Origin of the sequence: Actinosynnema sp. NPDC002837 (genome assembly GCF_040295345.1) — a bacterium.
In the GTDB taxonomy this organism is placed as follows: domain Bacteria; phylum Actinomycetota; class Actinomycetes; order Mycobacteriales; family Pseudonocardiaceae; genus Actinosynnema.
The window spans coordinates 1-56,047 of sequence record NZ_JBEOVG010000042.1; the positions used below are offsets into that span (position 1 = coordinate 1).

Genomic DNA, 56,047 nt, shown 5'->3' on the forward strand with positions numbered 1-56,047 from the left:
GGCAGGCCTGGCGGGTGCTTTTTCCGCCAGGCCTGCCCGGCTTTGGCCTGCCTGGGGTGCCCGTAAGGGCCCCATGTCAAATCGAGCCGGACCCGAGTGGACCCGCTCCGACCCGACCCGAGCGGAACCGGATCGGGGTGGGTTACGTCGTTGTGGGTGGGGGTCAGCGACAAGACGGGGCAGGCGAGTGACCGATACCTACCGCATCTCGATCGACGACAGGTCGGGAGCGACGTTGCGTGGACGGGTGCACATCATCAACCCCGACGCCGAGGAGGTGCCGCCCGGTCGGGACTTCGCGTTGCGGATGATCGTCGAGGTCTGGCACCGGATCCGGCACGGGTACTTCTTCACCTCCGGCGAGGGGAACCTGCCCGACGACCGGCTGCACCTCGAGCTGGACGAGTTGGCCGGCGTGGCGGAGGAACCGGGGCTGAAGTCGTCGTTCGAGCTGCTCATGGGGTTGGACCACGGCAGGCCCGTCTACCTGTCGGAGGAGCAGGTGGCCGAGATCCGGGCGGTGCACGGGATCCGCGACCACGAGGAGAAGCGGGCGGCCAGGCAGGGGTTGATGGAGAGGTACGGCGTCGCGTCGCTCTCGGTCGGCAACGACGGCAGGCCGTTCGTGCGGACCGAGCGTGATGCCCGCGCGTTCTACGAACGGGCGTGTGAGGTCATTGCCGACTACCGCCTCGGCGAGGTGCGGAACTGGCCGCCGCCGTGGGACTTCGGCGATGAGGACGACGAGGAGTACGACGAGGACGCGTACGCGGACAAGTTGGCCGCGATGACGCTGGAGGACTACCCGTACGCCGAGTTCACGATCACCGTGGACGACGTTCGCCACGTCGCGCACATGGGCGGCGGGCTCCACTTCGCCACGGCCATCCACGGCGAGTTCGACTGGCGGTGATCGCCGGTCACCACGAGTCGAGGAGCGGGGCGTCGTGCTCGTGCCGTCGCCACTCCTCGCTGATGCGGCCGAGCCGGGCCGGTGAGGCCATGCCCCGGACGGACGCGATCTTGCCGTCGCGGACCTCCAGGACGCCGACGCCCACCACCCGGTCGTCCACCACGGCGATCACGGCCGGTGAGCCGTTGACCAGGCCGGCGTGGATCTCCAGGTTCCCGCCGACCAGCTTCCGCTTCGCCGGGGTCGGTTTGAAGCCGGCGCGCATGGCGGCGGCGACGCGCTCGGGGACGGAGTACCGCAGCAGCTTCTCGGTCAGCCCGGCGCCGTCGGAGATGGCGGTCGCGTCGTCGGTCAGCAGGGCGACCAGGCGTTCGGTCTGGCCGGAGGACGCGGCGGCGATGAACGCCTCGACGATCCGGCGCGCGGTGGCGCGGTCGACCTCGCCGTGGTTGCGGCCGGCGGCGACGTGGCGGCGGGCGCGGTGGGCGTGCTGCTGGCTCGCGGACTCGGTGATGTCGAGGATGTCGGCGATCTCGGCGTGGCTGTAGGAGAAGGCCTCGCGCAGGACGTAGACGGCGCGTTCGACCGGTGGCAGGCGTTCCATGAGCGTCAGCACCGCGAGGGTGACCGATTCGCGCTGCTCGAAGGTGTCGGCCGGGCCCAGCATCGGGTCGCCCTCGAGGAGCGGTTCGGGCAGCCAGGCGCCGACGGCGCGTTCGCGCCGCGTCTTCGCCGAGCGGAGCCGGTCGAGGGACAGGTTCGTGACCACCTTGGTCAGCCACGCCTCGGGCACGTCGATGTGGTCCCGGTCGGCGGCCTGCCAGCGCAGGAACGCGTCCTGCACGGCGTCCTCGGCGTCGGCGGCCGAGCCGAGCAGGCGGTAGGCCAACGAGGCCAGCCGGTCCCGGCTGGCCTCGAAACGCGCCACGGTCGCGCTGTCCATGGTGGTCACGCTAGGCGATGACCGCCTCGGTGGCGCGGGCGGGCGCGGTGGTGACGCGGTGCCTGCGGGTGGGCATCCCGAACGTCGGGTGGCCCATGCCGAAGGCCGCGCCGCGGAGGACGGCCGCCTTGAGGCGCGCGGCCGGGCGACCGCGCAGGGCCCAGGTCTTCGACCGCGCCTCGCCGTCGACCACCTGGAAGATCGCGTCCTTCCGACCGAGGCTGATGTGGTTGCCGACGTAGGCCAGCGAGGTCTTCGGGATCTCGCGACCGGTCAGGTCGCCGACGATCGCGGCCACCGCCTGCTTGGCGGTGTAGCCGGCCGAGGCGCAGGACATCGGCAGCGGCCGGCCGTTCTCGCCGATGACGTGGACGCTGTCGCCGATGGCGTAGACCTCGGGGTGCGAGACCGACCGCATCATGCGGTCGACCACGATCTGGCCGGTGCCGGTGACCTCCAAGCCGCCGGCGGCGGCGATGGGGTGGACGGCGAAACCGGCCGCCCACACGGTGGCGTCGGCGGCGAGGGCGGTGCCGTCGACGGCGAGGGCCCGCGCTGCCTCGACGCGGTCGATGGTGGTGCGCTCGTGGACGGTGATGCCGAACCGGTCGAACGCCCGCAGCAGGTGGCGGCGGGCCTTCGGGCCGAGCCAGCCGCCCAGCTCGCCGCTGGTGGCGAGGGTGACGGCGAGTTCGGGCCGGGATTCGGCGATCTCGGTGGCGGTCTCGATCGCGGTCAGGTTGCCGCCGACGACCAGCACCGTCCCGTTGCCGTCCAGCTCGTCCAGGCGCTGCCGCAGGCGCAGCGCCGCGGGGCGGGCGGCGATGGGGAAGGCGTGCTCGGCCACGCCCGGGACGCCGTGGTCGGCGGCGGTGCTGCCGAGCGCGTAGAGGAGGGTGTCGTAGTCGAGCCGGTCGCCGCCGGTCAGGGTGACCGTCCGCTGCTCGGGGTCGACGGCGGCGACCCGCGCCAGTCGCAGGCGGATGCCGATGCCCGCGAACAGCTCCGCCAGGTCGTAGCGACGCAGGTCCTGGCCCGCGGCGAGCTGGTGCAGGCGCATCCGCTCGACGAAGTCGGGCTCGGCGTTGACCACGGTGATCTCGACGTCGTCGGCGTGCAGGCGGCGGGCGAGCTGTCCGGCGGCGTAGCCCCCGGCGTAGCCGGCTCCCAGGACGATGATGCGGTGCTTCATGTTCACGCTCCTGTCGGTTCGCTCGGCCTCTGAACGGGACGGCGCCGCGATCCCTGACAGGTTTCGAGTGTGGCGTGGGTCACCCCTCAGCGTTCGACCAGGCGGTGGCGGCCCGCGTAGACGTTCATCGACGTGCCGCGCAGGAAGCCCACCAGGGTCATGCCGACCTCCGCGGCCAAATCGACCGCCAGCGACGACGGCGCGGAGACGGCGGCGAGCACGGGGATGCCGGCCATCGCCGCCTTCTGCACCAGCTCGAACGACGCCCGGCCGCTCACCATGAGAACGGTGGAGGCGAGGGGCAGGCCGCGTTGCTTCAGGCCCCAGCCGACGACCTTGTCCACCGCGTTGTGCCGACCCACGTCCTCCCGCAGGCACAGCAGCTCACCGTCCGCGTCGAAGAGGCCGGCCGCGTGCAGGCCGCCCGTGCGGTCGAAGACCCGCTGGGCGGCGCGCAGTTCGTCCGGCAGCACGGCGAGGGTCTCGGCGTCGACGGTGAGCGGGTCGTCCGCGACCGGCCAGGTGGCGCTGGTGCGCACCGCGTCGAGGCTCGCCTTGCCGCACAGGCCGCAGGACGACGTCATGTAGAAGTTGCGCTCGATCGACGGGTCGGGTGGTGGCACGCCGGCCGCCAGCACGACGTCCAGCACGTTGTAGGTGTTGCCGCCGTCGGCGGTCGCGCCGGCGCAGTAGCGGATCGAGGTGATGTGCTCCGCGGCGCGGACCACGCCCTCGCTGACCAGGAAACCCGCCGCCAGGTCGAAGTCGTCACCCGGCGTGCGCATGGTCACGGACAGCGGTTTGCCGCCGACGCGGACCTCCAGCGGCTCCTCCACGGTGAGGGTGTCGGCCCGGGCGTCGGCCACGCCGTCCACCACGCGCACTACCCGTCGCCTGCTCGTCACTCGTCCCATGTGGACACTCCTCCGTCGTGAGGCACAGCTCGGCGCACTCGGCCAGCAGGCGGCGCAGGGCCTGGTCGCGGTGCTCCCCCGCGGCGAGCGCCACGGCCCTGGTCGCGCGGTGGACCGCGAGCGCGGGCCACCACCTCGTCCAAGGGGCACGGGGGCGGCCCGCCGCGCGGAGGCAGTGCTCGACCAGGGCGTCCGTGCGGCGGGCGGTGGACGTGCCGATCAACGGCACCGCGAAGACCAGCAGCGCACGGCGGCCGTCCGGCGTGCTGAGGTCGTTCACGCAGCGGGCGACGGCGCCCAGCACCGGGTGCACGGTCGCGGGCCGGTCGGTCCACTCCTCGTCCGCCAGCGTGGACACCAGTTCCAGCAGGCAGCAGCCGTGCGCGGGGGTGACGTGCCGCCCCGGCGCCAACCGGGGCAGCCGGGTGGTCACGACGCCTCGCGCGGGCGCGGCAGCAGCCGGTGGGGACGTCCCGGCCGGCTGAACCGCCCGCCCAGCGCCGCGCCCGCCACGCCCAGCGCCGCGGCGGCGAGGAACGGGCCGGGGTAGCCGTGCGACACGACGACCAGGGACGCCAGGCCGACGCCGATGACGCCGCCGAGGGCCTTGGCGCTGTAGATGACGGCGAAGTTGAGCGGCGCGGTGCCCTCGCCGAAGTACTCGCGCACGAGTCCGACCAGCAACGAGTAGCAGCAGCTCGTGCCGAGACCGGCCACGCCCGCGCCGATCAGCAGGGCGACGGCGTCCTGCCGCTGACCGCCGAACAGCAGCACGAGCTGCGCGAGGCCGCCGGTCGCCATCGCCAGCCGCAACGTGAGCCGACGGCCGATGGCCTCGGAGATCCGGCCCGCGAGGATCCGCCCCGCGCCCGCCGACGCGGCCAGCACCGCCGGCCCCACCGCCGCGAACACCGTCCCGTCCGCGAAGGCCGCCAGGAACACCAGGTCGAACAGCGACACCGCCGCCGCGAACACCACCGTCACGTACATCGGCACGAGGACACCGCTGCGCAGCGCTTCCGCCGGCTTGAAGTGGCGGATGGCGGGGCGGTTGCTGCGGTGCGTGCGGAGTTCCCGGTGGCGCGGGTCGACGTCGGCGGGCCACCAGTTCGGCGGCGGGTCGCGCAACGGCAGGCCGCACGCGGTCACGACCACCAGCACGACCAGGGCCGCGACGGACAGGAACGCGGTCCGGTCGCCCCCGTCGAACCAGAGGCCGGCGGCCAGCGCGAACGGCACGCCGCCGAGCGCGAACGCGCCGGTGACCAGGGCGATCCGGCCGGTGACCCGGTCGGGGAACCAGCGGATGACGGTGCCGACGCACGTCGCGTAGACCAGGCCGGTGCCGACGCCGCCGACCAGCGAGTAGCCGAGGTAGAGGACCAGCAGGTGGTCGGCGGAGAGGGTGAGCAGGCCGATCGCACTGAGCACGGCGCCGAGGACGACGGCGTGGCGCGGTGACAGCAGGCCGCGCTCGCGCAGCCACGCGGCCGGGAACGCGATGCCCGCCTGGCACGCCGTCCAGAGCGCGAACGCCCAGCACAGCTCGACCAGGCTCCACCGCTGCTCCAACGCGGGCACCAAGGCGCCGAACCCGTACTGGGCGGTGCCGGTGACGAGCATGGCGATGCCGCTCAGCCACGCGATCCGGCTCCGCGGCCGGCCCAGCAGCTCGTGGTCCGACTCGCCGATGCGGTACCGGCGGCCGTAGACGTCGAGGACTTCACGCACCTGCATGAGGCCCACCCTCCTTGCAGATTGTATACAGTATTGAGTAGCCTAGCGCCTTGTATGCATTCCTGAACACCCCTCAGGCGGGCGGACCCCATGCGCATCCCCTGGACCGAGGCGAGGCAGGCGGCCCGACAGGCGGGCAAGCCGCTGGACGTGGTGGAACTGCCGTTGGCACAGGCGTTGGGCGCGGTGCTGGCGTCCCCGTTGCGCGCGTTGGTGGCCGTGCCGTCGTTCGACAACTCGGCGATGGACAGTTACGCGGTGGCCGGGCACGGGCCGTGGATCGTGGTCGGCCGGGTGCGGGCAGGTGGCGTGGCGGGCTCGCTGCACGGTGGTCAGGCGGTCGAGATCGCGACCGGCGCGCCCGTGCCGTGCGGTGCGGACGCCGTGCTGCCGGTGGAGCACGCCGAGATCACCGGCGCGCTGGTGATGGGTGACGTGGCGACGGGTCGGCACATCCGGCGGGTCGGCGAGAGCTGCCCGGCCGGTGAGCTGCTGCTGCCGACGGGCGCGGTGGTGACGCCCGCCGTGCTCGGGCTGGCGGCGAGCGTCGGGCACGACCACCTCGCCGTGCACCGGCGTCCCCGGGTCGCCGCCGTGATGACCGGTGACGAGGTGGTGACCGCCGGCGTGCCGGGGCCGGGGCGGGTGCGTGACGCGATCGGACCCGTGCTGCCCGGGTTGGTGCGCGCGGCGGGCGGCGAGCACGCGGGGACCACCCACCTCGCCGACTTCCCCGGCGCGCTGGTCGAGGCGTTGTGGGAGATCGACGCGGACGTGGTGGTGGTCGGTGGCGCGACGTCCGTCGGGCCGGCCGATCACCTGCACGAGGCGTTGCGGGTGCTGCGCGCGGACGTGCGGGTGGACGGTGTCGCGTGCCGCCCGGGTCACCCGCAGGTGTTGGCCGTGCTGCCGGACGGGCGGTGCGTGGTCGGGCTGCCCGGCAACCCGTTCGCCGCGCTGGCCGCCGGCGTCACGTTGCTGGCGCCGCTGGTGGAGGCGTTGTCCGGGCGTGAGCCCGCGGCGGCGCGGACGGTCGGGTTGGCGGCGGTGCGGTCGCACGGGCACGACACGCGGCTGGTGCCGGTGGTGGTGTCCGGGCGGGTGGGCGTCCCGGTGGGGCACGACCGGCCGGGGACGTTGCGGGGCGCGGCGTTGGCGGACGGGCTGGCGGTGGTGCCGCCCGGGTTCGCCGGTGGCGAGGTCGAGGTGCTGCCTGTCGCGGGCGGGTCCGGAGGCGTACAGTTTTGAATACGATATACAGTCTGCGAGCGACAGTGGAGGCCACATGACCGTGGTGGAACGGGTGCTCGCCGTGATCGAGGCGCACCGCGGCGACAGGGGCGCGCTGCTCCCGATCCTGCACGGCATCCAGGCCGAGTTCGGCTACGTCGACCAGTCGGTGATCCCGCTGGTGGCCAAGGAGCTGAACCTGTCGCGGGCGGACGTGCACGGCGTCGTCACCTTCTACAGCGACTTCCGCAGCGAGCCCGCGGGCCGCGTCACGGTGCAGCTGTGCCGCGCCGAGGCGTGCCAGTCGGTCGGGTCCGAGCGCCTGGTCGCGCACGCCGAGGCCGCGTACGGCGTGAAGGTGGGCCAGACCAGCGCGGACGGCGCGGTCACCCTCGGTCAGGTGTTCTGCCTGGGCAACTGCGCCCTCGGACCCGCCGCCCGGGTCAACGGGCGGCTGCACGGACGGCTCGACCCGGCCCGGCTGGACGCCGCGGTCGCCGCGGACTTCGAGATGGGGACGCCATGACCACCACCGTGTACGTCCCGCGCGACGCCGCCGCCCTCTCGGTCGGCGCGGACGCCGTCGCCGCCGCGATCACCCGGGAAGCCGCGCTCGCGGGTCGGGCCGTCCGGGTCGTGCGCAACGGCTCGCGCGGCATGTTGTGGCTGGAGACGCTGGTCGAGGTGACCACCGACGCGGGCCGGATCGGGTACGGGCCGGTGACCGCGGACGCCGTGCCCGGGTTGGTCGCCGCCGGGATGTTGGACGGCGCCGAGCACGACCTGCGGGTGGGGGTGGTCGAGGAGCTGCCGTGGTTCCGCGCCCAGCACCGGCTGTGCTTCGCGCGCGTCGGCGTCACCGACCCGTTGTCGCCGGACGACTACCTCGCGCACGGCGGGATGACGGGTCTGCGGCGGGCGTTGGAGATCGGACCGGCGGCGACGGTCGCCGAGGTGACCGACTCGGGGTTGCGCGGACGTGGCGGCGCGGGATTCCCGGCGGGCATCAAGTGGAAGACGGTCGCGGACACGCCCGGCGAGCTGAAGTTCGTGTGCTGCAACGCCGACGAGGGCGACAGCGGCACGTTCGCCGACCGGATGCTCATCGAGGGCGACCCGTTCTGCCTGATCGAGGGAATGGCCATCGCGGCCTTCGCGGTCGGCGCCACCGAGGGTTACATCTACCTGCGGTCGGAGTACCCCGAAGCGGTGCGGACGTTCCGCCGGGCGATCGACATCGCGTACGCGCAGGGCTGGCTCGGGGACGACGTGCTCGGCTCCGGGCTGAAGTTCGACCTGATGGTGCGCGTCGGCGCGGGCGCGTACATCTGCGGCGAGGAGACCTCCATGCTGGAGAGCCTGGAGGGCAAGCGGGGCGTGGTGCGGGCGAAACCGCCGATCCCCGCGATCACCGGCCTGTTCGGCAAGCCGACCGTGGTGAACAACGTGCTCACGCTGGCGTCCGTGCCCACGATCCTGGCCGACGGCGGCACGTCCTACCAGGCGTTGGGCGTGCAGCGGTCGCGTGGCACGCAGGTGTTCCAGCTGGCCGGGAACATCGCGCGCGGCGGCGTGTTCGAGACGGCGTTCGGCATCTCGCTGCGCGACCTGGTCGAGGTGCACGGCGGCGGCACGCTGTCCGGCCGGCCGGTGCGCGCGGTGCAGGTGGGCGGGCCGCTCGGGGCGTACCTGCCGGCGTCCGGGCTGGACCTGGCGATGGACTACGAGGCGTTCGCCGAGGCGGGCGCGATGCTCGGCCACGGCGGGATCGTGGTGTTCGACGACACCGTGGACATGGCGTCGATGGCGCGGTTCGCGTTCTCGTTCTGCGCGGAGGAGTCCTGCGGCAAGTGCACGCCGTGCCGGGTGGGCGCGGTGCGCGGGGTCGAGGTGATCGACCGGATCGTCGGCGGCGAGGACGTCGACGACAACCTCGCCCTGCTCGGCGACCTCTGCGAGCTGATGGCCGACGGGTCGTTGTGCGCGATGGGCGGCCTCACGCCCAACCCGGTGCGGAGCGCGCTCCAGCACTTCGCCGACGACTTCACCCCAAGGAGGGTCACCCCGTGACGATCTTGAAGGAACCGGACTTCGGCACACCGGCCGCGACGTCCTCGACCTCGGTGACGGTGGAGGTCGACGGCATCCCGGTGACCGTGCCCGCGGGCACGTCGGTCATGCGCGCCGCCGCGACCAGCGGCATCGACATCCCCAAGCTGTGCGCGACGGACAGCCTGGAGGCGTTCGGGTCGTGCCGGCTGTGCCTGGTGGAGATCGACGGCAGGCGCGGCACGCCCGCGTCGTGCACCACGCCGGTCGCCGACGGGATGAAGGTGCGCACCCAGACGCCGAAGCTGGCGAAGCTGCGGCAGGGCGTGATGGAGCTCTACATCTCCGACCACCCGCTGGACTGCCTGACCTGCTCGGCCAACGGCGACTGCGAGCTGCAGGACATGTCCGGCGCGGTCGGGTTGCGGCAGGTGCGGTACGGGTACGAGGGCGAGAACCACCTGTCGCTGGAGAAGGACACCAGCAACCCGTACTTCGACTTCGAGCCGTCCAAGTGCATCTCGTGCTCGCGGTGCGTGCGGGCGTGCGGCGAGGTGCAGGGCACGTTCGCGCTGACGATCGAGGGCCGTGGGTTCGAGTCGCAGGTGTCGGCGGGCGGCGTGCCGTTCATGGAGTCGGAGTGCGTGTCGTGCGGCGCGTGCGTGCAGGCGTGCCCGACGGCGACGTTGCAGGAGAAGTCCGTGGTGCAGCTGGGGATGCCCAGCCGGACCGTGCTGACGACGTGCGCGTACTGCGGTGTCGGGTGCTCGTTCAAGGCCGAGCTGCGCGGTGACGAGCTGGTGCGGATGGTGCCGTACAAGGACGGTGGCGCGAACGAGGGTCACTCGTGCGTGAAGGGTCGGTTCGCATTCGGCTACGCCACGCACCCGGACCGGGTGATGTCGCCGATGGTGCGCGAGAAGATCACCGATCCGTGGCGCGAGGTGTCGTGGGAGGAGGCGATCGGCTACACCGCGTCGCGGATGCGGGAGATCCAGGCCGTCCACGGCGTCGGTGCGATCGGCGGCATCACGTCGTCGCGGTGCACCAACGAAGAGGTGTACGTGGTGCAGAAGCTCGTGCGGGCGGCGTTCGGGAACAACAACGTCGACACGTGCGCGCGGGTGTGCCACTCCCCCACCGGGTACGGGCTCAAGCAGACGTTCGGCGAGTCGGCGGGCACCCAGGACTTCCGGTCGGTGGCGGCGGCGGACGTGATCGTGGTGATCGGCGCCAACCCGACCGACGGTCACCCGGTGTTCGCGTCGCGGATGAAGCGGCGGCTGCGGGAGGGCGCGAAGCTCGTCGTGATCGACCCCCGGCGGATCGACCTGGTGCGCTCGCCGCACGTGCGGGCCACCCACCACCTGCAGTTGCAGCCGGGCACGAACGTGGCCGTGGTGAACGCGTTCGCGCACGTCGTCGTGACCGAAGGGCTCGTGGACGCCGACTTCGTGGCGGCGCGGTGCGAGGGGTACGAGGAGTGGGCGGAGTTCATCGCGCGGCCGGAGAACAGCCCCGAGGTGGTCGAGTCGATCACCGGGGTGCCGGCGTCGGAGATCCGCGCGGCGGCCCGGCTGTACGCGACGGGTGGGAACGCGGCGATCTACTACGGGCTGGGCGTGACCGAGCACAGCCAGGGGTCGACCATGGTGATGGGCATGGCGAACCTGGCCATGGCGACCGGCAACGTCGGCCGGGACGGCGTCGGCGTGAACCCGTTGCGCGGGCAGAACAACGTGCAGGGGTCGTGCGACATGGGGTCGTTCCCGCACGAGCTGCCGGGCTACCGGCACGTGTCGGACGACGCGGTGCGGACGGTGTTCGAGCAGGTGTGGGGGCGCAGCATCCTGCCGACGCCCGGCCTGCGCATCCCGAACATGTTCGACTCGGCCATCGCGGGCACGTTCCGCGGGCTGTTCGTGCAGGGCGAGGACATCGCGCAGTCCGACCCGAACCTCGCGCACGTGACGGCGGCGTTGACCGCGATGGACCTGGTCGTGGTGCAGGACCTGTTCCTCAACGAGACGTCGAAGTTCGCGCACGTGTTCCTGCCCGGCACGTCGTTCCTGGAGAAGGACGGCACGTTCACCAACGCCGAGCGGCGGATCAACCGGGTGCGGCCGGTGATGGCGCCGAAGACCGGCAAGCACGAGTGGCAGATCGTGTGCGAGCTGGCGGCGGCGCTGGGCTACGACATGCCCTACACGCACCCGCGCGAGATCATGGACGAGATCGCGGCGCTGACGCCGACGTTCGCCGGGGTGTCGTTCGCCGCGCTCGACCGGTTGGGCAGCATCCAGTGGCCGTGCGACGAGGACGCGCCGGCCGGCACGCCGACCATGCACGTGGACTCGTTCACCCGCGGCAAGGGCAGGTTCGTGCCGACGTCGTTCGTGCCGACGAGCGAGCGCACGACCCGCAAGTTCCCGTTGATCCTGACCACGGGGCGGATCCTGAGCCAGTACAACGTGGGCGCGCAGACCAGGCGGACGGCGAACATCGCGTGGCACCCGGAGGACGTGCTGGAGATCCACCCGCACGACGCCGAGGTGCGCGGGATCGGCGACGGCGACTCGGTCACGCTGGCCAGTCGGGTCGGCGCGACGTCGCTGCACGCGGTGATCTCCGACCGCATGCCGGTCGGTGTCGTGTACACGACGTTCCACCACCCCGTGACCGGGGCGAACGTGGTGACCACGGAGAACTCCGACTGGGCGACCAACTGCCCGGAGTACAAGGTCACCGCGGTCCAGGTGGCCCTGCGCGCCGAGGGCGCCGAGGCCGCGTCGGTCCCGGGCGCGCGTGCACGGGCGGTGGTCGACTGATGAGCGGCACAACCCCACCCACGGTCCGCCTGGCGAACGAGATCGCCCGCCAGTTCCACCACCAACCACCGGCCACCGCCGCGACCGCCGTCGCCGGCCACATCGAGCGCTTCTGGGATCCCCGGATGCGCACCGACCTGCAACACCACGTCGTCACGTCGCCGGAGTCCCTGGACCCGGTGGCGTTGGCGGCGGCCAGGCTGGTCGGTTCCTGAGCCGGGCGGGGTGGCCGGCGCCCGCATCCGCCGGACGCCGGTCACCTCGACAACGCGGCCAACCCGTCGCGGATCGAGGCCACGAACGGGTGCTCCTCGTCCAGCGTGCGGACCGCGAGCGCCAGCACCGCCCGCAGTTCGAGCTCGGCCTCGCCCCAGCGCCGCTGCTCGGACAGGACCACGGCCAGGTGGTAGCGGCTGAACAGGGTGTTGACGTGCCCGGCCCCGTGCACCCGCGCCGACAGCAACGACAACGCGCGGAACTCGCTCTCGGCCTCCGGGTGCCGTCCCTGTCGGTGCAGCAGGGTGCCGAGGCACAGGCGGCTGTCCAGCGTGTCCGGGTGCGACGCCCCGAGTGCCCGCTCCAGCCCGACGATCACCACCCGGTGGTGGTCCTCGGCCGCGACCAGGTCGCCCCGTTGTTCGCTGAGGTGGCCCAGCTGGTGTCGCACGCCCAGCACCAGGTGGTGCTCGGGGCCGAGTGCGGCTTCGCGTGCCGCCAAGACGGCCCTGAACTCGGTCTCGGCCTCGTCGAACCGCTCCTGCTTGCGCAGGATGCGGGCCCGGCAGTGCCGCGTCTTCAGCGTGTTCGGGTGGGTGGCGCCGAACAGCCGAACCTGCGCCTCGATCACCTGCCGGTGCTCGGCCTCCGCAGCCGGGAGACTGTCCTTCTCCTCGAGCAGGTGGCCGAAGTCGTGCCGGACCGCCAAGGTCTGCGGGTGCTCGTCGCCGAGCACCCGCACGAACTCGTCCAACGCCCTGCGGTGCTCGACCTCGGCCTCGTCGAACCGCAGTCGTGAGCGCAGCAGGCCGGAGAGGAACCACCGGGCGTTCAGCGGGCTTTCGGGGGCCGAGCACGCCCTCCGCAGCTCCGCTTCCGCCTCGCCCAACCGGCCTAGCTGTTGGAGGACGCGAGCGTGGCAGACGCGGACGATCTGGGTGAAGGCGTCGTCGTCACCCCGGTGCTCGACGCTGGTCGCCAACAACTCCCGGTGCTCGTCCGCCGCCCGGGCCAGGCGGCCCCTGTCCCACAGCAGGTGTCCGAACCTGTGCTTCGCTTCGAGCGTGTCCAGTGCCGTCGGCCCGAGCACCCGGCCGCGTTCGGCCACCACGTCCCGGAGCTCGGCTTCCGCTTCCTCCGACCGGCCGAGGTCGTGCAGGATCTCGGCCAGGCAGGCGCGGACGTCGAGGATGTGCGACGGTTCCGCGGCCATCTTCTCGAGGTCGTGCAGCAGCGCGCGGTGCTCGGTCTCGGCCAGGGGCAGGTCGCCCTTGCTCCGCCGAAGGTCCGCCCGGGAGTGCCGGACCGTGAGCGTGCTCTCGCTGTCGGGCCCCATCACCCGCAGGCACACGGCGATGGACCGGTCGTAGAGCGCCTCCGACAACGGGTACAGGCCGACCGCCCTGGTGTACTCCGCACCGTTGAAGAGCACGATCGCCGTCGCTTCTTCGAGTTCGAGGTCATCGTTCTCGCCGAGGACCTCCAAGTGCGGCACCACCAAGCGCCATCGCGGCCAGGCCTCCGGGTCCCGTCCCCAGTACTCCTTCGTCGCGGCGTGCAGCAGGCGGGCGACCAGGGCTTCGTAGGCCTGTCGGTTCTGCTCGAAGTCCGGTTGGTGGCGGTTGGCGCTGCGGACCACCGGGTGGACGACGACGCTCGATTCGACCACGTCCAGGAGACCGACGTCCTGGAGTGCCCTGAGCAGCACGGACAGCTGGGCCGCGGTGACGGAGGTGAGGAGGGCGGATTCGGCCATGACGGCGGCGTCCAGGACGAAGGCGGGGACGGGGGCCTCGGCGAAGGTCGAGATCAGGCGCAGGAGTTGGCGGGTCTGCGGTTGGCCGCGTTCGGCCAGCAGGTCCATCGACATCTCCCACGTGCGACTCAGGGATTCCCTCGGAGAGGCGGGCTCGCCCTCGGTCAGTTCGGTGAAGCTCTGGTCCCAGCGCTCCAGGTAGGCCTTGAAAGTGGTCGGCGGTTCCAGGCCCGGCAGGGCCAGGGCGTCCTGGGCCACGGCCAGGTAGCGGCCGGCCAGGCGCAGGGCCAGGGGGAGGCCGCCCAGGCGTCGGGCCAGGGCGGTGGCGTCCTCCCGGGTGCCCGCGTCGGCGTGGTCGAGCAGCACTTGCGCGCCGTCGTCGGGGTCGAGTTGGCGCACGTGGTGCACCCGCGCGGCAGGTGGCCAGCCGGTGGCGGCGCGGCTGGTGACCAGGATCGAGCCGGTCGAGTTCGGCGACCTCAGCCAGCCGTTGCCGTCGGCCACCCGGTGGTTCGCGGCGGCGAGGACGTCCGGGTCGTCGGCGTTGTCGAAGACCAGCGCCCACGGTTCCGGCTGGTGGTCGAGGTTGCGCCACAGCAGTTCGATCGCCGAGCCTCCCCGGCCCGCCCACGCCTCCTGGACCTCGTGCGAGTCGGCGCCGGCCTGCAACGCCACCTCCGCCAAGCCCGCCACCAGGCTGTCCCGCGACGACGCGTCCACCCACCACACCCTCGGCAGACCCCGGGCCACGTCGAGCGCGACGGTGGTCTTGCCGAAGCCGCCGCCCGCGGCCAGCACGGCGATCGAGCCGCCCAGGTCGTCGGTCAGCGCGGCGACCAACTCCGACCTGCCGCGCACCTTGTGGTTGAGGCGGCCCAGCGGCGGCGCCACCGACGTGCCCGAGGTGATCGGGGCCGGACGGTCGCCGTAGTAGTGGTTGGTCGTGTGGTTGATGTCGCGCAGGGCCTGTTCGGTGCTGCCGCCGAACGTCGCCTCCGCCCGCTGGGTGTCTGCCACGGTCGAGCTATATCACCCCCTGTCGCGAGTGGAATCCGCTTTGTGCGGAGTCACGGGGTCGCCAGGGCCTCCGTCGGTGCGAGGCGGCCGGCCCTGACCGCGGGGTAGAGGCCCGCCAAGGCGCCGATGACGGCGGTGGCGGCGACTCCGCCCAGCGTTGCCCAGGCCGGCACCAGGGACGGCCAGCCCTGGTAGCCGGCGTAGGCCGCGGTGACCAGGACGCCCAGGACCGCGCCCGCCGCGCCGCCCAGTGCGGACAGGAGGAGTGATTCGGTCAGGAACTGGGTGCGGATCTGGGACCTGGTGGCGCCCAGCGATCTTCGGAGACCGATCTCGGCCCGGCGCTCCAGGACCGAGATGACCATGGTGTTGGCCACGCCGACGCCGCCGACCAGCAGGGCCACCGCGCCCAGGCCGAGGAGCAGGGCGTTGAGGGTCTCGTCGGTGGCTTGTTTGGCCGCCAGGGCGTCCGAGGGCCTGGACACCTCCACTTCGTCGGGGTGCTCGGGGTTGGCGGTGGCGGCCAGGTTGGCTTGGACGCTGTGCACGGCGTCCTCCCTGGACCTGGCGTAGACCGTGGTCGGGTAGCCGTCGAAGCCCAGGTGCTCTCGGGCCACCGGCCAGCCGACCAGGGCGGCGGTGTCGAGTTCGGGCGCGAGGGGTGTCGGGTGCAGGACGCCCACCACGGTGAACCACTCGCCGCCCAGGTGGACGGGTTCGTTCGGGGCGGCCACGCCCAGGCGTTCGGCGGCCTTGTGGCCCAGGACGACGGCCGGGTGGTCGGCGGTGGCGTCGTTGAGGAAGACGCCCTTGGCCACGGTCGCACCGACGGTGTCCAGGAGGTCGGTCCTCGTGGCCAGGACGGCGATGCCGCCTGACTGGGTCTCGGGGATGCGGTCGTTGCGGTAGACGTGGGCGTCGACCACCTTTCCGGTCGCGGTGGTGGAAGTGACCGGCTCCATCCGGCCGATCATGCCCACGGACTCGGCCGGCAGGTGGGCCTGCTCGCCGAACAGGGTCTGGCCCGGGCCGACGGTCAGCAGGTTCGTGCCGAGCGCGGCGAGGCGGCGGTCGAGGTCCTCGCGGCTGGAGGTCGAGATGCCGACCACCGAGATCATCGCCGCGATGCCGATCGCGATGCCCAACGCGGACAGCACCACCCGGGCCGGTCTGGCCCGCAGTCCCGCGCCGCCCACCCGCAGCACGTCGGCCGGTGAGAGGCGCGCCGGTCGCAGGTCAGGCATCGCGCACCACCCGACCGTCGCGCACGTCCACCCGGCGCGGGAGGGTCGCGGCCACTTCCTGGTCGTGCGTGATGACGAGGACCGTGGTGCCCGCGTCGTTGAGGGAGCGCAGCAGCCCCAGGACGGCCTCGCCGGACTTCGAGTCGAGGTTCCCGGTGGGCTCGTCGGCGAGCAGGAGCGCGGGCCGCCCGACCACGGCGCGGGCGATCGCCACCCGTTGCCGCTCGCCGCCGGACAGCTCGTGCGGGCGGTGGGTGAGCCGGTGGCCGAGGCCCACCGCTTCCAGCGCCTCCACGGCGCGCCGACGGCGTTGCTTCAGGCCGACGCCCGCGTAGAGCAGGCCGTCGGCGACGTTGTCCACTGTGGACACACCGGCGGCCAGGTGGAACTGTTGGAACACGAACCCGATCACGCTCGCCCGCAGGGCGGACAGGGCCCGGTCCGACAGCTCGCGGACGGCGTGCCCGGCGATGCGCACCTCGCCGTGGGTCGGCCGGTCGAGGGTGCCGATGAGGTTGAGCATCGTCGACTTGCCGGACCCGGACGGGCCGACGATGCCCACCAGCTCGCCGCGCTCGACGGTGAGCGACACGTCCCGCAAGGCGACCACTCCCTGGTACTCGCGACCGACGTCACGCAGCTGCACGACCGGCGTCATCGCGGCACCCCCACTTCGACGCCCTCGGCGATGCCCTCGCCGGCGACCTCGACCTGGCCGGCGGCGAACAGGCCCGTCTCCACCGGCACGTGCCGTGTCGCGCCGTTCTCGACCACCTGCACGCCGTACCTGCCCTCGCCGAGGGACACCAAGGCCCCTACCGGCACCGCCAGCACGCCCTCCTTGCGCTCCGCGACGAGCAGGACGTCCACCGGCGCCGAGTCGAGGCGGCCCAGCGCGCCCTGGTCGGCGACCGAGACCACGACGTCGACCGTGGTGGTCGGGGTCGAGCCCGCCTGGGCGGGGCTGCTGGTGGCGACGGTGCCCACCGACTCGACCGTGCCCTCGACCGACTTGCCGTCCGGCAGGCCGACGGTCGCCGCCACGCCCTCGGCCACCAGGTGCTGCTTGCCGACGTCGAGGGGCACGATCACGACCCGGGTGGTGCCGGTGTAGGTGAGGACGGGACCGGTGGCGCGGCTGCCCGGCTGGGCCTTCAGCTCGGCCACCCGCACATTGCCACCAGTGACCACGACGTCCGTCGGCTGGACCGCCCCCGTCTCCGGCACGCCCAGCGCCTGCTGCCACGCGCGGACCGCCGTCGCCGTGCCGGCGGTGTAGGACTCGTCCACGGTGAACCCTCCGTAACCGAGAGCCAGCAGGTTTTCCTCCAATTGGCGGACATCGCCGCCGACCGCGCCGGTGGCGAGCGACCGGTACGCGGGCGTGGCCCCGAAGAGCAGTGGGACGGGCCGGTCGTCCACCTCGTACACCGCCTGACCACGACCGATGACGGCGCCGGGTTCGGGCAGCCAGGTGACGGTGCCCTGCGCGCCGACGGGCACGGGCATGGCCGTGCCGTGGGTCAACGTGCCGGTGACCCGTTCGGTGCGGGTCAACGTCGTCGCCGACACCTTCGCCGTGGCCGGTGGCAGGTTCGCCGCACTCGACGGGACGGGTTCGGCGCCACCGAGGCCGACCGCCGCGACACCACCCGCCCCCAACACCACCAACGCGCCCGCTCCCCACGCCAACCGCGCACGCCTGCTCATCGGCCCACCTCCGCCTGCTTGGTCCGACGCAGTCCCAATGGCGACGGGAACGCCCGGAGGTCGCCGTCGCCCTGGCCCACCTCGTCCGCGCGCCGATCCCGGCAGCCCATCACGACATCTCCCGCCTTCCGCACGCTCGGCGAGCCCGCTCGCCATACGGACCGCACACGCCGACCACCGAGCCGGCGCGGTCGACCAAGACCACTCGGCTTGCCGCCGCTCCGATCCGCGCCCATTACGGACACGGTCGGCACGCCCGCACTCCACGCGGTCCCCGCACGTTTGCTCATCGCGCCGACCCCGACAGCTCGGCACCACACACGTCGGGTGCCGACCGCGGCCCGCGAGCCCACCGCCACAACACCCGCCCGCAGCACGACCGGCACGCTCGTCCGCAACGCGGTCCCACTCCTCGTACTCATCGGTCCGGCTCCGACAACCCGGCACCGCACACGTCCGGGGCCGACCGCAGCCCACGAGCCCGCCGCGGCAACACCTGCCCCCTGCACGACCGGCACGCTCGCCCGCAACAAGGTGTCGCTACCCGTGCTCAGCGGCTCGGCTCCGACAGCTCGGCACCACACACATCCAGGGCCGACCGCGGCCCACGAGCCCACCGCCACAACACCCGCCCGCCGCACGACCGGCACGCCCGCCCCCACCGCGGTCCCACTACCCGTGCTCAGCGGTCCGGCTCCGGCAGCTCGGGTCGGCGCACGGCCGGCGTCGGGCAGCACACCGGGATCACGATCGGACTGGCTGAGATCGCTCGGCTTGTGCGATCCGGATGCCGGTCCATGCGCCCCGGTGAGCCGAGAAGTCCCGGACCCACCGCAACGAGCGCGCCTGCCCACCGCACGTCTGCTCGCTGGAACCGATCCCAGAAGCTCCTGGCGGCACACGCGCCGACACCAACCGGAACCCACGGCCGCCGTGGTCGACAGAGGTCCGGTCATCGGCCCAGCTCCGGCAGCTTGTCGCGGCACGCGTCCAGGGCCGCGCGGAAGGCCGGGCTTTCCCGGTCGATCTGGGCCAGACCGCCCAGCTTGCCGCCGTTCGGGTCCGGGTCGGGCAGGTCGATGCCGTTGTCCCGCATGCACTGCGAGAACACCCTCAACTGGTCCACCTTGTCGGGGTCCACCTTGGACAGGTCGCCGCCGCCCGGCAGGAGTTCGCGGCACGCTTCCCTGGCGCGCTCGAAGTCCGGGTCGGTGCGGTCGACTTTGCCGAAGCCGCCCGGCTTTCCCCCCGGCTCCGGGTCGGGGACGTCCACGCCGTTGTCGCGCATGCACTTCGCGAACTCCCGCGACCGGTCCTCCTGGCTCATCGCCACGCTCGACGACGACGAGCCCGCCACCTCCGCCCCGCCCGAGCCGCACCCGGTCAGTGCCAGCGCCAGTGCCAGCGCGGCCGGCACGATACTGCTTCGCATTTCCCCTCCTCCATCGGTGGGGACAGTCGACCAGGAGGGCTATAACCAGCGCGTTACCAAATCTGGTTATGCGGACGTTATGGCCCCCAGAGCACGATGGACCCATGCGCATCCTCGTGGTCGAAGACGAAGCGACGCTGGCCGCGGCCATCGCCGAGTGGCTGCGCCGCGAGGCGTTCGCGGTCGACGTGGTGCACGACGGCGACTCCGCGCTGGAACACCTGTCGGTCAACGCCTACGACGTCCTCGTCCTCGACCGCGACATACCGCGCGTGCACGGCGACGAAGTGTGCCGCCGGGTCGCCGACTCGGGCGCCGAGACCCGGATCGTCATGCTCACGGCCGCCGCCGCGGTGCGCGACCGGGTGGCCGGGCTGGCCCTCGGCGCGGACGACTACCTGCCCAAGCCGTTCGCCTTCGTCGAGCTGTCCGCCCGGGTGCACGCGCTGCTGCGCAGGGTCCGACCGGCGAACCCGCCGGTGCTCGAACGGGCGGACCTGAGGGTCGATCCGGCCCGCCGCCAAGTCACCCGGGCGGGTGAGTTCATTCCGTTGGCCAACAAGGAGTTCGCGCTGTTGACCGAGCTGGTCCGGGCGCAGGGCGCCGTGGTCACGTCCGAGCACCTGCTGGAGAAGGTGTGGGACGAGCACATCGACCCGTTCACCAACGCGGTGCGGGTGACCATGGTCAAACTGCGGCGCAAGCTCGGTGAGCCGCCGCTGATCGAGACCGTGCCCGGTGTGGGATACCGGATCCCGTGATCGGCCGGTGGAGCATCCGGGGTCGGCTGACGGCGCTGTACGGCGGGCTGTTCCTGCTCGCCGGCGCCGCGCTGCTCGCGGTCACCTACTTCCTGGTGTGGCAGAGCCTCAACGGCCGGTTGCAGCCGTTCACCGACGGGGCGAGCCTGCGGGAGCTGCGCGAGGCGTCCTCCGACCAGGTGATCGAGGCCATCCGCACGGCCCAGGTCCGCTACCGCGACGAGGTGCTGCAATCGCTGCTCACCCGAGGGGGCCTCGCATTGCTGTGCGTGGCCGCCATCGCGGTGGCCTTCGGGTGGCTGCTGGCGCGCAGCGCGTTGCAGCCGGTGCACCGCATCACCGAGGCCGCCCGGCGGATCGCGGCGGGCCACGGCCTGCACGAGCGGATACCGCCGACCGGTCCGCGCGACGAGGTCGCCGAACTGGCTGAAACGTTCAACTCGATGCTGGAACGGCTGGACCGCGCGTTCGACGGGCAGCGCCGGTTCGTCGCCGACGCGTCGCACGAGATGCGCACCCCGCTGGCCGTGAAACGGGCCCTCATCGAGGTGTCGATCACCCGACCGGGTGCCTCGGCGGACGCCAAGCAGCTGGGCGCGGAGTTGCTGAAGGTGAACGCCCGCCACGAACGGCTCATCGACGGCCTGCTCACGTTGGCCGACAGCGAGAACGAGCTCACCGAGCGCAGCCGCACGTCCGTCTCCGACATCGCCGAGCACGTGCTGTGGCAGTCGAGGGCCGCCGCCGAACGGGCCGGCGTCGACCTGCACCACGAGATGTCGCCGTGCGAGGTCGTCGGCGACCCGGTGCTGCTGGAGCGCCTGGTGCGCAACCTGGTCGACAACGCGATCCGGCACAACCACCGGGACGGGTGGGTCGACGTGAGCGCTGGGCCGGGCGTCCTCGTGGTGGCGAACACCGGCCCGAGAATCGAGCCGTACGAGGTGGAAGGGCTGTTCCGGCCGTTCCGCAGGCTCGACCGGGACCAGACCACGACGGGCGATCGGGGCCTGGGCCTCGGGCTGTCGATCGTCCGTGCCATCGCCGCCGCCCACGGTGCGACGGTGACCGCGACACCGGGGGCGGACGGCGGGTTGGCGGTTGCGGTCAGGTTTGCCGGAGAGCCGTGAGGAACGCCCGGAATGGACGCTCCGCAAAGGTCAATCTGGGTCCTGGTCGTTTGCTGTCCCTGACGCTGGTCGTGCTCCGTCCCACGGCCAGTTCGACGCAGTTGTTGCCCGCGCCGGAGTAGGTGCTCTTGCGCCATGCCTTGTCGTTGTTCATGTGTCCTTCAGTGCGGTTGCCAGTTTTCTGATCAGCGACGCCGACTCCTTGGGCGACAGGGCGACCTCGCTCACGATTTCCTCGAAGTGCAACAGGTACTTCTGCACGTCGGCGCGATTGTCCACCCACTTGCCACCACCCGCGTACTCCAGGTACACGGCCGAAGGATCACTGTCCTCGAAGCGGAGAGCGGTCGCGCCACCACCCGACATGGTTCCGTGGGCACCGGCGCCGAACGGAACCACTTGGATGGTGATGTTGTCCTGCTTCCCCTTCTCGAGCAAATGCGACAACTGCTCGCGCATGACGGCGGGACCGCCGACGATCCGGTGCAGGGCCGCTTCGTCGATCACCGCGTGCAGCCTTAACCCGGGCAGCCGGCGCTGCCGGTTCGCCAGTGCCGCGGCCACCTGTTCCACGGACACCGACGAGTCCATGAACCGGTGCCCCGCGAGCCTGATCGCCACCGCGTACGCGGGCGTCTGGAGCAGTCCCGGGATGACGATCATCTCGATGGTGCGCACCTCCGTGGCATCGGCCTCCTGCCGGGCGTAGGTCCGCGCCTCCGGGGTGAAGGCCGCGGCGTACACCAGGCGGGTGCCGTCCTGCTTCGCGTCCTCCCACAGCGCTTCCGCCTCGCGCCGCTCGGCGTCGGTCGCCCCGTAGAGCCCGAGCAGCGCGCCCAGTTCGGTCCAACTCGGACTGATATACCCGTTCTCCATCCGCGACAGCGTCGACTGCGTCTTCCGAGTCAGCGCGTGGTAGTCGATCTCGGTCTTGCCCGCCCGCTTGCGCAAGGCGTTGAGGAACTGCCCCAGCTTGCGCTTGCGTCGGGTTTGGACGGCTGCCATGCGGATCTCTCCTCGCTGGAAAAGAACTGCGAACACCCTAGTGCTGTTCCGCAGCCCGCCTGCGTTCACTCGATCGAGGGTCTAAAAGGTGCATATACGCCCTTGCTGATCACTCGCCGTCGGTGGCGGCCCCGACGTCGCCGGGCACGCCCCAGGACGTGCCCGGCGAACTGGACGGGTGATCAGCGCGGACTAAAGTCTGGCCACATGTACATCTCGCAGGTCCGGCTGCGGAACGTCAAGGGGTTCCACGGTGCCCGCGAAGTGGATCTCAAGCTCACCGCGCCCGGCTGGACGGTGATCGCGGGCCGCAACGGGTCGGGCAAGACCTCGCTGCTCAGGGCGATCGCGCTGGCCGTGAGCGGTCCGGCGGTGGCGCGCAACCTGGTGCCCGACTTCGAGAACTGGGTCACCGCGGGCCAGCGGGAGGGCGTCGTCCAGGTCCAGTTCACCCACGACCGGCGGGTGGAGCGGTTCGGCAAGGGCCGCCCGCCGGAGGGCAGGCTGTGGGCCGGCCTCGGCTGGACGATGCCGGACGAGGAGAGCAGGCCGACCCACCGCGGCCTGCAGCCGTCGCTGAAGGAGAAGCTGGAGGGCAGCAAGACCGCCGCCCTGCGCGGACCCTGGCAGGACAATCCGACCGGGTGGTTCTGCGCGGCCTACGGCCCGTTCCGGCGGCTCGTCGGCGGCGCGGGCGAGGCGCAGCGGCTGATGCTCAGCCACGGCCCGGTGTCGCGGCTGGCGAGCCTCTTCCACGAGGACGCGTCGCTGGCCGAGGGCGTCGGCTGGCTGATCGAGCAGCACCTGAGGTCGCTGGAGCGCAGGCCGGGCGCGGAGGAGCTGAAGACGGTCGCGCTCGGCGTGCTGTCGGACGGCCTGCTGCCCGACGACTACCGGATCGAGGGCGTCGACTCCGACGGCCTGTGGGTGGTCAGCGGCGGGCACCGGTTCCCGCTGCGGGAGATGAGCGACGGCTACCGGACCGTCGCCGCGCTCGTGGTGGACCTGATCAAGCAGATCCACGAGTCGTACGGCGACCTGAAGACCGCGCCCACCGCCCACGGCCTGGCCCTGACCGCGCCCGGCGTGGTGATCATCGACGAGGTGGACGCGCACCTGCACGTGTCGTGGCAGAAGCGGATCGGCGGCTGGCTCAAGGAGCACTTCCCGAACATCCAGTTCGTCGTCACCACGCACAGCCCGTACCTGTGCCAGGCCGCCGACCCCGGCGGGCTGATCCGGCTGCCCGGACCGGACCAGCAGGAACCGCCGCGGGTGGTCGACCAGGACCTCTACGAGCGGATCGTCTACGGCAGCGGCGACGACGCGGTGCTCTCGGAGCTGTTCGGCCTCGACACGCCCTACTCCGAACGCGCGCAGGAGCTGCGCGCCGAGCTGGTGGAGCTGGAGGTGGCGGTGATCGGCGGCACGGCCGACGCCGACGCGGTGCGCCGCTACGAGGTGCTGCGAGGGCTGCTGACCAGCTCGCCCGTGGCGCGCACGCGCGAGGTGTCCGCGCGGCTGGAACGCGACGGGACGTGATCCGGCTCGTCCGGCCCGCGCTGCCCGCCGAGCTGGCCGACCGGCTGCCCGACCTGACCGCGGAGATCGGGAACGCCACGCACCCCACCCGCGCGGCGCGTGCCCTGTGGAAGCGGGCCGTCGTGCGACGGGGCGTGCACGCGCCGTTGCGGCGGCTGCTGGAGGACATGGCGCCGGGCTACCAGCGGTGCATGTACTGCGGAGACAGCCAGGGCACGGACATCGACCACTTCGAGCCGCTGTCGCTCAACCCGCTGCGCACGTTCGACTGGCTCAACCACCTGCTGGCCTGCTCGACGTGCAACAGCAACCTCAAGCGGGACCGGTTCCCGGTGGCGGACGACGGCACGCCGCTGCTGGTCGACCCGACCGCGGAGGACCCGTTCGACCACTTGCTGCTCACGCTGTCACTGGGGGTGTACGTGGCGCGCACGGAGAAAGGCGCGGCCACCATAGATGTTTGCGGGCTCAACAGACCGGTGTTGACGCAGGGCCGGGTGCACGCGAGGCGGGTGGTGCTGATGTGCCTGTCGAGGTGGACGGCCGGGCGGGCGCTGGGCACGGCGGCCGAGATGCGCGAGGCCGTGCTGACCGTCCAGGGGCAGCCGTTCGCCGACGTGTGCCAGGCGATGCTGCGGTTGGCGCTGTCGCCGGGCGCCGAGCGGGTGTTCGAGGACGTGCCGTGGGCCTTGGCCGTGCTGCGGGACGACGAACTGCGCGCGCAGCTGCTCGCGTGACCGGATGCCCTGGCCGCACCGTCCACAGAGCCCACTTCGGACGCCCGTGCCGGGCGTACTCGGCGAAATCGACCTGAAATTGTCGGACCCCGGGTCCATCATGGCCCGCATGGCAGACGCAATCGTGGCCGAAGGACTGGTCAAGCGCTACGGGTCGGTGGTCGCCCTCGACGGCCTCGACCTCGTGGTGCCGGAAGGGACCGTCATGGGTCTGCTCGGGCCCAACGGCGCGGGCAAGACGACGACGGTGCGCGTGCTCACCACGCTGCTGGAGCACGACGAGGGCACGGCGACCGTCACCGGCCTCGACGTCATCGCCGACGCCAAGGAGCTGCGCCGCCGGATCGGGCTGTCCGGCCAGTACGCGGCCGTCGACGAGAACCTGACCGGGTTCGAGAACCTCGACATGGTCGGCCGGCTCTACCACCTGGGCAAGCAGCGCAGCCGGGAGCGGGCGCGCGAGCTGCTGGAGCGGTTCGACCTGGTGGACGCCGCCGACCGGCCGGTGAAGGGCTACTCGGGCGGCATGCGCCGCCGGCTCGACCTGGCGGGCGCGCTGGTGGCCAAACCGAGGGTGCTGTTCCTCGACGAGCCGACCACGGGCCTCGACCCGCGCAGCCGGCTGGGCATGTGGGACGTCATCGCGGAACTCGTGGCGGGCGGCACCACGCTGCTGCTCACCACGCAGTACCTGGAGGAGGCCGACCGGCTCGCGGACGAGATCGCGGTCATCGACCACGGCCGGGTCATCGCCCTGGGCACCGCGGACGAGCTGAAGGCGCAGGTCGGCGGCGAACGGCTGGAGCTGACCGTCAGCTCGGCCCGCGACGCGGCGACGGCGAAGGCCGCGCTGGCGCCGTTGGCGATCTCGGAGATCACGGTGGACGAGCGCGGTCAGCGGCTGACCGTGCCGGTGTCGGGTGGCGCCGACGTGCTGGTCGACGGTGTGCGCAGGCTGGACGCCGAGTCGGTCAAGGTGCTCGACATCGGGTTGCGCAGGCCGACGCTGGACGACGTGTTCCTCACGCTGACGGGGCACGCGGCCGGCGGGACCGACACCGAGCGGAAGCAGGGGGAGAAGGCGGAATGAGCGCGTTCACACAGGCGTTGGGCGACGGCGCGGTAGTCGCCAAGCGCAACCTCATCAAGATCAAGCGGGTCCCGGACCTGATCGTGTTCTCGACGTTGTCGCCGATCATGTTCGTGCTGTTGTTCGCGTACGTCTTCGGCGGCTCGATCGCCATCCCGGGCATGGACTACCGCGAGTTCCTGATGGCCGGGATCTTCGCGCAGACCGTGGTCTTCGGCGCGACCATCACCGGCGCCGGGCTGGCCGAGGACATCCAGAAGGGCGTGATCGACCGGTTCCGGTCGCTGCCCATGGCGCGGTCGGCCGTGCTGATCGGGCGGACCACCAGCGACCTGGCGAACAACGTCATCGTCATCCTGGTGATGTCGGTGACCGGGCTGATCGTCGGCTGGCGGATCCACTCGTCGCCGCTGGAGGCGCTGGCCGGGTTCGCCCTGCTGCTGCTGTTCGCCTACGCGGTGTCGTGGGGCATGGCGATCGTCGGGCTGATGGTGCGCAGCCCCGAGGTGTTCAACAACGCGTCGTTCATCGCGATCTTCCCGTTGACGTTCATCGCGAACACGTTCGTGCAGGAGAGCAACCTGCCCGGACCGCTGAAGACGTTCGCCGAGTGGAACCCGGTGTCGGCGGTCACGGCCGCGGCCCGCGAGCTGTTCGGCAACACCAACCCGATGGCGTCCGAGCCGAGCGCGTGGCCGTTGCAGCACCCGGTGCTGATGACGTTGATCTGGGTGGTCGTGTTCCTGCTGATCTTCGTGCCGCTGGCGATCCGGCAGTACCGCAAGGCGGTGGCCCGCTAGTCGACGGACGCGAATGTGTCAAGGGGTTCAGGTTTCACGCCTGTCCCCGACCGGGTAGTCCGGTGGCGTCCCAGCCAAGGGTGAAGATCCAGCCAGGGAGGCCGAGATGTCCACCGGCACCACCATCGGCGTGATCGTCGCCGCGCTGGTCGCGCTGGCCGCGGTCGCGGTGCTGCTGAAGGTTGCCCTGCAGCGCAAGAGGTTGCGCGCGAAGTTCGGGCCCGAGTACGACCGGGTCGTGCGGAGCACCGACAACCGGATGGCGGCGGAACGGGAACTCGTGGCGCGGGAGCAGGAGCACGCCAAGCTGGAACTGCGCCCGCTGAGCCCCGTCTCGCGGGAGAGCTACACGCGGAACTGGACCCGCGTGCAGGAGCAGTTCGTCGACGCGCCGACGGCGGCGGTGGGCCAAGCGGACCGCTTGGTCACCGACCTCATGGCGGAACGCGGTTACCCCACCGAGGGGTACGAGAAGCGGGCGTCGATGCTGTCGGTCGACCACGCCCGCGCGCTCGACCACTACCGCGAGGCGCACGCGATCACCGAACGCCAGGACCGGGGCGAGGCGACGACCGAGGACCTCCGCGTCGCGATGGTCCACTACCGCAGCCTGTTCGAGGACCTGCTGGGCGAGCCCCGCGACGGGGAACGCCGGGAAGGAGCGCGCTGATGGTCGGCCACCAGGACACCACCCCCACGACCGCCACCGACGACACCGCCGCCCGGAACACCGTGGAGTGGGAAGACACCGTGGACCGCGAGCCGGTCGAGCTGTACCCCGTCTCCACGGCCGCGGGCGACGCGCCGCTGTTCGCCGCCGAGGACTCGGAGAACTTCCAGGTCGAGTGGCGCGCGCTGCAGTCGGAGTTCGTCGACGACCCGCGTGAGGCCGTGCAGCGGGCGGACGAGCTGGTCACGCAGGTGATCCGGTCGCTCACCGACACGTTCGCCGAGCACAAGCACGCCTTGGAGGAGCAGTGGCAGCAGGGCGAGCAGGTGCAGACCGAGGAACTGCGGCAGGCCCTCAAGCGCTACCGCGCGTTCTTCGACCGGCTGCTGTCCGTGTGACCGCGCGAGCGTGACCCGGGAGTGAGACCTCAGGAGTGAAGACTCCCCGTTGTGCGTCTGGCGACCCAGGTGCACAACGGGTGTTTCACGTCTTCGGCCGCGCCGGGGCGCTCAGCCCGGCAGTTCCCGGATCTCCATCTCCAGCACGTCGATCTCGTCGCTGATCGCCTCGTCCAGCATCCGGTCGAGCAGCTCGGAGCAGTCCGCCGACCCGATGCCGAACCGGGGCACCTGCTCCCACCACACCGCCGGGTTGTTCCAGAACGAGCCGGAACCCTGGTCGACGCCTTCGAGGCAGCGCAGCCGCGAATCGTCGTCCGGCAGTCGGCGGACGTAGTCGATGAACCGGGCCAGTGCGTCCGGGTTGATCACCGGCACCGCGCCGTACCCGCGCAGGCAGTCCTCGAGCTCCGTCAGGAACTCCTCTTTGAACGTCACGGCGCCACCCCCGCTTCCCCCGCTGCCGTGCGGGTGAGGAGGACTCACGTACCAGGGCAACAACGGTACATCCGCCGGGGCACGCAGAACTTGCTGCCAACGGGCGGTTTCCGGGAAAGATTCGCTAACGTTCCGCGCTTGCCCGCGCCGAAAGCCCGCCATTCCAGCGTTATGTCCTAAGTGGACCACGAAGGCGCGGCGGAACGGTCACGGTCACGTGACCTTCACTCCGCCCCCAGCCGCGCGACGAAGCTGAACCGGTCGCCCCGGAAGAGCGAGCGGACCCGCTCGATCGGCTCGCCAACGTTGTCATGGGACACGCGGTGCAGCAGCAGCATCGGCAGCGCGGGGTTCGTGCCGATGAGCAACGCCTCGCGCGGCGTCGCCAGGACCGTCTCCACCCGTTCCTCGGCCTCGGCGAACACCACGCCCAACCGCTCGCTGAGGCACGCGTACAGCGACGTAGTCGGGTCCAGCACCTCCAGCAGGGTCGGGAACCGCGCCGCGGACAGGTAGGTCGACTCCAGGCCGACCCGCTCGCCGTCGGCCAGCAGCACGCGTTCCAGGTGGACGACCTCGTCGCCGCGCCCGATCCGCAGGTCCCGCGCCAGCACGTCGTCCGCGGGCAGGTGCTCGACGGTGATCACGCTGCGCGTCGCGTCGACGCCCTGCCGCCGCATGCCCTCGGTGTAGCTGAGCAGCGACAGCGGCTGCACCAGCTTGGGCGGCGCGACGTAGGTGCCGCTGCCCTGCCGTCGTTGCAGCTTGCCCTCGAGCACCAGTTCCCCGACGGCCTGGCGCAGCGTCACCCGCGACACCGCGAACCGCTCGGCCAGCTCCCGCTCCGGCGGCAGCGCCGTGCCCTCGCCGAGGGCGTCGACGAGCCACAGCAGTTCGGTCTTCACCGCGTAGTAGCGGGGGATGCGGCCGTGTTCGGGGATACCGGCGCGGACCGGCCCGTCCGCGCGGTACTGGGGCACGTAATGCGAGGCATGCACACAGCCGAGCCTACGGTGCGATCCGGGCCGGTCAGACCGCTGACGGGGTGGGTCGCAGATCACGGGACGAGCGTCGGCGGATCCGGGATGGCGTAACCGGAAGCACCCACGTTGGCCTCCAACGACTTGCGCCACTCGCCGGTGTCGATCATCTTCCGAACGGCCGCGGTCACCTTCGCCTTGCTGGTCGGATCGCCCCGGCGCAGGCCGATGCCGTACTCCTCCTTGCTGAACGGCTGGTTGACCACGCGCAGCAGCTCGGGGTTCTGCGCGGCGTACCCGGCGAGGATCACGTCGTCGGTCGTCATGGCGTCCACCTGCTCGGCCAGCAGCGCCGTGACGCAGTCGCTGAAATTGGGATATTCCTTGAGTTGCACGGACCGCGCGAACCGGTCTTTCACGTACTGCGCCGACGTGGTGTTGGCCACCGAGCACAGCGTCAGGTTGCCTGCGTTGAGCGATTCCGGTCCGGTGATCCGATCATCGGTCAACCGGACCAGCAGGTCCTGCCCGGCCACGAAGTACGGTCCCACGAAGTCGATGACCTCCTTGCGCTTGTCGGTGATCGAGTAGCTGGACACGACGAGGTCCGCGGCGCCCTCGGTGAGCAGCTTCTCGCGTTCCGAGGGCGTCGCCTCGGTGAACGTGATGCCGGATTCTTCGACCCCCAGCTCTTTCGCCACATAACGGGCCACGTCGATGTCGAAGCCGCGGTAGCTGCCGTCCAAACGGCGCACACCGAGCCCCGGTTGGTCGTACGCCACGGCGATGGTCAGCTTGTTGGAGCTGTCCGCCTTGCCGGCGACGGTCGTGTCGTCACCGGTGGAGCACGACGCGAGGACAAGCGCGGCGGAACACGCCACCAGCAGGGCGCGCAACGGTGCCAGAGCCATTCTTCCCCTTTTCGGGAGGTTCCTCGGGTTGCCGGGAAACCTAAGCGCCACAAGGGACCTGGTCCATAGCCAAGGAGAAGATAGGGGACACCTGATCGGTCAAGGGTGACGGTTGGGTATCGAGAACGTGACCGTGCTAACGCGCGCCGCCGGGCGAGCGCAGCCGCCTGGGACCGGTGTCATGGCGCGACGGCGGCGGGCCCAGCGTCACCCTGGCGCTGCTCACGTACGCGCCCGCCGAACTGGCCAGCACGGGCTCCAACGACAGCTCCCGCACCTCGGGCAGGTCCTCGGCGAGCGCGGCGAGCCGCAGCACCAGGTCCTGCAACGCGGCCAGGTCCGCCGGCTCGTCGCCCCGGTACCCCGCCAGCAGCGGCGCGGCCTTGGGCGCGCGCACCAGCGCCGCCGCGTCCGCGTCGGTCAGCGGCACCGCACGATAGGCCCGGTCCCCCAGCAAGTCGCTGACCAGCCCCGACAGCCCGAACGACACCAGCGTGCCGAACGACGGGTCGTCCTGCAGGCCCAGCACGCACGAGATCCCCTTGGGCGCCATGCGCTGCACGTACACGTCCGGCCGCTCGGACATCCCGGCCAGCATCCCGTACGCCGTGCGCACGGCCTCCTCGCCGGACAGGTCGAGCCGCACGCCGACCAGGTCGGTGCGGTGCCGCAGCCGGTCGTCGGTGGACTTCATCGCCACCGGGTAGCCCAACTCCCCCGCCGCCCGCACCGCCTCGTCCGCCGACGTCACCACCCGGAACGGCACGACCCGCACCCCGTAGCACGCGAGCAGCCGCACGGTCGTGTCGTCGTCGAGGAGCAGCTCACCGTCGAGCGCCTGCGACGCCACGATGGCGTGCGCGGCGTCGGGGTCGATGCCCTCGGGCCGGACGAACGTGCCCTGCGGCGCGGACCGCCACCGCGCGTACCGGGTCGCACGCGCCAACGCGAGCACAGCGCGCTCCGGACTGGGATACGACGGCACGGAACCCCGTCCGGGCGCGCCACCGGGACCGGGCACCGCCAACTCGGCCGGCACGCCCTCCACGGCCAGGAACGTCGACGCGATCGGCTTGGCGTGCCCGCCCTGCTCCACGACCTCGCGCAACGCGCGGGCGAACGTCGTGCCCGGCACCGCCAGCGGCGGCACGAACACGACCACCAGCGCGTCCGCGTCCGGGTTCGCCAACGCCTCCCGCACCGCCTCGGCGAACGCCTCGGGCCCGGCCTGCGCGCCGACGTCCACCGGCTCGCCGGCCAGCTCCAGGCCCTGTGCCAGCGCGGTGTCCGCGGCCAGCAGGCCGATCGCGGTCGAGTTGCCGACCACGGCGACGCGCGGCCCGGCGGGCAGCGGCTGGTGCGCGAGCAGCAACGCGGTGTCGAACAGCTGCGCCAGCGACTCCACCCGGATCACGCCGGCCTGCTCGAACAACGCCTGCACGCTCGACTCGTCCACCGGCACCGAGGTGGCCGCCAACGCGGGCGTCACCGCGTGCCGCCCCGACTTCACCGCGACGATCGGCTTGGTGCGGCCGAGCCTCCGGGCCAGCCGCGCGAACTTGCGCGGGTTGCCGAACGACTCCAGGTACAGCAGCACCACGTCGGTGGCCGGGTCGGTCTCCCAGTACTGGAGCAGGTCGTTGCCGGAGACGTCCGAGCGGTTGCCCGCGGAGACGAACGTCGACAGGCCGAGGCCGCGATCGGCGGCGGTGGCCAGGATCGCGGTGCCCAGCGCGCCGGACTGGCAGAAGAAACCGGTGCGACCGCGGGCGGGCAGCTTCGGCGCCAGGGTCGCGTTGAGGCGCACGCCCGCGTCGGTGTTCAGCACGCCCAGCGCGTTCGGGCCGACCACCCGCATCCCGTGCGCGCGGGCCTCGGCGGCGATCCTGCGTTCGGCGCTCAACCCGCCCGGCCCGGTCTCGCCGAACCCGGACGTCACCACGACCAGCGCTTTCACGCCCTTGGCCAGGCAGGCGTCCATCACCTCGTCCACGCCGGCGGCGGGCACCGCGACGACGGCGAGGTCCACGTCGTCGGGGATCTCCAGCACCGAAGGGTAGGCGCGCACCCCGCGCACGGACCGGTGCTCGGCGTTCACCGGGTAGACCGGTCCGGCGAAGTCGGCGGCGAGCAGGTGGGTCAGCACCGCGTGACCGATCTTGGTCTGGTCGGTGGACGCGCCGATCACCGCGATCGACTTCGGGTGCAGCAGGTTGTGCACGCTGCGCGCCTCGGCGGCCTGCTCGCGGGCGCGCGCCACCTCCACCGACTCCTCGGTCGGGTCGATGTCGAACTCCAGGTGCACCACGCCCTCCTCGAACGCGCGGCTCACGCCGTAGCCCGCGTCCCGGAAGATCCGCACCATCTGGCCGTTCTCCGCGAGCACCTCGGCGGTGAACCGGCTCAGCCCGCGTTCCCGCGCGGCGGCGGCGAGGTGTTCGAGCAGGATCGAGCCGAGACCGCGGCCCTGGTGGGCGTCCTCGACCACGAACGCGACCTCGGCGCTGCCGCTGCCGTCGAGCCGGTCGTAGCGGCCGACGGCCACGATGTCGTCGCCGAGCAGCGCGGTGAACGCGACCCGGTCGGCGTGGTCGACCGTGCTGAAGCGTTCGAGGTCGCGCTTGGGCATGCGCGGGTAGGGGCCGAAGTAGCGGTAGTAGCGGGTCCGCTCGGACAGCCTGCCGTGGAACGCGAGCAGCTTCTCCGCGTCGTCGGGCGTGATCGGGCGCAGGTGGACCGTGCCGCCGTCGCTGAGCACGACGTCGGCCTCCCAGTGCCTCGGGTAGTCGAACGGGTCCACGGCTCTCAGTCCCTCGGGTCGTCGGGGTCCAGGCCGTGCAGCGGGAACACCGCGCGCCGCGTCTCCATGACGGCCAGGTCGACCGGGGTGTCGAGTTCACCGCCCCACCGCTCGAACGCGGTGTCGGAGCCGTCGGTCATCGACGACGGCAGCGGCCAGTTCGGCGCCAGGGTCGAGGCGTGGGCGACCCAGTCGGCGGGCAGCGGGGTGTTCGGGTCGACGTCCCGGTCCAGCACGGTGGCCAGCAGGTGCGTCCAGCTGCGCGGCACGACGCGCAGCAGCTCGTACCCACCGCCGCCCAGCGCCAGCCAGCGGCCGTTCGCGGTCCGCTCGGCCAGCTCGCGCAGGCGGCGGTAGATGGCGCGGTGGCCGTCGACGGTGAGCGCGAGGTCGGCCAGCGGGTCCTCGCGGTGCGTGTCCACGCCGCACTGCGTGACCAGCAGCTGCGGCCTGAACGCCGTGAGCAGCGACGGGACCGTGGCCTCGAACGCGCGCAGCCAGCCCTGGTCGCCGGTGCCGGGCGGCAGGGCCAGGTTCACGCTGGTGCCCTCCGCGCCCTCGCCGCCCACCTCGGCGGCCCGGCCCGTGCCCGGCCAGAGGCTCATGGGGTGCTGGTGGATCGAGACGGTGAGCACGCGCGGGTCGTCGTGGAACGCGGCCTGCACGCCGTCGCCGTGGTGCACGTCGGTGTCGACGTAGGCGATCCGGTCGAAGCCGTTGTCCAGCAGCCACGAGATGGCCACGGCGCAGTCGTTGTAGACGCAGAACCCGGCCGCGTGGTCGCGCATGGCGTGGTGCAGCCCGCCCGCGATGTTCACCGCCCGGTCCGCCTCGCCCGAGGCGATCCGCCGCGCGGCGGCAAGCGAACCGCCCACGACCAGCGCGGACGCCTCGTGCATGCGGTCGAACACCGGGTTGTCCGCGGTGCCGAGGCCGTGGCCGACGTCCCAGCCGGCCATCGGCGCGGCCTGCACGGCGTTGAGGTAGGACGGCTCGTGCACGCGTTCGATCTCGTCGTCCGTCGCCGGGTCGGGCTTGACGAGCCCCACGCCGTCCAGCACGCCGAGCGCGGTCGCCAGCCGGACGGTCAGGTCGAGCCGGACGGGGTTGAGCGGGTGGTCGCCGCCCAGGTCGTAGCCGAGGAAGGACTCGTCCCAGACGACGGCGGCTGCCTTACCCATGTCCGCAACCTAACCCACCCGGCGCGCGGTCGTGTGATCACAGGTTGGTCGCCCCCGGCGTGCGGACCTCCGGGGTGGACTTAGAGTCTGCCGAGACGACGCGGGCCAGGATTGCGGCCATCGAGGATGGAACCCCGCACGTCGGAACGGGGTCAGAGAAGACATGCAGCTGCGACGAGTCCGCCCCGCCCTGACCACCGTGCTGGCCTTGGCGCTCACGCTCGGGCTGTCGGCCTGCGCGACCACGGTCGCCGGCAGCCCGGTCGCCGCGGCGGGCGGGTCGACCGGGGAGAAGACCGCTTCCGGCAAGCCGTCGTCGACCAAGACGTCCTCGCCCAAGACGACCAGCAAGGCCGGCTCGCCGAAGAGCACCGAGGCCGAGAAGCCGTCCGGCGACGTGAAGATCACGACGAAGAAGAAGACCGAGGGCTACGAGGACTGCGACATCCTCACGCCCGAGGACGTGGCCGCCGCCGTCGGCGCGTCGAAGGGCGGCGAGAAGGGCTGCGTGCAGAGCACGGAGGACCCGTTCTCGGTCGTGCTGTTCATGGTCACGTTCGCCGAGTACGAGGGCGAGGCGCGGACCATCGAGGTCGGCGGCAACACCGCGTACGAGGTGAAGGAGAAGGGCGGCGACTGCACGGTGCTGGTCATGCTGACCGACGACCCGGACGAGATCACCCCCGCGTTCCAGGCCACCGTGACGCCGATCGACGAGATCGATCCGTGCGAGATCGCGCTCAAGCTCGCCACCAAGGGCTTCGAGAAGATCCCCAACGCTTGAGTTGGATTGCCGCTGCTCCGCAGACGGCGGGCGAGGTCGCCTGGAAGTCGACCGTTCGCGCCTCATTTTCCGACGATCGAAAAGCGTGATCGCCGGAAAATGAGTCGCGAACGGTCGACGCGACCTCGCGGGGTGGTGGTCTGCGTAGCGGCAGTGATCAGGCGGAGCCCGTGGCGGCCGGTCGGGATGGGTCAGACGACCACTGGGACCACGAGCCCGCGTAGAGCGGCGCGGGCGCGTCGGGCTTGGTGATGCCGGCCACTTCCAGGGCCAGGACCACGGACGACGCCGTGACGCCGGACCCGCAGTAGGCCGCGACCGGGCGGTCGGTGGTGACGCCGATGGCCTCGAAGCGCTCGGCCAGCGCGGCGGCGGGCAGCCAGCGGCCGGCGGAGGTGTGGCCCGAGGTCGGCGCGTTCAGCGCGCCCGGGATGTGCCCGGCGCGCGGGTCGACCGGCTCGGTCTCGCCCCGGTAGCGCTCGGGGGCGCGGGCGTCGAGCAGGACGCCCGAGCCGGTGAACGCGGCGGCCTCGTCCGCGTCCAGCACGGGCATGCCGCCGGGCCGCACCTCGATGTCGCCGGGAGCGGGCGCCGGCGGGCGCGCGTCGACGGGACGGCCCTCGGCGGTCCACGCCGCGAAGCCGCCGTCCAGGACCGCCACCTCCGGGTGACCCGCCCACCGCAGCAGCCACCAGGCACGTGCGGCGACGGAGCCGTCACCGCCGTCGTACGCCACGACCGGGTGATGTCGGCGGACGCCGGCCGCCCGCAGCACGGCCTGCAGCGCCGCCGGGTCGGGCAGCGGGTGGCGGCCACCGGCGCCGGGCGGCGAGGACAGCTCGGTGTCGAGGTCGACGTAGACCGCACCGGGAACGTGCCCGACCTCGTAGTCTTGACGTCCCGGCGGTCCGCCCAGTCGCCAGCGGACGTCGAGCACGACCGGTGGTTCGGCCCCGTCCAGCGCGGAGGCGAGGGCTTCGGTGCTGATCAGTGGATGCACGGCACCATCCTGCACCCGTGACCGGCCGACTAGCATTGACGCCATACGAAGGGGAGCGGGTGTGAACGAGCTCATCGACACTACCGAGATGTACCTCCGCACGATCTACGAGCTCGAAGAAGAGGGCGTAGTGCCTCTGCGCGCGCGGATCGCCGAGCGGCTGGCGCAGAGCGGTCCGACGGTCAGCCAGACGGTCGGGCGGATGGAGCGCGACGGTCTGGTCATCGTGGCGGACGACCGCCACCTGGAGCTGACCGAGCAGGGTCGCAACCTGGCCATCGCGGTCATGCGCAAGCACCGGCTCGCCGAGCGGCTCCTGGTCGACATCATCGGCCTGGAGTGGGAGCACGTGCACAGCGAGGCGTGCCGCTGGGAGCACGTCATGAGCGAGGCCGTCGAGCGCAAGCTGGTCAAGCTCCTCGGCAACCCCACCACCTCGCCCTACGGCAACCCCATCCCCGGGCTGGACAAGCTGGGCGACGGCGAGCCCGCCCCGCCCGCCGAGGCGGACCTGGTGCGGGTGGACGAGGTGGCCCGGCGCGGCGGCGGTCGCGTCGAGGTGCGCCGGATCGCCGAGCACGTGCAGCTCGACGAGGACCTGATGGCCGAGCTGAAGGCCGCCGGCGTCGTGCCGGGCGGCACGGTCGAGGTCGACTCCCTCGGCGGCGCGAAGGTCATCCAGGTGCGCGGCAACGGCACGGTCGCCGAGTTGGACCCGGCGGTGGCGCACGCCGTCCTGGTGCAGGCCCGGTGAGCCCGGCGCGGCGCGCGATCGCCGCGTTCACCCGGCTGCACGGCGCCGCGCCGAGCGGTGTCTGGTCCGCGCCCGGCCGGGTGAACCTGATCGGGGAGCACACCGACTACAACGACGGCTTCGTGCTGCCGTTCGCGTTGCCCCACCGGACCGCGGTGGCCGCGTCGGCGCGCGACGACGGACAGTTGCACGTGGCCACGGTGGGTGATGACGGCCTGGTTCAGCAGGCCTCACCGGCAGCGGTCGCCGACCTGGAGCCCGGCGAGATCGGCGGCTGGGCGGCGTACCCGGCTGGGGTGGCGTGGGTGCTGCGCGAGCAGGGCCTGACCGGCGGGGCGAACCTGGTGATCGCGGGTGACGTGCCGGCGGGGGCGGGCCTGTCGTCGTCGCACGCCCTGGAGTGCGCGGTGGCGTTGGCGCTGCTCGGGCTGGCCGGGCACGCGGCCGACGACCTGCCGCGGATCGCGCGCTGGGTGCAGCGCGCGGAGAACGACTTCGTCGGCGCGCCCACCGGTCTGCTCGACCAGACCGCGTCGCTGTGCTGCACCGAGGCGCACGTGCTGTTCCTGGACGTGCGGTCGTTCAAGGCCGAGCAGGTGCCGTTCGACGCCGCCGAGCACGGCCTGGAAGTGCTGGTCATCGACACGCGGGCCAGCCACTCGCACACCGACGGCGGCTACGGCGCGCGGCGCGCGGGCTGCGAGGAGGCCGCGTCGGTCCTGGGGGTCCCCGCGCTGCGGGACGTGGACGTGACCGAGCTGGACGACGCGCTGGCCCGGTTGCCCGAACGGCTGCGCCCGCTGGCGCGCCACGTGGTGACCGAGAACGAGCGGGTGCTCGCGGCGGTGGAACTGCTGCGCACCGGCCGGTTGGCGGAGCTGGGACCGCTGCTGGACGGCTCCCACGCGTCGCTGCGCGACGACTACAAGGTGTCCGCGCCCGAGCTGGACGTCGCGGTCGACGCGGCGAAGGCGGCGGGCGCGTTGGGCGCGCGGATGACCGGCGGCGGTTTCGGCGGGTCGGCGATCGCGCTGGTGCCCGTCGAGCGGCACGACGAGGTGGTGCGGCGGGTGCTCGCCGCGTTCGCCGGACGTGGTTGGGCGACACCGAGGACTTTCACGGCCGTGCCCTCGGCGGGCGCCGGCCGGGATCACTGACGGACTGGTCGAAAGCGGGGATTCAGGGTGAAGTTGCTCGTCACGGGCGGCGCCGGGTACGTGGGCAGCGTCTGCGCGGCCAGGCTGGTGGAGTCCGGCCACGAGGTGGTCGTGCTGGACGACCTGTCCACCGGGCACGCGGACGCGGTGCCGGACGGGGTGCGGCTGGTCGAGGCGGGCATCGACGACGCGATCGGCGACCTGCTCGCCGGGGGTTTCGACGGCGTGCTGCACTTCGCGGCCAAGTCGCTGGTCGGCGAGTCCATGCAGGACCCCGCGAAGTACTGGCAGGGCAACGTGGTGACGTCGTTGCGGCTGCTGGACGCGATGCGCGAGCACGGCACGCCGCGACTGGTGTTCTCCTCCACCGCCGCGACCTACGGCGAGCCGGAGCAGGTGCCGATCGCGGAGACCGCGCCGACGCGCCCCACCAACACCTACGGCGCGACGAAGCTCGCGATCGACCACGCGATCACCTCCTACGCCGCCGCGCACGGCCTGGCCGCCGTGTCGCTGCGCTACTTCAACGTGGCGGGCGCGTACGGGCGGTTCGGCGAGCGGCACGGCGTGGAGACGCACCTGATCCCGATCGTGCTGCAGGTCGCGTCCGGCCGACGTGAGCGGGTGCAGGTCTACGGCGACGACTGGCCGACCGACGACGGCACGTGCGTGCGCGACTACATCCACGTCGTGGACCTGGCCGACGCGCACCTGCGGGCGTTGGAGCACGCGGCGGAGGGCGAGCACCGCATCTACAACCTGGGCAACGGGTTGGGCTTCTCGGTCAAGCAGGTCATCGACGCGTGCCGCGAGGTGACCGGCCACCCGGTGCCGGCCGACGTGGCGCCGCGCCGGGCGGGCGACCCCGCAGTGCTCGTGGCCTCCAGCGACAAGGCCCGCACCGAGCTGGGCTGGAAGCCCGAGCGGGTGGACCTGGCCGGCATCGTGCGCGACGCGTGGGACTTCACCCGGTCACAACAGGGGGCGTGATGGCAGGCAAGATCACCGAGGCCGGGTTCGGGGACCTGACCTCGTTCACGGAGATGCCGCGGATCTCTTCGCTCGCGCTGTCACCGGACGGCACGCGGCTGGTCACCGTGGTGGCGACGCTCTCGCCGGACGGCAAGGCGTGGCAGGGCGCGCTGTGGGAGGTCGACCCGGCCGGTGAGCGTCCCGCGCGGCGGTTGACCCGCGGCGCGAAGGGCGAGTCGGCGCCGGCGTTCACGCCGGACGGCGCGCTGCTGTTCCTCTCCGCGCGGCCCGACCAGGAGGCCAAGCCGGCCGACCGCGACAAGAAGGACAAGGCGGCGCTGTGGCTGCTGCCGCCCGTCGGCGAGGCGCGTGAGCTGTACCGCCCGGCCGGCGGGGTGTCGGAGTTCGCGGTGGCGCGGGAGTCGGGCACGGTGCTGCTCGCGGCCGGCGCGCACCCGACCGCGGAGTTCGGCGAGCAGGACGAGGAGCACCGCAAGGCGCGCGAGGACGCCGGGGTGACCGCGATCCTGCACGAGTCGTACCCGGTGCGGTACTGGGACTCCGACCTCGGGCCGAGCTTCCCGCGGCTGCTGGCGACCACGTCGCCGGTCGGGGTGGACCGCGAGCCGATCGACCAGTCGTCGGACCTGGTGGACCTGACGCCCAACGCCGCGGCGCGGCTGGACGACTCGCCCGCGATCAGCCCGGACGGCCGGTGGGTCGTGCGCACCGAGGGCGTCGCGGTGAGCGCGTCGTACGGGCAGCGGGTGCGACTGCGGCTGTCGTCGACCGACGGTGCGGTCGACCGGGTGCTGGCCGACCTCGACGGGCACTCGTTCCTGCAGCCGGTGTTCCTGCCGGACTCGTCGGGCGTGATCGCGGTGCGCGCGTTCGACTCCACGGCGGACCGACCGTGGACGAACACGCTGGTGCGCATCGACCTGGAGTCGGGGTCGGTCGAGGAGTTGGCCGCGGACTTCGCCGAGGAGCCCGACCACCCGGTGGTGAGCCCGGCCGGTGACGCGGTGTACTTCATCAGCAGCCACCGGGGCCACCAGCCGATCTGGAAGCTCGACCTGGCGTCCGGCTCGGTGGTGAAGCTGACCGCGTCCGGTGCTTACACCGACGTGCGGGTCAGCCCGGACGGCGCGACGGTGTACGCGTTGCGCAGCGCGTGGGACCACCCGCCGCAGCCCGTGCGGCTGTCGGCGTCCGGTGTGGACCAGGTGGCCGTGCCGCTGCCGGCGCCCGGTGCGGTGGAGTCGGTGCCCGGGACGTTGACCGAGGTCGAGACGGTGGTCGAGGACGGCCGGACGGTGCGGGCGTGGCTGGTGCTGCCTCGCGGCGCGTCGGCGTCGCAGCCGGCGCCGTTGCTGCTGTGGGTGCACGGCGGTCCGGTGATGAGCTGGAGCGGGTGGAGCTGGCGCTGGAACCCGTGGCTGATGGCGGCGCGGGGCTACGCCGTGCTGCTGCCGGACCCGGCGCTGTCGACCGGGTACGGGTACGACTTCGTGCGCGCCGGGTGGGCTTCGTGGGGCGACAAGCCGTACACGGACCTGATGGCGATCACCGACGTGGCGGTGCGGCGGGACGACGTCGACGACTCGCGGACGGCCGCCATGGGCGGGTCGTTCGGCGGGTACATGGCGAACTGGATCGCCACGCAGACCGACCGGTTCAAGGCGATCGTGACGCACGCGTCGTTGTGGCACCTGGACGCGTTCACCGGGACCACCGACGACTCGTACTACTGGATCCGCGAGATGGGCGACCCGCTGCGGCAGCAGGACACCGTGCGGGCGAACTCGCCGCACCTGCGGGTGGCGGACGTGAAGACGCCGATGCTGGTGATCCACGGTGACAAGGACTACCGGGTGCCGATCGGCGAGGGGCAACGGCTGTACTTCGACCTCGTGCGGCACGGCGTGCCGGCGAAGTTCCTGTACTTCCCGAGCGAGAACCACTGGATCCTGACGCCCGGCAACGCCAAGGTCTGGTACGAGACGGTCTTCGCGTTCTTGGCGGAGCACGTGCTCGGCGAGCCCTGGGAACGGCCGGAACTCGTCTAGTCGTACTCGCCTCACCGCCGTGTTGCCCACCTCTCGGTGAGCGCCCCGGTTCTCCGCGCCCGCGACCGTCGGCCGGGGAGCCGGGGTGGTGAGGTCACCGACCGGGAGCCGGGCACGATGGGGCAGCACGCATGGCTGCAGCGCGCATGGCTGCGGTGCGCGCGGTTCGTCGCCGGTGTCCGCGGCAGGTCCGCCGAGGATGTGGGTGCAGTGAAGGGGCTTGGCCACGCGGGTGCGCCGAGCCCGCCGGCGCGCACCAGGCCGCAGCACAGCTCGCAGTCATCCCCCCTCCAGGCAACGCTGACCGAAGAGAGAACCCCTGTCATGCCGAGCTTCGAAGTCACACCGATCGGTACCGTCCGGAACGACCGGACGGACGTGCAGCACACGGACAACTGGGGTGCCGTCCGCAGCACGATCACCGTCGACGAGCGCTTCGGCGAGGCGTGCCTCCAAGGCCTGGAGGGTTTCTCGCACGTGGAGGTCCTCTTCGTCTTCGACCAGTTCCCGGAGAGCGACGACTTCCGCGAACCCCGCCCCTACCGCGGCCGCCCGGACCTCCCGCCCGTCGGGATCTTCGCGGGCCGCGGGCCGCGCCGGCCGAACCGCATCGGGGTGACGTGCTGCGCCATCGAGTCCGTGCACGGCCGTGAACTGACGGTGGTGGGCCTCGACGCGGTCTCCGGCACCCCCGTCATCGACCTGAAGCCGACGATGACGGAGTTCCTCCCGGCGGACGTCAGGCAGCCGGCCTGGGTCAGCCACCTGATGTCGGAGTACTTCCAGCCGTAACACCGCCCGCGGCGGTGTCGGACGGCGGTGTCGGACGGCGGGGTCGGACGGCGGGGTCGGACGGCGGTGTCGGACGGCGGTGTCGGACGGCGGTGTCGGACGGCAAGGCAGGGCGGGTTGATCGAACCCTGTTCCGCACCGACCCGCCGGCCCTTGCCGAGGTGGGCGAGACCAGCGCTGGACCAGCGCGAGACCAACGCGTCGCCAGCCGAGCAGCCGGCATCAGTAACGGTGTCGCTGCCGGTGCCGGGTGCGATGGCGACGCCGGTGCCGGTCCCGGTGCCGTGCCCGTGCTGTGCCCTGCGGTGGCGGTGCCGTGGTGCCCGTGCCCGTGCCGTGCGGTGGCGGTGCCGTGCCCGTGCGGGTGCGGTGCGGTGCGGTGCGGTGGTGGTGGAGAAGGTTCTTCGTGTCGGTACCCCCGATCGTGTAGTCGCGACGTCGATGATGTGCCGCCTGCCCGCCGCCCGCCCGCCTGCTTGCCCGCTGGCCCGGCTGACTGGCGCGCGGCAGTCGTCGGGTGGGCCGCGCGATGTGGGCGTGGGCGGGCCGGTGGATGAGGAGGTGGGCTGGGTTCAGGGTGAGGTGGGCCTGGGTTCAGGGTGGGTGAGGTTGGTGGGTGGGGTGGTCCAGTCGGTGGCGGCGACTCGTTCGGCCAGGTGGCGGATCTGGGTTGGGGGTAGGCCTCCGTGCAGGGCCGCGCGGAGCAGTTCGGTCAGGCGGTGGTCGGGGTTGGCTTCTTCGGCGCGGTCCAGGGCGAGCAGGGCCAGGGTGCCGTTGCCCCGGATGTACGCCGAGAAGGCCAGGAGGGTGGCCGGTTCCGCCCGTTCCGGCGCGGGGCTCGCCCTGGTCAGCTCGGTCCACAGCACTTCGGCGCTGCCGGCGTGCTCGCCGACGCAGTAGGCCAGGCTCGCGTCCCTGGTCAGCGGGTTCGACAGGGCGTGGGCGAGGTCGGCCACCTCTTCGTCGGTCAACGGGCGCTTGCGGGTGGCCGCGCGCAGCACCTCGGCGTGGATCAGCTCGCGGTGGCGTCGGGGCACGGTCTCATCGTCCGGTGGTGGGTGGTCGGCGGACAGGCGGTTGAGGAGGGTCGATCGGCGGGACAGGGCGCCCGGCGGGTCCAGGGTCAGGACGTCGCCCATCGCCGCACGGCTGGCGTAGGTGACGTGGCCCTCCGCCGCCGACGCCGCGGCGAACGCCGTGCTCGACGGGTCCGGCACGGTGCCCGAGGTGCCCACGTCGTGGTAGTCGAACCAGCGCTCGCCCTTCGCCGTCGCACGCGTCCACACGGCCAGCAGGAGCGGCACGTCGGCGGCGTGGAGGGCGTCGTCCAGCTCGTCCACCACCGCGTCGTGCGGCAGGTCCTCGGGCGGGTCGCTCGAACCGCCGCCGATCACGACGACCACCGCGTCGGCGCCCCGGCACCCGGCCAGCGGCGCGATGAGCCGGTCGGCCAGGCGGTGCGGCACGCCGGCGGGCGGCAGGTCGGCGCGCAGCGTCATGGTCACGTCGTGGTCGCGCACCACCAGCACGACGACCGAGTCGGACGGGTGGAAGCCCAGCAGGTGCGGCACGGCGGCGATCAGGTCGCCCGGGTCGCGCAGGCGGGTCGGGGGCAGCAGCTTCGTCATGGGTACGACAGTGGACCAGGGCGGTCCGGGGGGCCGGCGGCGATCGCCGATCTGTGGACAACTCGCGAAAGGCCGCTCCCACCGAACTGGGAGCGGCCCGGCGACCTGCGGGAACTCAGCAGTCCGGTGCTACTTGACCGTCCGAACCTGTGTACACGTAGGCATCGGAGATGTACCCCGACCCGATCTTGTCCCACAGGCTGGTGGTGCCGTACTTGCCGGTGATCGTCTCGCCCCGCGTCTGGCAGCTGATCGTCACCGTGGCGCCGTTCGCGACCGAGCCGACGGCCGCGTACTGGGTGCCGGGACCGGACCTGATGGTCACGGACGCGCCGCTGTCGGTGCCGACGGTGCCGGTCACCCCGCTCGTGCCGCACGAGTTGCGGCTGGTGTAGCTGCGCGTGCCCCAGTAGTAGATCTGCGTCCCGTTGAACTTGATCTTCTGGTCGACGCCGTTGAGCCTCTGCTCGTAGTGCAGGTGCGGCCCCGTCGACCCGCCGGTCGTGCCCACGTTGCCGATCCGCTGGCCGATCCGCACGGACTGGCCGACGGACACGCTCTGCGCGGACAGGTGCGCGTACCGGGTGCGCCAGCCACCGCCGTGGTCGATCTCGACCCACCGGCCGTAGCTCGTGCTGCCCTCGTTCGCGACCCTCGTGACGCTGCCCGCCGCCGACGCGACCACCGGGTCGCCGTCGTCGTTCGCCCGGTTGAAGTCGACCGAGTTCGCGGGGCTGTGGTTGGTGCGGGTCTGGCCCTCCCACACCTGGTTGCACGGGAACGGCATCTGGAAGGTCGGCGCCGCCGCGGCCTCGCCCTGCGTGAGGACGAGGCCGATCAGCGGCGCCACCAAGGCCGTGACGAACACACGTCGGCTCATCTGCCACCTCCTTGACGACTAAGGGTGATCATCCGACCACGCCCGACCGCCAAAGTGGAAGACTTACCATGTGTTGAGTTGGTGAATTAGTTCCTAACCAACCGAACGGAGCAGCACCCGATCGCCCACTCAGCAGTTGCGACTGGTGTAGTTGCGCGTGCCCCAGTAGAGGATCTGCGAGCCGTTGAAGACGATCCTCTGCGCCACGCCGTCGAGCCGCTGCTCGAAGTGCAGGTGCGGGCCGGTCGAACCGCCGGTCGACCCGACGTCGCCGATGCGCTGACCCCTCGACACGGTCTGGCCGACGCTCACCCGCTGCACGGACAGGTGCGCGTACCGGGTGCGCCAGCCACCGCCGTGACCGATCTCGATCCACCGGCCGTAGCTGGTGCTGCCCTCGTTCTCCACCCGCGTCACCGTGCCCGCCGCCGACGCCACCACGGGATCGCCGGCGTCGTCGGTGCGGTTGAAGTCCACGGCGTTGGCCGGGCTGTGACTGGTCCGGGTCTGGCCCGACCAGACCTGGTTGCACGGGAACGGCATCTGGAACCCCGGCGCCGCGGCGGCCTCGCCCTGCGTGAGGACAAGGCCGACCAGCGGCGCCACCAGTGCCGTGGCCCAAGCGCGTCGGGTTCGGCTCATCTGCCACCTCCTTGACGACTGTGGCGCCGATCCGACCACAGCCGCACCCGTTAGTGGAAGACTTTCCAAGTAGACGCTACGTAAATTACTTTCTAACCAACCGATCGGCGCAACGCGGCGAGGCCCCCGACCACGGGGAGTTCCACGACCGTCGACGTCAGGTCGATCGACAGCCCCGCGCCCGGGTTCGGCCGCAGCGTGTAGTCGTGGTCAGAAGAGATCAGCACGAACTCGACGCGGTGACCAGACGGGACCACGTAGTCGTTCGGCTCCAGCTCGACCTCGACCCGGTACTGCTTGCCCGGATCGATCGGCTTGGTCCGCGACGGCGACACCCGGTTCTGCGGGTCGGTCCACCCGCGCGTGATCACGTGCGACGTGCCGTCCGGCGCCCGGTCCACCAGCAGCGCGGTCACGTTGGCCGCCGGCCGGTCGAACGAGATCGCCAGGTCGACCCGGGCCACGCCGGAGAACCGGAGCGGCGTGGAGGTCGGCCCCGTCGTGTACGACAGGCGGTTGCCGGAGGTGGGCAGGTCGATCAGGTCCTCGGCGAGCTTGGACGAGTCGTCGCGCAACGTCTCGACCACCGCGTTGCCGGGCACGGACGCGAACCGCAGCGCGCCCTTGGCCGTGCCGCCCGCCCACGGGTACACCCGGGCGGTCGACGTGCCGGGAGCGGGCCAGTCGGCCTCGTCCACCCACGTGGTCTTGTCCTCGCGCTGGATCGTCGCCTTGGGCTCGCGCTCGATGCCGTTGTCGACGCCGTACAGGTAGTGGCTGAACCAGCGGTTGATCGTGCGCCGCCACTCGACCGACCGCAGCGTGTCCGGGTCGGTGTGCCCGGACTGGTGCAGCCAGATCTTGTGCTCCACGCCGTGCCGCCGCAGCGCGTCGTACCACTGCGCGACGTGCTTGACCTTGACGTTCCAGTCGCTCAGCCCGTGCACGGCCAGGACCGCGGCCCGCACCTTCGACGCGTCCTTGACGTAGTTGCGCTCGTCCCAGAACTCGCTGTAGTCGCCGGTCACGCGGTCCTGCCGGGCCGCCACGTCGGCGATGACCGGCTTGCAGACCTCCCGGTCCTCGCGCGTGTAGACGTACTCCGCGAGCACGTCCAGGTCCTCGCCCTGGAACGTGCCGGGCGCGACCACCGCGCCGTCGGCCCGGTAGTAGTCGTACCAGCTCGAGATGGCCGCGATGGGCACGATGGCCTCCAGGCCCTCGACCCCGGTGGCCGCCACGGCGTTGGGCAGGGTGCCGTTGTAGGACACGCCCATCATCGCGACCTTGCCGGTGGTCCAGCCCGCCGTGACCGGCGCCCCCGCCGCGTCACGCGCGGTGGTGCGGCCGTTGAGCCAGTCGACCACGGACTTCGAGCCCACGGTCTCGTTGTGGCCGCCCGAGGTGGGGCAGCCGGTCGACTTGCCGGTGCCGAGCGACTCGGCGTACACCATGGCGAAGCCGCGCGAGACGAAGTAGTCCTCGTAGCGGCCGGACCGGATCGGCGCCGGGTTGGGCCCGACGGCGGCGGCGATCCGCTCGTCCGCCTCGGCCTTGAGCAGCGAACCGTCCCGCTTGTCGTACCCGCCGCGCCGGTTCGGCACGTACAGCTCCACGTCCACGTCGTGGTTGGCCACGTCGTTGCCGCCGGAGAAGTACGGGCTGTTGAAGAACACCACCGGCACCTTCAGCCCGCGGTCGGTGGCCTTCTGGCGCACCACCTCGGTGTAGACCTCGTCGTCCTGGCCGTCGCGGTCGCTGTCGACCGGCGCGCGCACCCAGACGCTCTCGCGGACCACGTCCTTCGGGTCGAAGACGGGTTGCGCCTCGCCACCGACGAACACCGGGCCTTCCGCGACGGCGCCGGCCACCGCGGGCGTCAGCCCCAGCGGCAACGTCACCAGAGCGGCGAGCACCGCGGCTCTCCGTGCACCCTTCACGACCGAACCCCCATCATGTGTAGGACAGGTTTGCCGGTGACCCTCCCCCGCGCCCCAACCCCTGTCAAGGGTTCCGGAAGTCCACAGTGGACATCAATCGAAGACCCGACGAACGGCCCCTTGACCAGCGGCGGAGACCTGTGCAGACTCCCCCGGGCCATGCTTGACTTCATCGCCGCGCTGCCCAAAGTGGAGTTGCACGTCCACCTCGTCGGGTCAGCCTCCCCCGCCACCGTCCTCACCCTCGCCCGCCGGCACGCCGGGCACGGCGTCCCGACCGACGAGCCGGAGCTGCTCCGGTTCTACGAGTTCACCGGCTTCGGCCACTTCATCGACGTCTACGCCGCGGTGAACGACCTGGTCACCACGGGCGACGACGTCGCCGCGCTGGTGCTGGGCCTGGCCGAGGAGCAGGCGCGGCGCAACGTCCGCTACGCCGAGGTGACCGTGAGCGCGACCAGCCACCTGCGCGCGGGCATCGCGCCGGAGGAGCTGGACGAGGCGCTGACCACCAGCCGCGAGCAGGCGTTGGCCGAGCACGGCGTCGAGCTGGCGTGGGTGTTCGACATCCCCGGCCTGTGGGACCGGGACTTCGGCCTGACCAGCGCGAAGTACGCCGTCACGCACCGGCCGCCGGGCACCGTCGGCTTCGGGCTCGGCGGGTTCGAGGCGGACGCGCCCCGGCGGGCGTTCCGCGAGGCGTTCACCGTCGCCCGGGACGCGGGCCTGCACTGCGTGCCGCACGCGGGCGAGACCACCGGCCCGGACCAGGTCCGGGAAGCGCTCGACGAGCTGCACGCCGAGCGGATCGGCCACGGCGTCAACGCGGCGCGCGACCCGGAGCTGCTGCGGCGGCTGGCCGACGAGCGGATCACCCTGGAGGTGTGCCCGACCTCGAACCTCCGCACGGGCGCCGTCAAGGACTTGGAGGACCACCCGTTGCCGAGGCTGCTCGACGCGGGCGTGCCGGTCACCCTGGCCACGGACGACCCCGGCATGTTCCACACCGACCTGGACCGCGAGTACCTGCTGTGCCACGAGGTGTTCGGCCTGGGCCGCGGCGAGCTCGCCGAACTGGCCCGCACCGGGGTGCGGGCCAGTTTCGCCTCCGAGGACCTCAAGCGGTCACTGCTGGCCGAGATCGACGCGCTCGGTCACTGACACCGCTCGCCACCGCGACCCCGAGACCGGCCAGCGCCAGCGCCGCGCCCACCCAGTTGGGCGCGGTGTAGCCGAACCCGGCGTCGATCGCCGCGCCGCCCAGCCACGCGCCCGCCGCGTTGCCGAGGTTGAACGCGGCGATGTTCGCCGCCGACGCCAGCGCGGGCGCGCCCGACGCCTGCTCCAACACCGTGGCCTGCAACGGCGCCACGGTCGCGAACCCGAACACGCCGAACACCGCGATCGTGATCGCCGCCGGCACGGCCCACTGCGCGGTGAACGCGAACACCGCCAACACCACCGCCAACGCGCCCAGGAACGCGTACAGGCTCGGCATCAGACGACGGTCCGCCGCACGCCCGCCCACCACGTTCCCCACGAACAGCCCCACCCCGAACAGCACCAGCAGCCACGTCACCGCGACCGGCGAGAACCCGGCCACCTCCGTCATCATCGGCGCGACGTAGGTGAACGACGCGAACACCGCGCCGAACCCGAGCGCCGTCGTGACCAGGGCCAGCCACACGCCCGGCCGCCGGAACACCGCCAGCTCGCCGCGCAGCCCGGTCGACGCGGGCTGCGGCGGCACCAGCGCCACGATCCCCACCAGCCCGAGCACGCCCAGCGCGGTCACCGCCCAGAACGTCGACCGCCACCCGAACTCCTGGCCCAGCGCCGTGCCCGCCGGCACGCCGAGCACGTTCGCCACGGTCAGCCCGGTGAACATCATCGCGATCGCCCGCGCCCGCCGCTGCGGCGCGACCAACCCGGCCGCGACCACCGACCCGACGCCGAAGAACGCGCCGTGGCACAGCGCGGCGACGACCCGGCCCACCATCAGCACCGCGTAGTCGTCGGCGACCGCGCACACCAGGTTGCCCAGGACGAACAACGCCATCAGGCCGACCAGCAGCTGCTTGCGCGGCAGCCGCGACCCGCCCGCCGTGATCAGCGGCGCGCCGACCACCACGCTGAGCGCGTAGCCGGACACGAGCAGCCCGGCGGACGGGATCGAGACCCCCAGGTCGCCCGCCACCTGCGGCAACAGGCCGACGATCACGAACTCCGTGGTCCCGATGCCGAACGCGCCGACGGCCAGCGCGAGCAACGCGGGCGGCATCACCGGGCACCGAGCCAGGTCCGCAGTTCGCCCAGCAGCACGCGGTACTCGTCGAGCTCACCGTCCATCAGCACGAACGGGTGGATCGTGCCCTCGAACTCCCGCAACCGCACCGGCACGCCGGCCGCCGCCAACCGGGCGGCGTACCGCTCGCCGTCGTCGCGCACGGGGTCGTGCCCGGCGATGGCCACGTACGCGGGCGGCAGCCCGTCCACCGACGCGCGCAACGGCGCCGCGAGCTCGGAGACGGGGGTCGAACCGAGGTAGTGCGACCAGAACCACCGCATCGTCGCGGTCGACAGCCCATAGCCCGTCGCGTGCTCCGCGTAGGACCGGGTGGTGAAGTCGACGTCCAGCGCCGGCACCACCAGCACCTGGAACGCGAGGTCGAGCGCGCCGCGGGCCTTCAGGGCCACGGCGGCGGCGAGGTTGCCGCCCGCGCTGTCGCCCATGACCCCGATCCGCGCCGGGTCGACGTCCACCGACGCCGCGTGCTCGAACAGCCACGCCGTGGCCGCGTACGAGTCGTCCAGCGGCACGGGGAACGGGTGCTCCGGCGCCTTCTGGTAGTTCACCGCGAACACCGCGTGCCCGGTGGCGTTGGCCAGCGCGCGCAGCGCCACGTCGTAGAGGTCGAGGTTGCACGTCACCCAGCCGCTGCCGTGCAGGAACACGATCGCCGGGAACGGCCCGTCGCCCTCGGGGTAGTAGATCCGCGCGGGCAGGTCGGCCGTCGGTCCGGGCACGAAGAGGTGCGCGACGCGCGCGACCGGCTCCCGCGGGCCCTGGAACGCGACGAACCCCCACTGCGCCCGGCGTGCCTCGGAGACGGTCAGCTCCTCCAGCGGTGGCGCGCCCGCGATCTTGTCCAGCACCGCGCGGGCCTGTTCGGTCAATGCCATGGACCAATCATGGGATGACCGGGCCTCATAAGTCCAAGGCATGTTCTTTCTGGAACGCATAAGCTGAAGTCATGACGTTGCGGCAGTTCGAGTACCTGATCACGGTCGTGGACGAGGGCTCCTTCACCCGCGCCGCCGAGTTGCTGCACGTCACCCAGCCCGCCCTCTCCCACCAGATCCTGGCCCTGGAACGGGCCGTGGGCGCCCGGCTGCTCGACCGGCTCCCCCGCGCCGTCCGCCTCACGCCCGCCGGTCGCGCCTGGCTGCCCCACGCCCGTGCCGCCCTGGACGAGGCGGAGCGCGCGCTCACCGCCGCACGACGCACGGCGGGCGTGGAGTGCGGTGAACTGCGCGTGGCCACGCTCTACTCGCTCACCCTCGGCGTGCTGCCGGCCGTGCTCCGGCGTTGGCGCGCCGAGCACCCGGACGTCCGGATCCGCCTGTTCGAGCACCGCCACGCCGACGAGCTGCGGGAGGCGATGGCCGACGGGCAGGCCGACATCGCCCTCGGCCCCGAGCCGGTGAACTGGGTCGGCTTCACGCAGCGGCTCGGCGTGGAGGAGTTCGTGATCGTCCTGCCGCCCGACACGCACCACCGCGAGCCGATCGACCTGCGCGAGCTCGCCGACGTCGGGTGGGTGCACTACGCGCCGGGCAACGGCCTGGCGGACCTGGTCGACGCGGCGTGCGCGGACCGCGGCTTCCAGCCGGGCGCGGCCGTGCGCACCGAGCAGACCGCCGCGGCGCCCGTGCTGGCCGCGTCCGGGCTCGGGCCCGCGCTCGTGCCGCGCAACATCGTGCCGGAGACGTTCGACGGCACGGTCCTGCGCACCGATCCCCCGGTGCGGCGGACGCTGGTCGCGTACGGGCACAAAACGCCCGATCCGCTCGCCGCGGCCTTCGTGGCGCTGCTCGCCGGGGCAGGATGGGACGCATGAGGCTGGTCATCCTGGGCGGCGGCGGCTTCCGCGTGCCGCTCGTGCACAAGGCACTGGACGAGCACATCACCGAACTCGTGCTGCACGACGTGGACGCGCACCGGTTGAACGCGATCCGCCACGTGCTGCGCGACGGCCCGCCGGTCACCGCCACCACGGACCTGGACGAGGCGCTGCGCGGCGCGGACTTCGTGTTCTCCGCGATCCGGGTCGGCGGCCTGGCCGGACGCGCGATCGACGAGGAGGTGGCGCACGCGCACGGCGTCCTCGGGCAGGAGACCGTCGGCGCGGGCGGCATCGCGTACGGCCTGCGCACCGTGCCGGCGGCGGACGCGATCGCCCGGCGCATCGCCGAGCTCGCGCCGCACGCGTGGGTCGTCAACTTCACCAACCCGGCCGGGCTGATCACCGAGACCATGGCCCGCCACCTGGGCGAACGGGTGATCGGCATCTGCGACTCGCCGCTGGGCCTGTGCCGCCGCGTCGCCAAGGCGCTCGACCTGGAGAACCCGACCTTCGACTACGCGGGCCTGAACCACCTCGGCTGGCTGCAGGGCGTCTACCTGGGCACGGAGAACCTGCTGCCCACCCTGCTGGACGACGACGAGGCGTTGGCGGGGTTCGAGGAAGGCCGGCTCTTCGGCGCGGAGTGGCTGCGCGCGTTGGGCGTGATCCCCAACGAGTACCTGCACTACTACTACTCGACGCGTGAGGCGTTGGGCGACAACCGCGGCGCTTTCCTGCTCGACCAACAAAAACGCTTCTACGACGGCGACGTGGACTGGGAGACCACGCGGCTGGAGCGTGAAGCGACGTACATGGCTCAGGAACGGGAGCGCGACAGCCTCGAAGGCGGTGGCTACGAACACGTGGCCATGGCGCTCATGCGCGCCATCGCGGACAACGAGACCGCCACGCTGATCCTCAACGTGCCCAACAACTCCACCTTGTCCACAGTGGACGACGACGCGATCGTCGAGGTGCCGTGCGAAGTGGACGCCGCGGGCGCGCGTCCACTGCCGGTGAGCCCGCTGCCCGACCACGCGGCGGGCCTCGTCACGTCGGTCAAGGCCGTGGACCGGCTGATCATGGAGGGCACGCGCCCGGCCGCGCTCAAGGCGTTCGCCCTGCACCCGCTGGTCGACTCGGTCGCCACCGCCAGGAGCCTGCTGGACACCTACGTCCGCCGGCACCCGGAGCTGGCCTACCTGAGCTGAGCCCGGCCCAGCGCGTCCGCGCGCCGGGTCGTCTCCGGCAGCCGCGTCACGCACAGCCGCAGCACCTCGGCGCACGCCCGGTCGAGGTCGATGCGGTGACCCACGGACACGAACACCGGCTTCACCCCGTCCCGCGTCCGCAACGCCCGTCCCACGACCTCCCCGTCGTCCACGAGGTCGGTGTGCGCGCCGCGCGCGTCGTCCGGCATCTCGAACCGGCCCATCGGCGTCTTGGCCACCCCGACGCTCGGCAGGCCGGTCACCACCCCGAGGTGGCAGGCCAGCCCGAACCGCCGCGGGTGCGCCAACCCCTGCCCGTCGCACACCAGCAGGTCCGGCGTCACGGTCAGCTTCCCCACCGCCTCCAGCAACGACGGCAGCTCCCGGAACGCGAACAGCCCCGGCACGTACGGGAAGTCCGCCTTGCCCGTCACCACGACGGAGTCCACGGTCCGCAACGACTCCGCGTCCAGCACCACGACCGCCGCCGCCAGCCGTTCGTCGTCGGCGTAGGACACGTCGAGCCCGGCGACGTGCCGCACCACCAGCCCGGGATCGGTCACCGTCGACACCGAGGGCCGCAGCCGCTCCTGCTCGGCGATCGCCTCTTCTGGAGTCATTCCTTCTGGGGTCACGGGTGCCTCACCGAGGCGCGGTGGGCCGCGAGCAGGTCCTCGCCGAAGTCGCCGGACCGCCGTCGCCACACCGTGTGCGCGTGGTTGGCGTCGTTGTCCGTGTTGTCGTACTCGATCAGCAGGTCCGGCCCCTGGATCCGGTAGTAGTGCCCCGCACCGCGCTTGTCCGACCCCTCCCACGAGAAGTGCAGCCGGTCGGGGTCCAGCGCCTCGAACTCCTCGTCGGCCAGGTCGCCGGTGAGCCGGTCCAGGTAGTACCGCACCAGCCCGACGAGCAGCCCGCGCGAGGCGCGGTCGAGCTGGGCGGGCGTGACGCCGACGGGGTCGAGGTCGCCGACCCGGCGCGCGTTGCCGGTCTTCAGGTCCGGCGGCGGCGTGTCGGAGACCACGGCCAACCCGCGTGCCGTGCGACCCATCCGGTCCAGCAGCTCGCGCGCCAGCTCCTCTTCCAGCCGCAGCGGTTGGAGGACCGTGCGACCCCGGTACGTGGTGCGGGCCGGGTGCGCGCCGAGGAAGAACGGCGTCGCCGACACGCGCCCGTCGGCCACGACCACGCTCACCGACAGGTGGTGGCCCTCGACCCGCCAGCCCCACGGCTCGTCGCCGGGCTCGCCGAGCAGCACGGTCCAGTAGTCGCCCTGGTGCCGGTCGCGGGTGCCGCCTTCGCGGTCGTCGAGCACGTCCTCCAGCGCCATGATCGCCGTGGTCTGCGCGTAGGCGTGCGGGCTGAGCACGCACGACAGCAGCCGGTGCACGGCTTTGCGCTGGTCACGGGCCAGGTCGCCGTAGCCGAGGCCCGGCCGCTGCCCCGGCGTGTACGCCCATCGCGTGCGCAGGTCGTCGTCGGCCACGTCCCGGGCCGCCACCGCCCGCTGCCCGTCGTCGAGCAGGTCGAGGAAGCCCCTGGTGGCTTCGGCGATCTCGTGCAGCATCACTCGAACTTAGCCGCCCTGCGGTCGCGGAGCAGCGGCCGGGCGTCGGGCGTCGACGACGAGCAGGACGACCGGCAGGACCACCGCGAGCGCCAGTGTCACCACGTTGCCGACCTGGTCGACCACCGGCATGTGGTCGAGGTGCCCGAGGTGGAACACCAGGTGCGGCACGGCGAACACCAGGTAGGACACCAGGACGGCGCGGGCCAGGAGCAGGTTGGTCGCGGCGAACGCCAACACGACCGCGAGCGCCAGGTTGAGGCTGCCGAAGTCGCGCAGCAGGTGCTCGTTGAACGGCGGGAACATCGCCACCCAGTGGTGGCCGGGCGCCGGGAAGCCGTCGTAGAAGCCCTGCGGCGAGAGCAACGCCCAGCCGCCGACACCCGCCTGCACGGCGGCCAGGAACCACAGTCCGATCCGGAGGAAGCTCATGCACCTCGGACGGCGTGCGCGGCCGAAGCGTGACAGGACCGGTGTCGTGGCTGACATCCTGGCCCGGTGTGGAATGGCGAACTCCTCGACCTCGACGCGTACCTCGACCGCGTCGCCTTCACCCCCGACCCCGCCGCCGACCGGGCGAGCACGCTGCGCGGCCTGCACCGCGCGCACCTGGCGGCCATCAGCTTCGAGAACGCCGACGTGCGCGACGGCGTGCCGATCGCGCTGGACGTGCCGTCGTTGCAGGGCAAGCTGGTCGCACGGCGGCGCGGCGGGTACTGCTTCGAGCAGAACCTGCTGTTCGCCGCCGTGCTCGACCGGCTCGGCTACGAGGTGACCGGGCTGACCGGCCGCGTGCTGCTCGGCCGCACGGGCGACATCCCCCGCACGCACGCCGTGCTGCGGGTGGACCGGCGCTGGCTGGTCGACGTCGGCTTCGGCGGCGGCGGGCTGCTGGAGCCGCTGCCGCTGACCGCCGGCGCGTCCGCCCGGCAGGGCGACTGGACGTTCCGGCTCGACCACGCCGACGGCGTGTGGACGCTCCGGTCGTTGCAGGCCGGCGACTGGTTCGCGCTGTACGACTTCACCGAGGACCCGCGCGGGCCCGCCGACTACCGGATCCTGAACTACTACATGTCCACGAACCCGGCGTCCTCGTTCGTCGGCCCACTGCTGGCGCAGCGCACCGACGACCACGCCCGCCACAACCTCAAGGACTTCGAGCTGACCGAGACGCGCCCGGACGGCTCGGTCGTCAAGCGCACCCTGACGCCCAGGGAGCGGGAGACGGTGCTGCGCGAGGAGTTCGGCCTGGACCTGCCCGACCGGGCTACGGCCAGGGCTTGAGCTCGGGCGCCTCGCCGGTGATCGTCCCGGCCGGCTCGCGGCCCGCCAGCCACGCGGTCAGGTCGGTGAGCGAGCCGGTCAGGGTGACGTCCTCGCCCTCGCCGATCCTCCACCGGCGTTCCGGGGCCTGGAGGGTGAGCCGGACGCCGTCGGGCACGCGGGCGGACAGGAAGTCGACGGCGTGCTCGCAGAACTCGGGCGACCAGGTGACGGGGCCGAGGTCGAGGTCGCGCAGGTGGATCTCGACCTCGCGCCAGACCCCGTAGGCGGTGCCGGTCAGCGTGCCGTCGCGGTAGTAGACCGGGGTGTCCCAGTCCCGGACGTCGTCCCACGCCTTGGTGAGCCGGGCGACGGCGTCGGCGATCGCGGCCCGGTGCTCCGCCGCGGAACGCCCGGCGCCCGCCTCGATCGCGGCGTCCCGGGCGGGTCGGCCACCGGGGTAGGGCTCGACCTTCGTGCCCTCGTGCTCGGCTTGGCCCGCCAGCGCGACCGTGACGTTCGCCAGGTGGACCAGCACGTGGCCGCGCGTCCAGCCGGGCAGCGCCGACGGCTGCGCCACCTGCTCGTCGGTCAGGTCCTCGATCGCGGCGGCCAGCCTGCGGTGGGCGTCCAGCGCGTTCGCCTGGATCGTCACACGTTCCCCCTAATGGTTGATTCGCTCAAGTCCGTTAGGGAACCTATCACTAGACTCGGCCGGGTGGCACTGGCGTTGGAGTTCGCGGGCACGGTCCGGCACGACGGGCACGGCGGGCTCGTGGACGACCTGGCCACGCCGGAGGGCTTCACCGCGTGGGCCGGGGTGCGGGCGGACGAGGCGTTGCGGCAGCGGGCGGTCGAGCTGCGCTGGGCCGTGCGGTCGCTGTTCGCGCACGCCGCGCAGGCCGACGAACGCCTGGACACGCCGCACCTGATGGACGTCGGACGCGCGCTGGAGGTCGTCAACGACGCCGCCGCGCGGGCGCCGCGGGCGGCGCGGTTGGAGTGGGACGAGCAGCCGAGGCTGCGCTACGTGGACTCGGCCGACGAGGGCGACCGCCTGCTGGCGGCGGTGGCGACCGCGGCGATCGAGTTCCTGGCCGGCGGCACGCGGGCCGACCTGCGCGCCTGCCCCGCGCCCCGGTGCATCCGGTACTTCGTCAAGGCGCACCCACGGCAGGAGTGGTGCAAGCCCTCGTGCGGCAACCGGGCCAGGGTCAGCCGGCACTACCACCGCGGGCGCGACAGCTGACGACGCGGCCGCGCGGACACCCGGGGACGCCCGCGCGGCCGGTGGCTACCCCTGCACGATGTACGCGGTCAGCTGGTCGTGGTCTTCCTGCAACTGGTTGATCCGGCTCTTCACCACGTCGCCGATGCTCACGATGCCGACCAGCTCACCGCCGTCGACCACCGGCACGTGCCGGATGCGCCGCTCGGTCATCAACACCGTGAGGCTGTCGACCGAGTCCCGCGGCGTGCAGGTGAGCACCTCGCTGGTCATGATCTCCGCCACCGGCGCGGCCAGCAGCTCGCCGCCCCGGTCGTTCAGCTTCCGCACGACGTCGCGTTCGGACACGATCCCGGCGATGCCCCCGGGCCCGAGCACGACCATCGCGCCCACGTTGTGCTCGGCCAGC

54 protein-coding genes (1 of these 54 cut by a window edge) are annotated in these 56,047 nt (G+C 72.2%); 26 read left to right on the top strand and 28 right to left on the bottom strand.

Annotated features, from left to right (window positions below; genetic code table 11):
- The first annotated feature begins 187 nt into the window (after positions 1-187).
- On the top strand, positions 188-913 hold the full coding sequence (locus ABTZ99_RS25700) for a hypothetical protein (RefSeq protein ID WP_499614657.1): 726 nt from the start codon (positions 188-190) through the stop codon (positions 911-913).
- A gap of 7 nt (positions 914-920) precedes the next feature.
- Here ABTZ99_RS25700 and sigJ read toward each other — a convergent pair whose 3' ends face one another.
- The 3 genes from sigJ to fdhD form a co-directional block, all read right to left on the bottom strand.
- The gene (gene sigJ / locus ABTZ99_RS25705) at positions 921-1,856 is read right to left on the bottom strand and encodes an RNA polymerase sigma factor SigJ (protein WP_499614660.1); all 936 of its coding nucleotides are present in this window, start codon (positions 1,854-1,856) and stop codon (positions 921-923) included.
- Positions 1,857-1,866: 10 nt separating this feature from the next.
- A complete protein-coding gene (locus ABTZ99_RS25710; protein ID WP_499614663.1) occupies positions 1,867-3,048 on the bottom strand; it encodes an NAD(P)/FAD-dependent oxidoreductase in 1,182 nt (393 codons plus the stop codon).
- Between the two features lie 86 nt (positions 3,049-3,134).
- Positions 3,135-3,962 carry a formate dehydrogenase accessory sulfurtransferase FdhD gene (gene fdhD / locus ABTZ99_RS25715; RefSeq protein ID WP_498773949.1) on the bottom strand — a complete coding sequence of 276 codons (828 nt, stop codon included), beginning with the start codon at positions 3,960-3,962 and terminating at the stop codon, positions 3,135-3,137.
- A 17-nt stretch (positions 3,963-3,979) separates the two neighbouring features.
- Here fdhD and ABTZ99_RS25720 point away from each other — a divergent pair, with 17 nt between their 5' ends.
- On the top strand, positions 3,980-4,447 hold the full coding sequence (locus ABTZ99_RS25720; RefSeq protein WP_498773947.1) for a hypothetical protein: 468 nt from the start codon (positions 3,980-3,982) through the stop codon (positions 4,445-4,447).
- On the opposite strand, the gene ABTZ99_RS25725 is transcribed toward ABTZ99_RS25720, so the two are convergent.
- Positions 4,392-5,699: an OFA family MFS transporter gene (locus tag ABTZ99_RS25725; RefSeq protein ID WP_499614667.1), complete on the bottom strand. Its 1,308-nt coding sequence runs from the start codon at positions 5,697-5,699 to the stop codon at positions 4,392-4,394. The two genes, ABTZ99_RS25720 and ABTZ99_RS25725, sit on opposite strands and share 56 nt — an antisense overlap.
- A 90-nt stretch (positions 5,700-5,789) precedes the next feature.
- Here ABTZ99_RS25725 and ABTZ99_RS25730 point away from each other — a divergent pair, with 90 nt between their 5' ends.
- From ABTZ99_RS25730 to ABTZ99_RS25750, 5 genes are read left to right on the top strand one after another with little or no spacing between them, the layout of a single operon-like run.
- Positions 5,790-6,947, top strand: a complete 1,158-nt coding sequence (locus tag ABTZ99_RS25730; protein WP_499614670.1) for a molybdopterin molybdotransferase MoeA — start codon at positions 5,790-5,792, stop codon at positions 6,945-6,947.
- A gap of 37 nt (positions 6,948-6,984) precedes the next feature.
- Positions 6,985-7,455 (top strand): formate dehydrogenase subunit gamma, encoded by a 471-nt coding sequence (locus tag ABTZ99_RS25735; RefSeq protein WP_498773941.1) that lies wholly within the window; start codon positions 6,985-6,987, stop codon positions 7,453-7,455.
- A complete protein-coding gene (locus tag ABTZ99_RS25740; RefSeq protein WP_498773939.1) occupies positions 7,452-8,999 on the top strand; it encodes a formate dehydrogenase beta subunit in 1,548 nt (515 codons plus the stop codon). Before ABTZ99_RS25735 ends, ABTZ99_RS25740 begins: the two co-directional genes overlap by 4 nt.
- Positions 8,996-11,806, top strand: a complete 2,811-nt coding sequence (gene fdhF / locus ABTZ99_RS25745) for a formate dehydrogenase subunit alpha (protein WP_498773937.1) — start codon at positions 8,996-8,998, stop codon at positions 11,804-11,806. Before ABTZ99_RS25740 ends, fdhF begins: the two co-directional genes overlap by 4 nt.
- On the top strand, positions 11,806-12,021 hold the full coding sequence (locus ABTZ99_RS25750) for a formate dehydrogenase subunit delta (protein WP_498773935.1): 216 nt from the start codon (positions 11,806-11,808) through the stop codon (positions 12,019-12,021). Before fdhF ends, ABTZ99_RS25750 begins: the two co-directional genes overlap by 1 nt.
- A 41-nt stretch (positions 12,022-12,062) precedes the next feature.
- On the opposite strand, the gene ABTZ99_RS25755 is transcribed toward ABTZ99_RS25750, so the two are convergent.
- The 5 genes from ABTZ99_RS25755 to ABTZ99_RS25775 form a co-directional block, all read right to left on the bottom strand.
- On the bottom strand, positions 12,063-14,795 hold the full coding sequence (locus ABTZ99_RS25755; protein ID WP_499614675.1) for a tetratricopeptide repeat protein: 2,733 nt from the start codon (positions 14,793-14,795) through the stop codon (positions 12,063-12,065).
- Positions 14,796-14,845: 50 nt separating this feature from the next.
- Positions 14,846-16,039: an ABC transporter permease gene (locus ABTZ99_RS25760; RefSeq protein WP_499614677.1), complete on the bottom strand. Its 1,194-nt coding sequence runs from the start codon at positions 16,037-16,039 to the stop codon at positions 14,846-14,848.
- Positions 16,032-16,697 carry an ABC transporter ATP-binding protein gene (locus ABTZ99_RS25765; protein ID WP_498773929.1) on the bottom strand — a complete coding sequence of 222 codons (666 nt, stop codon included), beginning with the start codon at positions 16,695-16,697 and terminating at the stop codon, positions 16,032-16,034. Before ABTZ99_RS25765 ends, ABTZ99_RS25760 begins: the two co-directional genes overlap by 8 nt.
- Entirely contained in the window at positions 16,694-17,749 is a 1,056-nt protein-coding gene (locus tag ABTZ99_RS25770) for a peptidoglycan-binding protein (RefSeq protein WP_499614680.1), read from the bottom strand. Before ABTZ99_RS25770 ends, ABTZ99_RS25765 begins: the two co-directional genes overlap by 4 nt.
- 952 nt (positions 17,750-18,701) lie before the next feature.
- Positions 18,702-19,181 carry a hypothetical protein gene (locus tag ABTZ99_RS25775; protein ID WP_499614683.1) on the bottom strand — a complete coding sequence of 160 codons (480 nt, stop codon included), beginning with the start codon at positions 19,179-19,181 and terminating at the stop codon, positions 18,702-18,704.
- A gap of 104 nt (positions 19,182-19,285) precedes the next feature.
- Between ABTZ99_RS25775 and ABTZ99_RS25780 the strand changes: the two genes are divergently transcribed.
- Together ABTZ99_RS25780 and ABTZ99_RS25785 are read left to right on the top strand one after the other, a co-directional pair.
- The gene (locus ABTZ99_RS25780; RefSeq protein ID WP_499614686.1) at positions 19,286-19,942 is read left to right on the top strand and encodes a response regulator transcription factor; all 657 of its coding nucleotides are present in this window, start codon (positions 19,286-19,288) and stop codon (positions 19,940-19,942) included.
- Positions 19,939-21,072: a sensor histidine kinase gene (locus ABTZ99_RS25785; RefSeq protein WP_498773921.1), complete on the top strand. Its 1,134-nt coding sequence runs from the start codon at positions 19,939-19,941 to the stop codon at positions 21,070-21,072. Before ABTZ99_RS25780 ends, ABTZ99_RS25785 begins: the two co-directional genes overlap by 4 nt.
- On the opposite strand, the gene ABTZ99_RS25790 is transcribed toward ABTZ99_RS25785, so the two are convergent.
- On the bottom strand, positions 21,050-21,226 hold the full coding sequence (locus ABTZ99_RS25790; RefSeq protein WP_498773919.1) for a DUF397 domain-containing protein: 177 nt from the start codon (positions 21,224-21,226) through the stop codon (positions 21,050-21,052). The genes ABTZ99_RS25785 and ABTZ99_RS25790 overlap by 23 nt on opposite strands.
- Positions 21,223-22,077: a helix-turn-helix domain-containing protein gene (locus ABTZ99_RS25795; RefSeq protein ID WP_498773917.1), complete on the bottom strand. Its 855-nt coding sequence runs from the start codon at positions 22,075-22,077 to the stop codon at positions 21,223-21,225. Before ABTZ99_RS25795 ends, ABTZ99_RS25790 begins: the two co-directional genes overlap by 4 nt.
- A 207-nt stretch (positions 22,078-22,284) precedes the next feature.
- On the opposite strand from ABTZ99_RS25795, the gene ABTZ99_RS25800 reads away from it, so the two are divergent.
- The 6 genes from ABTZ99_RS25800 (at position 22,285) to ABTZ99_RS25825 (ending at position 27,314) form a co-directional block, all read left to right on the top strand.
- A complete protein-coding gene (locus ABTZ99_RS25800; RefSeq protein WP_499614691.1) occupies positions 22,285-23,619 on the top strand; it encodes an AAA family ATPase in 1,335 nt (444 codons plus the stop codon).
- Positions 23,616-24,356, top strand: a complete 741-nt coding sequence (locus tag ABTZ99_RS25805) for an HNH endonuclease (protein ID WP_498773912.1) — start codon at positions 23,616-23,618, stop codon at positions 24,354-24,356. Before ABTZ99_RS25800 ends, ABTZ99_RS25805 begins: the two co-directional genes overlap by 4 nt.
- Positions 24,357-24,465: 109 nt before the next feature.
- Positions 24,466-25,446: an ATP-binding cassette domain-containing protein gene (locus ABTZ99_RS25810; protein ID WP_498773910.1), complete on the top strand. Its 981-nt coding sequence runs from the start codon at positions 24,466-24,468 to the stop codon at positions 25,444-25,446.
- Positions 25,443-26,246: an ABC transporter permease gene (locus tag ABTZ99_RS25815; protein ID WP_498773908.1), complete on the top strand. Its 804-nt coding sequence runs from the start codon at positions 25,443-25,445 to the stop codon at positions 26,244-26,246. The genes ABTZ99_RS25810 and ABTZ99_RS25815 overlap by 4 nt, the downstream gene beginning before the upstream one ends.
- 106 nt (positions 26,247-26,352) lie before the next feature.
- On the top strand, positions 26,353-26,916 hold the full coding sequence (locus tag ABTZ99_RS25820) for a hypothetical protein (protein WP_498773906.1): 564 nt from the start codon (positions 26,353-26,355) through the stop codon (positions 26,914-26,916).
- Positions 26,916-27,314 (top strand): hypothetical protein, encoded by a 399-nt coding sequence (locus ABTZ99_RS25825; protein WP_499614696.1) that lies wholly within the window; start codon positions 26,916-26,918, stop codon positions 27,312-27,314. The genes ABTZ99_RS25820 and ABTZ99_RS25825 overlap by 1 nt, the downstream gene beginning before the upstream one ends.
- Positions 27,315-27,425: 111 nt before the next feature.
- On the opposite strand, the gene ABTZ99_RS25830 is transcribed toward ABTZ99_RS25825, so the two are convergent.
- The 5 genes from ABTZ99_RS25830 to ABTZ99_RS25850 form a co-directional block, all read right to left on the bottom strand.
- Complete coding sequence (locus tag ABTZ99_RS25830) at positions 27,426-27,752, bottom strand: hypothetical protein (RefSeq protein ID WP_498773902.1); 327 nt, start codon at positions 27,750-27,752, stop codon at positions 27,426-27,428.
- A gap of 224 nt (positions 27,753-27,976) precedes the next feature.
- On the bottom strand, positions 27,977-28,750 hold the full coding sequence (locus tag ABTZ99_RS25835) for a GntR family transcriptional regulator (RefSeq protein ID WP_499614700.1): 774 nt from the start codon (positions 28,748-28,750) through the stop codon (positions 27,977-27,979).
- Between the two features lie 59 nt (positions 28,751-28,809).
- Positions 28,810-29,643 (bottom strand): glutamate ABC transporter substrate-binding protein, encoded by an 834-nt coding sequence (locus tag ABTZ99_RS25840; RefSeq protein ID WP_498773898.1) that lies wholly within the window; start codon positions 29,641-29,643, stop codon positions 28,810-28,812.
- Between the two features lie 136 nt (positions 29,644-29,779).
- Positions 29,780-32,443 carry a bifunctional acetate--CoA ligase family protein/GNAT family N-acetyltransferase gene (locus ABTZ99_RS25845; protein ID WP_499614703.1) on the bottom strand — a complete coding sequence of 888 codons (2,664 nt, stop codon included), beginning with the start codon at positions 32,441-32,443 and terminating at the stop codon, positions 29,780-29,782.
- Positions 32,444-32,448: 5 nt separating this feature from the next.
- On the bottom strand, positions 32,449-33,624 hold the full coding sequence (locus ABTZ99_RS25850; protein WP_499614706.1) for an acetoin utilization protein AcuC: 1,176 nt from the start codon (positions 33,622-33,624) through the stop codon (positions 32,449-32,451).
- Between the two features lie 163 nt (positions 33,625-33,787).
- Here ABTZ99_RS25850 and ABTZ99_RS25855 point away from each other — a divergent pair, with 163 nt between their 5' ends.
- Positions 33,788-34,408, top strand: a complete 621-nt coding sequence (locus ABTZ99_RS25855) for a DUF3558 family protein (protein ID WP_498773892.1) — start codon at positions 33,788-33,790, stop codon at positions 34,406-34,408.
- A 157-nt stretch (positions 34,409-34,565) separates the two neighbouring features.
- Here the strand turns inward: ABTZ99_RS25855 and ABTZ99_RS25860 are convergent, their stop codons facing one another.
- A complete protein-coding gene (locus ABTZ99_RS25860) occupies positions 34,566-35,408 on the bottom strand; it encodes a sulfurtransferase (protein WP_498773890.1) in 843 nt (280 codons plus the stop codon).
- Between the two features lie 61 nt (positions 35,409-35,469).
- On the opposite strand from ABTZ99_RS25860, the gene ABTZ99_RS25865 reads away from it, so the two are divergent.
- From ABTZ99_RS25865 to ABTZ99_RS25885, 5 genes are all read left to right on the top strand, one after another.
- The gene (locus ABTZ99_RS25865) at positions 35,470-36,162 is read left to right on the top strand and encodes an iron-dependent transcriptional repressor DtxR (RefSeq protein ID WP_230566637.1); all 693 of its coding nucleotides are present in this window, start codon (positions 35,470-35,472) and stop codon (positions 36,160-36,162) included.
- A complete protein-coding gene (gene galK, locus ABTZ99_RS25870) occupies positions 36,159-37,319 on the top strand; it encodes a galactokinase (protein ID WP_498773887.1) in 1,161 nt (386 codons plus the stop codon). Before ABTZ99_RS25865 ends, galK begins: the two co-directional genes overlap by 4 nt.
- 27 nt (positions 37,320-37,346) lie before the next feature.
- Positions 37,347-38,309 (top strand): UDP-glucose 4-epimerase GalE, encoded by a 963-nt coding sequence (gene galE, locus ABTZ99_RS25875; RefSeq protein WP_498773885.1) that lies wholly within the window; start codon positions 37,347-37,349, stop codon positions 38,307-38,309.
- A complete protein-coding gene (locus tag ABTZ99_RS25880) occupies positions 38,309-40,360 on the top strand; it encodes an alpha/beta fold hydrolase (protein ID WP_499614711.1) in 2,052 nt (683 codons plus the stop codon). The genes galE and ABTZ99_RS25880 overlap by 1 nt, the downstream gene beginning before the upstream one ends.
- Before the next feature lie 378 nt (positions 40,361-40,738).
- Positions 40,739-41,152, top strand: a complete 414-nt coding sequence (locus ABTZ99_RS25885) for an SAM-dependent methyltransferase (protein WP_498773881.1) — start codon at positions 40,739-40,741, stop codon at positions 41,150-41,152.
- Positions 41,153-41,724: 572 nt separating this feature from the next.
- Here the strand turns inward: ABTZ99_RS25885 and ABTZ99_RS25890 are convergent.
- From ABTZ99_RS25890 to ABTZ99_RS25905, 4 genes are all read right to left on the bottom strand, one after another.
- Positions 41,725-42,780 (bottom strand): DUF4192 domain-containing protein, encoded by a 1,056-nt coding sequence (locus ABTZ99_RS25890; protein ID WP_499614713.1) that lies wholly within the window; start codon positions 42,778-42,780, stop codon positions 41,725-41,727.
- A 115-nt stretch (positions 42,781-42,895) separates the two neighbouring features.
- Positions 42,896-43,660, bottom strand: a complete 765-nt coding sequence (locus ABTZ99_RS25895; RefSeq protein ID WP_499614715.1) for a M23 family metallopeptidase — start codon at positions 43,658-43,660, stop codon at positions 42,896-42,898.
- A gap of 129 nt (positions 43,661-43,789) precedes the next feature.
- On the bottom strand, positions 43,790-44,302 hold the full coding sequence (locus ABTZ99_RS25900; RefSeq protein ID WP_499614718.1) for a M23 family metallopeptidase: 513 nt from the start codon (positions 44,300-44,302) through the stop codon (positions 43,790-43,792).
- 92 nt (positions 44,303-44,394) lie between these two features.
- The gene (locus tag ABTZ99_RS25905; RefSeq protein ID WP_499614721.1) at positions 44,395-46,242 is read right to left on the bottom strand and encodes a Xaa-Pro dipeptidyl-peptidase; all 1,848 of its coding nucleotides are present in this window, start codon (positions 46,240-46,242) and stop codon (positions 44,395-44,397) included.
- A 159-nt stretch (positions 46,243-46,401) separates the two neighbouring features.
- Between ABTZ99_RS25905 and add the strand changes: the two genes are divergently transcribed.
- Positions 46,402-47,403, top strand: a complete 1,002-nt coding sequence (gene add / locus ABTZ99_RS25910; RefSeq protein ID WP_499614724.1) for an adenosine deaminase — start codon at positions 46,402-46,404, stop codon at positions 47,401-47,403.
- Here add and ABTZ99_RS25915 read toward each other — a convergent pair.
- Together ABTZ99_RS25915 and ABTZ99_RS25920 are read right to left on the bottom strand one after the other, a co-directional pair.
- Complete coding sequence (locus ABTZ99_RS25915) at positions 47,360-48,523, bottom strand: MFS transporter (RefSeq protein WP_499614727.1); 1,164 nt, start codon at positions 48,521-48,523, stop codon at positions 47,360-47,362. The genes add and ABTZ99_RS25915 overlap by 44 nt on opposite strands.
- Positions 48,523-49,425 carry an alpha/beta hydrolase gene (locus tag ABTZ99_RS25920; protein ID WP_499614730.1) on the bottom strand — a complete coding sequence of 301 codons (903 nt, stop codon included), beginning with the start codon at positions 49,423-49,425 and terminating at the stop codon, positions 48,523-48,525. The genes ABTZ99_RS25915 and ABTZ99_RS25920 overlap by 1 nt, the downstream gene beginning before the upstream one ends.
- Positions 49,426-49,496: 71 nt before the next feature.
- Here ABTZ99_RS25920 and ABTZ99_RS25925 point away from each other — a divergent pair, with 71 nt between their 5' ends.
- Positions 49,497-50,363: a LysR family transcriptional regulator gene (locus ABTZ99_RS25925; RefSeq protein WP_499614732.1), complete on the top strand. Its 867-nt coding sequence runs from the start codon at positions 49,497-49,499 to the stop codon at positions 50,361-50,363.
- Positions 50,360-51,580: a family 4 glycosyl hydrolase gene (locus tag ABTZ99_RS25930; protein WP_498773863.1), complete on the top strand. Its 1,221-nt coding sequence runs from the start codon at positions 50,360-50,362 to the stop codon at positions 51,578-51,580. Before ABTZ99_RS25925 ends, ABTZ99_RS25930 begins: the two co-directional genes overlap by 4 nt.
- Here ABTZ99_RS25930 and ABTZ99_RS25935 read toward each other — a convergent pair.
- From ABTZ99_RS25935 to ABTZ99_RS25945, 3 genes are read right to left on the bottom strand one after another with little or no spacing between them, the layout of a single operon-like run.
- Positions 51,568-52,200: an endonuclease V gene (locus ABTZ99_RS25935; protein ID WP_498773861.1), complete on the bottom strand. Its 633-nt coding sequence runs from the start codon at positions 52,198-52,200 to the stop codon at positions 51,568-51,570. The genes ABTZ99_RS25930 and ABTZ99_RS25935 overlap by 13 nt on opposite strands.
- Positions 52,201-52,211: 11 nt before the next feature.
- Entirely contained in the window at positions 52,212-53,147 is a 936-nt protein-coding gene (locus ABTZ99_RS25940) for a DUF3500 domain-containing protein (protein WP_499614736.1), read from the bottom strand.
- 9 nt (positions 53,148-53,156) lie between these two features.
- The gene (locus ABTZ99_RS25945; protein WP_499614739.1) at positions 53,157-53,579 is read right to left on the bottom strand and encodes a hypothetical protein; all 423 of its coding nucleotides are present in this window, start codon (positions 53,577-53,579) and stop codon (positions 53,157-53,159) included.
- 66 nt (positions 53,580-53,645) lie between these two features.
- Here ABTZ99_RS25945 and ABTZ99_RS25950 point away from each other — a divergent pair, with 66 nt between their 5' ends.
- Complete coding sequence (locus tag ABTZ99_RS25950) at positions 53,646-54,431, top strand: arylamine N-acetyltransferase family protein (RefSeq protein WP_499614742.1); 786 nt, start codon at positions 53,646-53,648, stop codon at positions 54,429-54,431.
- On the opposite strand, the gene ABTZ99_RS25955 is transcribed toward ABTZ99_RS25950, so the two are convergent.
- Complete coding sequence (locus ABTZ99_RS25955; protein WP_498773853.1) at positions 54,415-55,065, bottom strand: maleylpyruvate isomerase family mycothiol-dependent enzyme; 651 nt, start codon at positions 55,063-55,065, stop codon at positions 54,415-54,417. The genes ABTZ99_RS25950 and ABTZ99_RS25955 overlap by 17 nt on opposite strands.
- Positions 55,066-55,128: 63 nt before the next feature.
- On the opposite strand from ABTZ99_RS25955, the gene ABTZ99_RS25960 reads away from it, so the two are divergent.
- Positions 55,129-55,659, top strand: a complete 531-nt coding sequence (locus tag ABTZ99_RS25960) for a CGNR zinc finger domain-containing protein (protein WP_499614745.1) — start codon at positions 55,129-55,131, stop codon at positions 55,657-55,659.
- 45 nt (positions 55,660-55,704) lie between these two features.
- Here the strand turns inward: ABTZ99_RS25960 and ABTZ99_RS25965 are convergent, their stop codons facing one another.
- Positions 55,705-56,047: the 3' portion of a CBS domain-containing protein gene (locus tag ABTZ99_RS25965; protein ID WP_498773849.1), read on the bottom strand. Its footprint extends 86 nt past the window's final position; the window shows 343 of its 429 coding nt (coding positions 87-429); its start codon lies beyond the right edge, outside the window — the gene reads right to left on this strand; it ends in the stop codon at positions 55,705-55,707.

Bases quoted from the DNA above. Each gene is read 5' to 3' on its own strand.
- sigJ (WP_499614660.1), bottom strand. From the start codon at position 1,856: ATGGACAGCGCGACCGTGGCGCGTTTCGAGGCCAGCCGGGACCGGCTG.
- ABTZ99_RS25710 (WP_499614663.1), bottom strand. From the start codon at position 3,048: ATGAAGCACCGCATCATCGTCCTGGGAGCCGGCTACGCCGGGGGCTAC.
- fdhD (WP_498773949.1), bottom strand. From the start codon at position 3,962: ATGGGACGAGTGACGAGCAGGCGACGGGTAGTGCGCGTGGTGGACGGC.
- ABTZ99_RS25725 (WP_499614667.1), bottom strand. From the start codon at position 5,699: ATGCAGGTGCGTGAAGTCCTCGACGTCTACGGCCGCCGGTACCGCATC.
- ABTZ99_RS25730 (WP_499614670.1), top strand. From the start codon at position 5,790: ATGCGCATCCCCTGGACCGAGGCGAGGCAGGCGGCCCGACAGGCGGGC.
- ABTZ99_RS25735 (WP_498773941.1), top strand. From the start codon at position 6,985: ATGACCGTGGTGGAACGGGTGCTCGCCGTGATCGAGGCGCACCGCGGC.
- ABTZ99_RS25740 (WP_498773939.1), top strand. From the start codon at position 7,452: ATGACCACCACCGTGTACGTCCCGCGCGACGCCGCCGCCCTCTCGGTC.
- ABTZ99_RS25750 (WP_498773935.1), top strand. From the start codon at position 11,806: ATGAGCGGCACAACCCCACCCACGGTCCGCCTGGCGAACGAGATCGCC.
- ABTZ99_RS25760 (WP_499614677.1), bottom strand. From the start codon at position 16,039: ATGCCTGACCTGCGACCGGCGCGCCTCTCACCGGCCGACGTGCTGCGG.
- ABTZ99_RS25765 (WP_498773929.1), bottom strand. From the start codon at position 16,697: ATGACGCCGGTCGTGCAGCTGCGTGACGTCGGTCGCGAGTACCAGGGA.
- ABTZ99_RS25770 (WP_499614680.1), bottom strand. From the start codon at position 17,749: ATGAGCAGGCGTGCGCGGTTGGCGTGGGGAGCGGGCGCGTTGGTGGTG.
- ABTZ99_RS25775 (WP_499614683.1), bottom strand. From the start codon at position 19,181: ATGCGAAGCAGTATCGTGCCGGCCGCGCTGGCACTGGCGCTGGCACTG.
- ABTZ99_RS25780 (WP_499614686.1), top strand. From the start codon at position 19,286: ATGCGCATCCTCGTGGTCGAAGACGAAGCGACGCTGGCCGCGGCCATC.
- ABTZ99_RS25790 (WP_498773919.1), bottom strand. From the start codon at position 21,226: ATGAACAACGACAAGGCATGGCGCAAGAGCACCTACTCCGGCGCGGGC.
- ABTZ99_RS25795 (WP_498773917.1), bottom strand. From the start codon at position 22,077: ATGGCAGCCGTCCAAACCCGACGCAAGCGCAAGCTGGGGCAGTTCCTC.
- ABTZ99_RS25800 (WP_499614691.1), top strand. From the start codon at position 22,285: ATGTACATCTCGCAGGTCCGGCTGCGGAACGTCAAGGGGTTCCACGGT.
- ABTZ99_RS25810 (WP_498773910.1), top strand. From the start codon at position 24,466: ATGGCAGACGCAATCGTGGCCGAAGGACTGGTCAAGCGCTACGGGTCG.
- ABTZ99_RS25815 (WP_498773908.1), top strand. From the start codon at position 25,443: ATGAGCGCGTTCACACAGGCGTTGGGCGACGGCGCGGTAGTCGCCAAG.
- ABTZ99_RS25820 (WP_498773906.1), top strand. From the start codon at position 26,353: ATGTCCACCGGCACCACCATCGGCGTGATCGTCGCCGCGCTGGTCGCG.
- ABTZ99_RS25825 (WP_499614696.1), top strand. From the start codon at position 26,916: ATGGTCGGCCACCAGGACACCACCCCCACGACCGCCACCGACGACACC.
- ABTZ99_RS25840 (WP_498773898.1), bottom strand. From the start codon at position 29,643: ATGGCTCTGGCACCGTTGCGCGCCCTGCTGGTGGCGTGTTCCGCCGCG.
- ABTZ99_RS25850 (WP_499614706.1), bottom strand. From the start codon at position 33,624: ATGGGTAAGGCAGCCGCCGTCGTCTGGGACGAGTCCTTCCTCGGCTAC.
- ABTZ99_RS25855 (WP_498773892.1), top strand. From the start codon at position 33,788: ATGCAGCTGCGACGAGTCCGCCCCGCCCTGACCACCGTGCTGGCCTTG.
- ABTZ99_RS25880 (WP_499614711.1), top strand. From the start codon at position 38,309: ATGGCAGGCAAGATCACCGAGGCCGGGTTCGGGGACCTGACCTCGTTC.
- ABTZ99_RS25890 (WP_499614713.1), bottom strand. From the start codon at position 42,780: ATGACGAAGCTGCTGCCCCCGACCCGCCTGCGCGACCCGGGCGACCTG.
- ABTZ99_RS25895 (WP_499614715.1), bottom strand. From the start codon at position 43,660: ATGAGCCGACGTGTGTTCGTCACGGCCTTGGTGGCGCCGCTGATCGGC.
- ABTZ99_RS25900 (WP_499614718.1), bottom strand. From the start codon at position 44,302: ATGAGCCGAACCCGACGCGCTTGGGCCACGGCACTGGTGGCGCCGCTG.
- add (WP_499614724.1), top strand. From the start codon at position 46,402: ATGCTTGACTTCATCGCCGCGCTGCCCAAAGTGGAGTTGCACGTCCAC.
- ABTZ99_RS25915 (WP_499614727.1), bottom strand. From the start codon at position 48,523: ATGCCGCCCGCGTTGCTCGCGCTGGCCGTCGGCGCGTTCGGCATCGGG.
- ABTZ99_RS25920 (WP_499614730.1), bottom strand. From the start codon at position 49,425: ATGGCATTGACCGAACAGGCCCGCGCGGTGCTGGACAAGATCGCGGGC.
- ABTZ99_RS25925 (WP_499614732.1), top strand. From the start codon at position 49,497: ATGACGTTGCGGCAGTTCGAGTACCTGATCACGGTCGTGGACGAGGGC.
- ABTZ99_RS25930 (WP_498773863.1), top strand. From the start codon at position 50,360: ATGAGGCTGGTCATCCTGGGCGGCGGCGGCTTCCGCGTGCCGCTCGTG.
- ABTZ99_RS25935 (WP_498773861.1), bottom strand. From the start codon at position 52,200: ATGACTCCAGAAGAGGCGATCGCCGAGCAGGAGCGGCTGCGGCCCTCG.
- ABTZ99_RS25940 (WP_499614736.1), bottom strand. From the start codon at position 53,147: ATGCTGCACGAGATCGCCGAAGCCACCAGGGGCTTCCTCGACCTGCTC.
- ABTZ99_RS25945 (WP_499614739.1), bottom strand. From the start codon at position 53,579: ATGAGCTTCCTCCGGATCGGACTGTGGTTCCTGGCCGCCGTGCAGGCG.